Below are 57,671 nucleotides of genomic sequence, written 5' to 3'. Positions count from 1 at the left end.
ACGCCAACAGAGAGGTCGCCCATGCCCATCCGATGCCTCCGCCGCTGGTGACGACGGTGCCGTCGTGCAGCGAAGTCGAACGCTGGCTCGACGACCACACCGACGCGGAGCGCTGAGCCCACGACCCGACCTGAACTACCCGTCGGCACCTGCGGCAAGATCCGCATTCAGAAGCTGGGGCCCAATCGGTTCCGCGGTTCAAAACCCCATAGACAAACTTAAAGCCCTGACCAGCGTTTCCGCCGGTCAGGGCTTTTTGTTTGTCGGGACGGCCGGATTCGAACCGACGACCCCTTGTTACCGACAGTAGCCGAATGAAGCTTGTCATTGCCTGCCAAAAGTGGTTGCTGAGCTGCAGAGACACCACCATGCGCTCATCGCTCCTTGTCACCCTTCGCCAACGGTTGGGCGGGATTTTCGGGGGGTAAAAGGGGGTCCCTCACAGACCCCGCCAGGTCTGATCGCCCCCGGCTGGCCCTGCCACCGTGCTGCCGCCCGCCTCACGGCATGCGTACTGGCCGAACCTGTGGCAGCCCTTCCTCAGCCAGTACAACCGTCACCGGAACCTCACCCGACGGCGGCCTCTCGATGCTGTCCCGCAACGACCGGTGCACGAGGCACTCGCACAACGGACGCAAGGGATCCGGACACCGGGCAAGAGCAGGCTTCAACCGTTGAACCCCGTCAACGGCGACCGGCCACGACCAGTCCATGTCCCACGGCTCCTCCCCGGGCTGGTGGAAACAATCATGATCGAAGTGCACGAGGAGGCCGGACTCACACAAGGGACAAGCGGACAGACTGCTCCAGCGGTAGTTGACCTGATGCCCGGGAGTACCGTGGGGCACGCCCCAACTACCGATACGAACAACGGTGCCGTGGGTCGCCCGGCAGGCGATACAGATGCGCATGGCTAACTCTCCCCCGCCGTCTGGCGACATCCACCGTAGAGATCGACGCAATCACGGCCACCGTCCAGCAGCAACGCACAACGCGTCAAGGGACCGTCGTGAAGCCATAGTTTGCCGGCCGACATCAACTGCCCGAATCCAGAAGCCTGGAACAGGCTCCGCAGTTGCTTGTGCTGGCGGGCGGTGAGCCCGCCGTGCTCGGCCAGCCAGGTCAGCAGCGCCGACGTGATCCCATCTCGGGCGAGTTGTTCCGGCCGGCCGGCAAGATACTGGTCGGCGACCGCCCGGTCCGATGTGACTTTGAAAAGGGCAAGCGTCGCACCTTGCGTGGGGTACTGCCTCGGCAGCGCTGCCGCGGCTCCCGCTGTGGGGTCACGACGGCCGCCGGCCCCGGCAAGGCGGGGAACAGCGAAAGCTGGCCTTCTCGGAGGCCGCTCCAAAGGGCCGGGTGGACTCGCCCAGTATTGGGCGCTCAACACACCGTCCAGTCCTCGACGGCCAGGACCAGTTCTTCAACGCGGGCGGACGAGATGCTGTGCTGGTCGGCGATATTTGCCAGCACTGCTTCTTCGCTGACGTCGACGTCGTCTTCGGTTGCCTGGTTGAACTCGGCGTTGAGCACATAGGCCTGCTCCGTCGGCACCTGGCACTTGTCAGGCTGCGTCAGCTTGTCGCGGACGACAGCCTGATGGAGCCGGTAGCCCTGCCAGGAAGCAGGGTCTCCATCGGCGGCGTCCGTCCAGCGCCCCTCGGGCGCCCATTCGAACACCGCGTAGCTGGGCACCACCTCACGTCGGTCGTACGTGATCACGATCGACAGCGCCTGCCACCCCTGCCCTCGATGGCTCTCCACGACGTGCGTCGCCACGTCGACGACCTGCTGACTGTCGACGGGAAAGACGCGTAGTTCAACCCGCAGGGCTAGACGACGAGCGCCGGATCCAGAGCTGACGTCCCGACGCTCGAAGGCGTCGTAGGCAGGTAGGCGTTTTCCGGGCGTCGGTGGGCGAGTCGGCTGTGCGGTGGGCGTGGCAGGTTGGCTAGGTAGAGCGGTGGTGCGAGCCGGCTCGGGTGTTCGGGTAGTTGGTGACGGCGTCGGTCCGGCGGCAGAGACGGTCGGAGCGGATTGAGAAGGTGACGCCTCGCCGATGATCAAACCGACAGCGGCAAGAGCGCCCACACCGACACAGCACATGAAGAGTCCACCAACGACTACCACTGACAGGACGATTCCCACCCTCACGCCCGCCCGAAGCTGGGCCCCCGGGACCACCGGCTGCACCGAGGGCCGCCCAGCAGACGGCGACGCGTCGACTCCGGGCGGGTGCTGAGCGGATGGCTCCGACGAATCGGGTGTCTGCTGCACGGCGTCTCCAGTGAGAGGGCGTATGACCATTGTCGTGACCGCCGCAGCCACATACGCTCCGCCGAACAGTGAGACAGTCACCCCAGCCGAACGACTCACTGGTCGTCGAACGTCTACCGCACAAAGCTCTACCAGCACGAAACCTGCGACTTCTACAGCCGCCGGTTCCACGCCTCCAGACTCCTCCTGCACGTATCGGCTATCGTGACCGCGGGGTTTTCGCCAGGCCAGCCTCGTGGGGAACGAGGAGATTTGAACCCAGTAGAACCTCACGTCGAGCCTCGTCAAGGCTTGTCATTGCTTGTCAAAACCCCTTGTTACCGACCGCAGCGGGGAGGGTAAACGGGGGCAGGCCGACAGCCCGTCAGAATCCCGCCGCACCCCATTCCCCCACCATGGGACCTACGGTCAACAAGAACGACCCATCGCGGCCCGCCTACCGTAGCGGTGGGGCGGCACGATCTATCGCCCCACGATCGTCGATGCGCTTCCCAACGTCGGCAAGACCTGGAACAGCGTAGGGTCGGCGTGCAGTGAAGGACTTCGCGCCCGCCGCGGGTCTTCCGTCACCTGCACGCCGCGATCAGGCGAGTACCACGCTCCACGTTCACCGACCTGCTCTAGGAGGTTCGATCATGTCCAAGGACTCGACGAGCAAGGCGAACGTCAAGAAGAAGGGCAAGACGATCAAGGAGAAGCAGACTGCGAAACGCCTGAAGCGCGACGAGCAGAACGGGCAATCCTCAAACATCGTGCCCACCGGGCGCTGACGCCGGCAGCGTCGCTCAATTCTCCGAACGCGGCGATGAAGGTGGGGCCTGACAATCGTCGGGTCCCCACCTGCCGCTGCCGCCGTAGAGCTGCGGGCCAGTCGCAGAATCCAGAGGATCCGGCGGGCGCGCCGGGACGCCATCCGAGGACCAGCAGACCAGCGATGATGAGCTACGCCCAGTTCCGAGATAAGAGCCGCAGGCAACACCGCTGCGGTGGAGCTGGCTGACGCAGCGAGCACGAGGTCCCCAACGCCCACCGACGCCGCTCCCGCTCGCGTTGGGCACCTCAAGAATCCGCTGCGGCCTGGTGCTGCGGCGCGAGCATTCTGCCGATCATCTTCCCGTCACAGGCGGATACGAACAGCCCGATCATGAGACCGACATCAGGCTGGGCCACCACCACCGGACCAGCGCCACGCCGCAGCCGCACCCTGGTGGTCCCCGGCGCCGCCGTCGGCGAGACCGTTGACCTCCGCGGGCTACCTGGCCACGATCATTCGTACCACCACCGCGTACGCCGACAGACCGCACCGAATCGCCTACCCGTCAGCTGGACATGCGACGCTCAAGGGCCGCGACCAACGGGCCACGCCGCGTGGCCCCCGGCCAATACCGCCAAAGCCCGCACAATTCCTGGCATGACAGCACGACATCCCCCAACCCCACACCCCTTGTGCCCGGAGGAACGCAGACCATGGACCACGCATCTCAGCTCATCCAGGAGCGGAGTGCCCCGCCGGCCACGCTGGTGATCTTCGGCGCCTCCGGTGACCTGACCCGACGGAAGCTGCTGCCCGCAATCGAGAGCCTGGCTCGGCATGAGCGGCTTCCGGACCAGTTCGCGCTGGTCGGCGTCGCCCGTACGTCGATGACCGACGAGCAGTTCGCCGAGAGCGCCCTGGGCGAACGCACCCTCGCCAGCAAGCGCCAACTCCAGGGCGGCGTGCGGTACGTGGCCGGCGGCTACGACGACCCGGAGACCTACAAGCGGCTCGTGGAGACCCTCGACGAGTTGGACGCACAGCGGGGCACGTCCGGCAACCGCCTCTTCTATCTGTCCACCCCGGCCGGGGCCTTCGAGCCGGTGATCAATGGACTGGCCGGTGTCGGGCTCAACCAGCCACGCGAAGACTCCTTCTCCCGCCTGGTCATCGAGAAGCCGTACGGGCGCGACCTGATCACGGCCCGCGAGCTCGACGGCGTCGTGCACAGCGCGTTCGACGAACACCAGGTCTTTCGCATCGATCACTACCTGGGCAAGGACACCGTCCAGAACGTGCTGGCGCTGCGCTTCGCGAACTCGATCTTCCAGCCCATCTGGGATCGCTCCTGGGTCGACCACGTGCAGATCACCGTCGCCGAGACCCTCGGCGTCGGCAGCCGCGGCGGCTTCTACGAGGAAGCCGGCGCGATGCGGGACATCGTGCAGAACCACGTGCTTCAGGTTCTCGCGCTGGCATTGATGGAGCCACCGGCCTCCTTCGAGGCTGAGGGCCTGCGCAACGAGAAGGTGAAGCTGCTGCAGGCGATCCGGCTCCCCACCGACCGGGACATCGCCGAGGCCGCGGTCCGGGGACAGTACACCCGGGGCGGCACCCGTGAGGAGCTGATGGCCGGCTACCGCGAGGAGGCCGGCGTCGACCCCCTGTCGCGGACCGAGACCTACGCCGCGATGCGGCTCAACGTCGACAACTGGCGCTGGGCCGGGGTGCCGTTCTACGTACGCACCGGCAAGCGCCTGCCGGCCCGGCTCACCGAGGTGGCACTGCAGTTCCAGCGGCCGCCGCACCTGCCGATCCCGACCGACCAGCTCACCGGCCTCGATGCTGACGCGCTGATCCTGCGGATCCAGCCCAACGAGGGCATCTCGCTGCGCTTCGGTGCCAAAGTGCCGGGCCACTCCTTCCGGGTCCGCACCGCCACGATGGAGTTCTCCTACGACCAGACGTTCGTCGAGGAGTCCCCGGAGGCGTACGAGCGTCTGCTCCTGGACGCGCTGATCGGTGACGCGTCGCTGTTCATCCGCAGCGACGAGGTGCAGCAGTGCTGGCGGATCGTCGACCCGATCATCGACAACTGGGAGAAGGACAACTCGCCGATCCCCACCTACGAGGCCGCCTCCTGGGGCCCGACCGACGCCGATCGGCTCATCGGCCGGCACGGCCGCAAGTGGCGCAACTCCGCGTGATGCTGCCACAACGAGTGTGACCGCGCTGCTGAGCCCGATCGCTTGGTCTCACCATCGACGCGCAGCGTGGTCCACTCAGTGGGCGGGTCATCGAAGCCATGGCCGGGCAGCTCGGCGAGGAGTTCCCGAAATCAAGGACCGAGGTTAGTCGACAGATCTACGGACCTGACTCGGTCGTCCTTAGGATCCGGTTCTGCGTCTGGCCGTCCCGACGCTCAGGCTGGGAACTCGCGCGCAGGTAGCTGAGGACGGCCAGGGTCTTGGGGTGTTCCGGGCCGAGCACCCGGGTCCAGCCGGCGTGCACGTGCCGGAACGCCGTCTGCGCCTCCACGTAACGGCCCTGGTCGGCCAGCACCCTGGCGAGGGCGCTGTGGGTGCTGAGGGCGTCGGGATGGTTCGCGCCGAGCAGCCGCGTGCGGGTGGCCAGCAGGTCACGCAGTTCCGCCTCGGCCGCGCTGAATTGGCCCCACCTGAGCAGCACCACCGCAATGCTGTGGCGGGTACTCAGCGTCTCGCGGTGCTCGGCTCCCAGGGTCCGCGCCCGGATGGCCAGCACGGCACGGAACTCCGCAACAGCCTCGTCGTGTCGTCCCTGCTCGTCCACCGCGATGGCGAGGTTGCTGCGAACGATCAGGGTGCTGGGATGCTCGACGCCGAGCGACCGGGTGTGGGCAGCGAGCACCTCGCGCAGTTCCGCCTCCGCCTCGCTGTGCCGCCCCTGCACGCTGAGCACGACGGCGAGGCTGTTGCGCACCTTCACGGTGTCCGGATGCGCCGCGCCCGACAATCGCGTCCACTCGGCAAGCAGTTCGCGGAACTCCGCCTCCGCCGCGTCGTAGTTCCCCTGCTTTTCCAACACCACCGCGAGGTTGCCGCGAACGGCCAGGGTCTGGGGATGTGCCGCACCAAACAGCCCGGTACGGATCGCCAGCAGCCTGCGGAAGACGGCCTCGGCCTCACCGAGGCGTCCCTGCTCGCGCAGCACGACCGCGAGATTGTTGCAGGTGGTGAGGGTGTCGTCGTGTTCCAAGCCGAGCACCCGGGTCTGCGCGGCAAGCAGCTCGCGGAACTCCGCCTCCGCCTGGTCGTAGCGGCCCTGCCCGTTCAGCACGACTGCCAGGCTCAGCCGGGTGTTCAGGGTGTCGCGGTGCTCGGGGCCGAGGCGTTGCATTCGTGCGGCCAGAACCGCACGGAGCTGGGCTTCCGCCTCGTCACGACCCGCCTGCATGTCCAGCACCACGCCCAACCGGTTGCGGGTGTCCAGGGTGTCGGGATGCTCGGAGCCGAGCAGCCGCGACCGCGCGTCGAGGACCCCGCGCAACTCCACCTCGGCTTCGCCGAACCGGCCCTGCTCGCGTAGCGCGGCCGCGAGGCGTTGCCGAACGGCCTGGGTGTCGAGATCGTCCGGGTCCACGTCGGGGTGCGAGACGTACCGCCGCAGGAGCGCAACGTCGCAGAGGGCCAACCGGCTGGTCCGCGCATCCTGCGGGATGGCCTCATTCAACTGCCGCAGCTGTGTCGGGCTGAACCGATCCGCGTGCCGGTCCAGGCAGGACGCGATCGCCTCGTCGACCGGTAGCTCCGCGGTGGCAACGACCCTGATCGCGGCGGCGATCATTCGTGGCGGGTCGCGGTCGAGTACCGCACCGAGCGCCACGATGGCGTCTGGGCTGTGTGCCGCGGCTCTGGCCAGGGTGCCCAGGGCGCGTTGGGTTCGAACCTCGTCCCCGGCGGTGGCGTTGGCCAACGCCTGGGCGAACATCGGGCTGTGGGCGACGGCGCTGACCGCGTAGCGTTCCAGCAATACCGCCGGCAGCCGCGGAGACAGCCAGTCCGGCACTTGCTGCGGGTAGAGCCCTCGGAGCCAGTCGGCCAGCTGGCCCGCCCGCTCGGGGCCGATACCACCTGCTGGGGACCATATCCGGCTGAGCAGTCTGCGGGCGGCATCCTCATTGGCGGCACCGACCAGCACGGCGAGCAGCAGCGCCTGCTCAAGGACGATGCTGGGCAGGTCTTGGAGGTGCGCCTGCCGGGCGGACTCCTGCCAACGCCGCCGCTCGGCGGTGAAGATGTTGGCCACTACGGTGGCGGTGTCGACCGTGCCACCGACATCGGTTCGCGCGGCGAGCGCGGCAGCGGCGTGCAGCAGCGTGATCGACGGAGGCGGGTCACTCGGCTTCAACGTCACGGAGGGAACCGACGCCGACTCCTTCGAGAAGCACAGCAGGGCACGCGTGAACGCTTGCTGCTGGCTCTTCGCGTCGCCCACGATCGCCGGTACCGTCACCTGCGGCCGGTACGGCAGTCCCGCCACCACTCGGGCCGGCTGGCGGGCGCGCACGGCGGCCCACCACGGGTGGTTCACCCTGCTGACAACAACCAACCGGATGTCGCTGTCGACGGCCTCAGCCCACGCCTCCAGGGTCGCGGGAAGGTCGTCGCAGGTGTCGGCGTCGTCGACCACGAGCACCACTCGTCGCCGCAGCGCTGCCGCCGCGGACACCGCCGCCGCACCCCTGCCGGGCACCGCCCATGCGCACGGGAGCGCGAGCCGCTCAGCCACCTCGACCAGCAGCCGGCTCTTGCCGGCGCCAGGTACTCCGTCGACGTAGAGCACGGACGCGCGGGCCGGTGAGTCGGCGAGGGCCCACCGCACCACCTGGCGGGCCGCCGGGTCGTGCAGCACGCTGAAGGGCACGGCCCGCCGGCCCGGTAGCAGCATCGTCAGCAAGCCGACATCGTCACCTTCCTGCCAAGGGTGGCTGCCAGGCGCCGCAGTGGTGGCCGCTCGCCAGGCGTCCTCACGGGCGCGCTGGTCAGTGCGCTGCTGCCACCACACCCCGCCGTAGAGGCCCGCGGCACCGGACGCCACGCCCAGACCGGCCGCGAAGTACCAGGTGACGAAGTTGGCTAGTGCCGCAGTCATCCCGGCAGTTAGCAACAGGGCGGCGCCTGCGACGCTGGCAGCACGTATCCGGAGCCGATTCGCCCAGCGGCCATCCGCCACGGTCGCCTCCTTTCCCGGTGACGTCCATGGTCACTGTGCGTTGCAGACCATCTTCGCCGGATCGTTTGATCGGTTGGAATCGAGCACCCCTATCGCTACAAGTGGGCGGGGACGCCGATTGGGGAGAACGGTCCGGCGGTTGTTCAGCTGACCTAAAAGTTGTTACCGTCGGCCGTCATCCCGACCTTGTCATTAACCGCCAGAAGTGACGCTGAGCTGCACAGACCCGTCGGCAGTCGTCCGCGGCCGGAATGCTGCCCGCACCGGGCAGCACTCGATCAGCCACAAGCCTGGACCGCCCGCACGGTTGCGCGGCTGCGACCTGCTCGCGGGGTGTGAACGGGGAGGCCGCCGGCCGCCACCAAGAGGCGCGCGGCCGCTTCGCCATCTGCAGACCACCCGAGCAGCCTGAGCAACAAGGTCTGGCATCCTTACCCTCGCTGCAGGAAAGCCAACACTATTCGACTGCTCGTGAACTCCGATATGTCCATAAGTCTCCAGCCCTGCATCGCCAGCAACTCAGCGGCAGCCATGGCGTGTGTCACCTTCTGTACGCCGATACCTCGATCCGACATCACTGCCAGGTAGCGATGGGGATAGCCGCGCAGGTCGACCCGGTGCTCCAGGACACCAGAGGCACTGACCATACGGGAATGGACGATCTGCTCGGGACTTTCGTACGCCGACATGGTCACCACGGTAGAAGCCCGATGCAGGGACGATGGTTGGCCGCGGCTGTGGCTATCCTCTATGTGATGGCAACGTTACCCCGAGCCCTGGGGCGGGCGGCCGCGGTTCTGACGGTCCTCGCCGCTACAGCCGCCTGCGACGGCACCGTGGACGGTGGTCCGGTCAAGACCGAAGGGCCTCCTCCGGGGACCGCCACTCCCGCCGTGACTCAATCGCTGGTACCTGCTCGCAGCTTCAACGCGACTGGTCTGCGTCTGTGCGAGCACCGCGAGATGCTTCCGCTCGCCGCACTGTCCCTCACAGTGCGGCGAGAAGATCCCACTCCGCCGCTAACGGCGCCGGGGGCTGCCTGTCTGTTCGAAATGGAGACGGCGGACGGCCACGAGGCAAATTTTCGGGTGGAGGCATCGACACCGGCGTCAGCCGAAGAGGCGGTGCAGCTGTACGGCACAGCCCGCCAAGGCGCCAGCATGCGGCGTGAGGGCGGGCTGGAAGGAATCGGCGACGAGGCGGAGGCATACACCCGGCAATCACAGCCCGGATTCAAGTATGCGGAGCACATGGCACAGGCTCGGGAGAACAACCTGGTCGTGCAGGTCTGGCTCGCAGTCGGCGGTGACGAGTTCGTCCCCACGGAGCTTCTGGCCCAGGCGACGGTGAAGGCGCTCCGAAGCACACTCGCCCTGGTGCCGACCGCCTGATGCTGCCTGACTACATCATCCAGTGACCATCTGCGGCCACTTGCCGCCCGGAAGTTTCGAGCGATCGGTGATCTGTCCCGCGATGTCGCGCATCATTCCTGCGGCGTCAAACTGACGCTGCGCGACCGTGAGCAAGTGGTTGAATGTTCCCTCCACAATGTCGCCAACCGATTCCGCCAGCAGAGCCAGCGCCCAGGGTATGGTGACCACGCCTGCCACGTCCGCCAGCCCCTGAGCGATTCTGCCCAGCACATCCGTGACGACTTGCGCAAGCCCGATGGCGTAGTCGACGTTGGCTGTGACGACATCGAACAGCCACTTGCTGATGAACTCGGCCCTGCTCGTCACTTCGTCCACGGCTGCCCGCTGGATCGCTGCCCCGGCGTTGTAGGCGTTCGCCGCATCCCCCATCCACTTGGCGAAGTTCCTGTTGTCAGGCTGGACGGTCGCGACCGAGAGATCCGAAATCGGCCGCTTCACGTCGGCAAGCCAGCCGAAGCTGGCCTGTATCAGGGACAGCACCGGGACTTGATGCTCCAAGGCGTACTCCACCTTGCCAATGAGCTGCTCAAGGGCAGCCCGGAGGGTTCCCAGATCCCGCTTGACCATGAAGATCGCCGCTGGCCCGAGCAGCCAGGCCGACTGCTTCACCTCCCCGACAAGCTCGTTGAATTTCGCGATCAGAAGATCCACTGCGGGCTCGATCACCTCGAACGCACCGATGAACATACCGCGCTGCACAAGAATCGATTGCTCTAGTTCTTCCGTAGGTGTCACTAGTAGTGCCCTCCCCCGACGATCTACGACCGGGCCTATGCCCGATAGATGGCGTTCAAGTCGAGGTCGACGACGGCATCCGCCCGGTCATATGCATTGGCCACCCTGTCAAGCGCCCCAGCGATCTGCTCGAACTCCACGACCGCTCCGGAAATCACATCCAGCATGAACGAGTGGAAGCTGTCGTATGACGTGGAGTGGATGGCCATGTTGGCGTCGCCGATGAAGAAAGCCGTCGGAGCAAGCTCAAGCTGACTCGCCGCCTGCCGCACGTCCGCCATCCGGTCCGACAGCCTGCGCCATCTGACCCCCTCGTCTCGGAGAGCCTCGGTGAGGACCTCGATATCAGGCATGGCCACCCTCCGTCCCTGCATCAGCGCGCAGCCCGGCTTGCTCGAATGCGCCAAGAGCATCGGTGCGCATTCGGTCCGCATCCGCCCTGGCGATCCGTGCGACCTCACCGGTGATACCGATAAGCCCGTTTCCCAGGAGTCGCAACGTCACGTAGCCGTGCGGACCTGACACCGCACGTTCCTCCCGGTCCGCGGAGCTTTCCCGCTCGCTCAGTCGACGGAACTCAGCTCCGATGGCGTCGAGTCGCGCCCACCGGACTCGACGCCACTCGTCATCACCAAGCTCGGGCTCCGGCAGGGTCAAGAAAGTTGGTGACCTGTCAGCCGAACCAGGCATCCTGCGCGCCGCAGCCAGCGCACCGGCCTCAACCGACTTCCGCACGGCGTCGGTGTAAGCCTCAAACAGCGCCAACGCAAATTCGCTGACTGCGAGGCGCTCACGCCAACGACGGCTGATGTCGAGGCTCGTGACCCGCCCGCGGGCGTCGACGACGATCCACACGGAGTCGGACTGGTCCGCGCCCTGATGCTGAGAATCTTCGTGGGGCCCATCGCCTGGCTGGTGGGGCAGCTGTTGGACACGCCCCCGCAGATCCTCCAGATCCCCCAGAAAATCCAGGCTCACCAGCGTCAACCGATCCCCAGAGCTCGTGCGTTTCCGCATCGCGCCCCCCAACGTGTCAGGCAGATGTTCCCCGCTGCTGGCTTGTGTGAAGACAGGACCACCGTACGTGAACCATGAAACCGTTGGGGGGCAAGCCCCTCCCCGAGACCGCAATCCGACGCTGAGGTCACCTCGGTTCCATTAAGGACCACCCGCCGCTGTTCGGCTCGTTCGGCTGGCACCCTTGGCCTGATGACCTCTGGAGGACACAATGCCTCCCGTGAACAGGCAGAACCTGACGACGGAAAAGGTACACAAGTGGCCTCGCGCCTTGGCCGTGGCCGCGCTCCTAACCTCCACTCTTACCGCTGGCTGGTCGCACCTCGCGCTGGGCAACGTTTCAGGCGTTTGGGTGGGGTGGCTTCCGGCCGTTATTACGGCGATCCCCCTGTTCACTGTGCGTCGTAAACCGTTCGAATACGCCTGCCTGGCAGCTGGAGTCCTGGTGCTTTGCCTGGCGGTCGTGGGCGCGTCCCTCGTGATGCTCTTCCCGGCCGCCCTGATTTTCTTGGCTGCGGTTGCGGATCCGGGGCGGGCGCCGCGGCGGGCACGTGTGTCGGTGCTCGTCGGCCTGTTGCTGGCGATCGTTGCAGGCGTGGCGCTGGCCGGGCGAATCTACCCGGCGCTGACGTCCCCGCCGGTTGGGTTCATTGTCCACACCAGTTCCGAGTTCACGGTGACCGAGCCGACGTTTGAACGCGTCGTCCAACCTGCCGCTACCGGCTATGGCGTGGAAGGTGGCGTACGCGTCGACGCTGCGGGCGACGATGAAGGCCCCACCATCACCATCCAATTCCGCTCCAACCTTCCCGCAGACGGGCAGGAGCGGCTCCGGCGACACCTGGCGGAGGTGCCCGGTGTGACGAAGGTCTGCTCGTGGTACCGAGACAACCACCTACGCTCCCGGTGCTAGCTGTGGCCAACGCACGGGCTTGTGACTCGCACTGGGCCCGGGTTGTCTGGGACTCCGCAAACGCCATAGGGCTCAGGAGCAACAACGACGTAGCCGACCAACGTCACGTCGCTGATCTCCTCGTCGGGCAGTCGCCAGACCGTCCAGCCTCCCCGGACGGGGACAAGGTGAAGCGCCCGGACGAACGACCTTGGCCCCGTCCGGGGAAGCTGGTAGCTCTTGTGGTGCCCGATGAGGTGATCCGCCCCCGGCTGATCTCTGAGGAGGGTCGTGGTTCGGGGCGGAGCCCCGTGGTCTTCTCATCGTCTCGCCCACCAAGCGTGGCCGACCGACCCGGCCGATGCCGGCCGGACGTCGCCAGCAGGCTGGGGCCGGGCCGGCGTGGCCCGCTTGCGGACCGCCTTGATACAGCAAGAGGAGGATATGGCGATCAACCGCACCGGTCGCTGAAGCTTGACTGACGGTCAAGCAGCGCCAGGCCAACTCCAACTGACTGATCTTGGTCCCCAAAACGGCGAAAGGGACGACGCGATTTCCGGATCAGCCCTCTGTCCTGCGTCGGGACGGCCGGATTCGAACCGACGACCCCTTGTTACCGTCTGTAGCCATCAGGGCCTTGTCATTGATTATCAGAAATTGGCACTGAACTGCACAGACACGAACAAGCAGTGGTCACGTCTTATCACTGGTTGTCAACCTCAGCCGGGGGTTTTCGGGGGGTAAATGGGGGGCCTACCCAGGACGCGGCCAGGTCTTAACGCACCCGCTTCCTCTGCCGCCGGAGGCCTGCGCGTCTCACGGTGTGCGTACTGACCGAACCTGCGGCAGCCCATCCTCGGCCAGTTCGACCGTCACCGAAACCTCATGCGACGGTGGCCTGCAACCGACGCGGATGCTCATCCGGTGCGGCGGTAATGTCGGCGCCGAGCACGGCGGTGGCCGCCTTGCTGGTGCGCTGCGCGAACGACACGGCGACCTGGCAGTTGTCCCGGATCTTTGTGGGGATCGCGTCCCCGGTGGCCTTCTGCGTGGCGAGGACGACCTGGATGCCGACGTTGCGGCCCTTGCGGATCAGCTCCTCCACCAGCCGGGCGGTCTGCCGGGCCAGCGCGTCCAGACGCTTGGACTCGGCATCGGTGCCCTTGGTCTCGTTGAGGAACGTGTGCGCCTCATCGATCACCACGACCACCAGCGGCCAGGCCGGCGAGGGGCCGAGGTGCCACAGGTTCTTCACCCCGAGCACCGCCCGGATCGCCGGCTGGCGAGCCACCATCAGCTCCCGCACCCGCGCCAGGTGATCGCGCACCAGCTCCGGCTCGTCTTTGGCGTGCAGCCGGGCACGAGCGAACAGGTCGTCGTAGTCCGGACCGCCCTTGCCGTCGATGAGCACGAACTACACCGCCGGACTCGGTGCGAGTTGGCAGTCCGGGCATTGATGAACGAGGTCTTGCCGTAGCCGGTCAGCCCGGCGACCACTACCCCGGAGACTCCAGCGCTTCGGATGGTCGCGAACGGCCGTCGGCGTCGATCCCGGCTACCCATACCGCCGGAGCAGCCGGCGGCGTCGCCTGGCAGGTCCACTGTGTTTGGTTGGTGAGTGGGTCGGTCAGCAGTGCCCGCAGCCGTACCAGCCCGGGACGGACCTGTTCGGCCCGCACCAGCGGCACGCGCCACAGGTGCGGACTGCCTTCCGGTCGGTCAACGGAGAGTCAGACCGCGCCAGGCCGGTTCACCCGTACATCAGGCGGCGGGCGCTCATCGTCCCGTGGGGGCCTCACTCGCTGCATTCTTCGCCGTTCAGATGCCCCGAACTCTAAGAAGTTTTTCCTAGCGTCCGCCAAGCTAACTTTGTTCGGGGCCCCCCGTAACTCGCTCGCATCGTGATCATCTTGGCCGTCATCATCCCAACCGCAGACCGGACAGACTTCATGCCAGCCACGAGATAGGAGAGTCAGATAACCACAGCATGGACATGCATGCCGCACACCAGGCTTTTCGTCGATTCGGACATTCCTAAACTGAGACATGTCACCACCAGGCCCGTTCACCACGAGCTTTACCTCTCCAGACCCGGTTGGCGCCCCCAATATGCGGCCGGGCCACCATGTGCGTCTGTGATGTCAAAATAGTTAATAATCTTTCCGGTTCTGCGATCCTTGACACCGAATTCGTTCGTCTCCGGGTCCCACCGGTAGACCTTGCCCTCAATCATGGCATCCTTTTCCCGGACGCCTGAGCGGCATGGACCACACATCAAGTCCTTGGAACCTTGATCGTAGTCCCCCTTGGTGTAGTGCCCGAGATCCTCACCGTGATCGATATAATGCCGATCTAGGCTGGCCGGGCTGGTCCAGTCGCAGTTGTGTACTAGTACCGGGGTGTTGCCGGCGAGCACATAGTACGTGTGGATGTCGGAAATGGTGAGGTTGTGCATGTACTGGGCGCCAGTGTAGTTCCGGACGCTCGCGATTCGCACCTCACCCCCAGCACTCGATCGCAGCCGCTCACCCGCCACAAGCTCAGCAGCGTCGACCCAGTAGCCACGGGAGACGGACCAAAACGGGTGCTCCCACGTGGTTTCCACATCGACCATCGCGCCAGTGGGCAGCAGCACGACGAGAGTCGTGAGTTGCGAGTCGCGATTCAAATGCATATGAGTCACCGCTTTGGCTGCAGTAACACCAGCGTGGGGGTCGGTTGCTTGCACCAGGTCACCGACCTGGACTTCTCCAATCTTCTTTGTCGTACCATCCGCCATGAGTACGGGCGTGTCCCGACTAAAGCTGTTGCCAACCTTGCACGCCTCGGCCACGTCATCGGCTGCCTTCGAGGCACCAGAAAGAAGATCGGCACCTTCGCCGACAAATTTTGCGGCCTTGCCCACCGGAATTGCTCCGGCGAGATCGAGAACCAGCCCGACGTAGTCGCCGTTGTCAAGTTTTTCCTTGGCGAGCGCAAGGGAGTACGGAATCCCGATGCCAGGAATCCAGCTCATCCACTCGTAGAACTTGAGCTTCGATTCCTTGGCCCGGGCGTCCCGCATAGCGCACTCGCCCTCGACCTCACACATGAAGGCGGCAAGCGACTCCTGGAGTTCAGCCGGAGTGAAGTCGGAAATGTGACACCTGTAATAGCGGTAGCCGCCGAAGCCGCCGTACGTGTCGCAGTCACCGATGTAGCGAACCGTGAAATTGATGTAGGCTTTTCGCCGCTTCTTGACTTCCTCATCACGATCCGGTTGGCCGGCTTTCGAGCCACCGCCGCCACCACCACCACCGGAACCCGAGCCTCCGTCGTTCCGCTTTACGTCGTCCGGACTTGCCCGACCGGCCCAGACGTCATCCTGGATCAGCCCGGTCGGGTCGCTGAACGTGATCGGCGAGTTGCCGGCGTACGCGTAGCCGTGCCACTGCTGCGGTTGGCTCTGGTCCATCAACGGGTCGACCGACACGAACCTGCCGAGCGTCGGGTCGTACTCCCGTGCCCCGATGTGGGTCAGCCCGGTCGAGTCGATGTCGCCACCGACGAAGCCCTTGCCGTTGGGCCAGGCCGCCTGGTCCCCGCGCGGTGCGCCGTACGGGGTCTGGCGGCGGATCGTGACCGCCTGGGTCGCCGCGTTCACGCTGATCTGTTGGGTGCCCTGGTGGTCGCTGAACAGCCACTGCAGTCCACCGCCGCCCGAACGGCTGGCGATCGACTTGCCGGCGAAGGAGTAGTAGCGGATGGCGGTGTTCTGTGCGGCGCCGAGGTCTCGCCGGATCTCCATTCCGGGCAGGTAGAGGGTGGTGCCGGTGGCGTCCCGGCGGAGGATCCGCTGGCCCTCGGCGTTGTAGACGTGACTGGCCAGGGTGGCGCCGCTTTCGGTGACGCTGGTCAGTCGACCCTCGGCATCCCAGGCCAACGTCTGGTCGGCGGCCACACCCGGCCGGGTGACGGTCTCGCCGGTGGCGTTGTAGCCGTACGACTTGGTCACCGGCGCCTGTCCGGGTGCCTCGGTCCGGACGGACGTCACCGTGTGTGGCCGTACGGAGTTCGCGCCGCTGGCGGGCACCGTGTACGTGTTCGTGGTGTTGCCCGTCGAGCCGTGGCTGGTCTGGGTCAGCCGGTTGCCGATCCGGTCGAACGTCCAGTCGGTCCAGTAGGGGGCGGGTCCGCCCAGGTTCCCCACCGACGGATCGGTGGCGCACTCCACGCCGGCGCGGGGTGTCCAGGCCGAGGTCAGGCGGCGCAGCCCGTCGTACCGGAAGCACTGGCTCTCGGCCTGCCCGACCCCCGGCCTGTCGACGAGCTGCAGGATGTTGCCGGCGGCGTCGTAGGAGTAGGTGCGGTCGGAGATGGTGCCGGCCGAGGTCTCCGGCTTGATCGTCGTCTGTCGGATCCGGCGGGTGTCCGTCTCGTAGACGTTGTTGTCCTCGACGTACGTCCCACCGGCGGTTTTCCGGGTCAGGACGGTGGGCTCGCCGTACACGGTGTACTGCTGCCCGACGACGTACGACCCGACCGTCGGCAGGTTCGTGGTCAGCGTCTGCGGCAGTCCGGTCGTGCCGTCGTAGCCGGTGCTCACCGTCTCCTCGGCGAGGCCCCCGGCACCGGGGTACGTGATCGAGACTTGTGTTCCGTCGGTAGGGGCGAACCCGTACGAGTAGGTCCACTCCTGTCCCAGTCCGGTCACCGTGCTCGGGATGACGTACTGGTCTCCGACCACCTGGTAACGGGTGTTGAAGTTGATCGCCCGCCAGGTGTACGCGTTGGTCGAGCCGGCCGGCTCGTACCGGGTCGACTGGGTCAGCTGTCCGCGTACGGTGACGCCGGTGAAGAGCTGGTCGTACTTCCACTCGGCCCGCAGCTTGCCCGGTGAGACCGCATCGTCGTACTGGCCGGTCCGGCGGCCCATCGCGTCGTAGGTGTAGACGAGCACCTCACCACGGGCGTCAACGCTCTTCTCCAGGTCGCCGTAGAGGGTGTAGGTGGAGAAGCTGGTGCCCTTGTCCGGGTCGCGGGACTCGATCTGTCGACCCCTGATGTCGTACTTGTAGGTCCACTCGTTGCCGGCCGGGTCGGTGATCTTCGTGAGCTGGTTCTTCCGGTTGTACGTGTACCTGACCGCGTCGTACGCGCCGGAGACACCCGCCGCAGTGGTGTGCTGGCGTACCTCGACGTCGCGGCCCTTGAGGTCGAGGAACTTGGTGGTGGGGACGTCACCGGGGGCCGGGGTGCGGGCGATGCTGTCACCCCGGTAGGACGTAGTGGTCCGCCACTTCTCTACCAGGTTCGTCACACCGTCCCCGGCGAGCGAGACCTCCGCGATCGGGCGGCTGGCGTCGTCGTACTCGGTGCGGGCGACCGCCGGTACCGACCACTCGGGCTCCCACCACAGGGTCCCCGAGGCGGTGCCCGGCTCGGCGTGCGCCCCGTACGCGGCGGCGGTCCGCCCCCAGCGGTCGTAGATGGTGTCGGTGACGAGACGACCGCCGCCGATCCCGGAGGACTGGGTCTGGCGGGGCCGCAACATCGCGTCGTAGATCTGGTACGTCGTCTGGTAGTTGCCGGCGGAGTTCAGGGTCTCGGTCTTGACCGACGAGTAGTCGGACCGGGTCGGTGAATAGGTGTACACGTAGCGGGCGGACGGCTTCTGCGGGTTGTCCGCCTTCGGCCAGCCCACCTTCCAGACCTGGGTCGTCCGTCCCAGGCCGTCCAGGGTCACCTCGGCCACGCGGGAGTTCACGTCGGTGGTCTTCCAGGCCGTCCCCCAGTACGGCGAGACCTCCTCGTGGCTCGTCCAGTTGAACCCGCTCTTGATGGTCTTGCTGACCCTGGTCACCGGCCCGCCCGCGGCCGGCGTGTACGCGGTCGCGGTGGTCACCGACCGTGCGTCGGTAGTGGTGACCGCCCGTCCGAATGCGTCGTAGGTAGCCTGGCCCTCCGTCTGGAAAACCGTGCCGGTCGTGGCCGTCCAGTTGCGCAGTTGTTCGGTCCGGGAGATGGAGCCGTAGGTCGGCGCGGTGTCCGCGCTGGCCGCACCGTCATAGCTGTAACGGGCGTCGGCAACGACGTCGTCGGCGCTGACCGGTGCCGTCCCACAGGGCAGGGCGTTCGTGGTGACCCGCTTCAACAGCCCGGTCTGGTTCCTGCCCAGGTTGCGGTTGTAGGTCTGGGTGACACACTGCTCGTCACCGACCACGTTGACGTCGCCGTCGTCCTGGGTCCAGTCGAGGGTGCCGTGGGTGTCGTCGAACGCCGACGTGGTGCGGGTGACCCGCCAGCCGGCCGCACCGTCCACGCCGAGCGCGGTCGCGGAATAGGTCAGCCGGGTGTTCGTGAAGCGGGCCGTGACCAGGTCATTGTTGATCGTGCGACTGGCGGTCGGCGGGGACTGCCAGGGCACGTTCACGGTTCTGCTGACCGGCTTGTCGAGGTCGCCGTTGTAGACGGTCTCCTCACGCACCGACCCGGCGAACCAGTCCTCGTCGTGAACGGTCTCGTTGCCCAGCGAGGCGCCGACGGTGACCTGTCTGGTGCCGCCCGTGGGACTGGAGCGGTCACCGTGCATCCCGCGCAGATACTTGGTGACGGTCAGGGTCTTCCGGCCCTCGGTGTCGCCGACCCGGGTGGTGACCTCCGAATAGCCCCGGAACTGGTTCCAGGTCTTGTACTTCGGTTTGATCAGACCGTCGTCGTCCGAGTAGTGCCAGGCCGGGTTGCCGCCGTACGAGTAGGTGGTGAACTTCGGCGGTGCCTGGTGTCCACCGGCGAGTTGCACGTCCGACTCGGACACGTGGCGTACCACGTACTTGTGCCACCACTCCGTGAGCAGCGCGTCCTCGGCACCGTTGGGGTCGGGTCCGATGACCGGATAGCAGAGCTTGGTGTTGGTGTGCGCTGCGCTCGGAACGTTGTCCTTGTGGCATTCCGGCAGGCTGTAGGTGACCTGGATCTTGGCACCCGTCTCGGCGACGATGTTGGCGATCCGCTGCCAGTTGTTCGTCGTGTTCGAGTCGGTGAGGACCCGGTTCGGCATCGCGGTCGGCTCGAACGTGATCGGCGGCAGGGTGACGGCCGTGCCGACGTGACCGGTGTGCGCGATGGACGAGAGCCACAACCCCGCGTTGGTGCCGTCGCCGGGTGACGGGAACGTGTGGGTGAGGGTCCAGGAGTCGACGTCCTGCCAGGCCGGGGTCGCCTTCGTCGTGTCCCAGACCCGGGTCGTGACCTTCGCGAGTCGTTTCGTGGTCCAGAAGGTCGGGGAGAAGTTGTCGCCGCACTCCGACCCGGTGCACTCATGGTCCCATGGCACGTCCGGCCAGTTCGTCGCGTTGTGGGTGCCGCAGCTCGACGTGACACACCGGTCGGCCGGGGTGAACAGGACCTGGGCGATCGGGGTGGTCGACCGGTCGCTGGCGCCGCGGTCCCAGGTGCCGTAGTCGATCCGGCGGATCATCCCGCCCCGCACGTAGGAGACGTCGGACGCCGCGGTCAGGTTCTGCGCGTACTTGTTGTCCTCCCTGTCGTACCAGTACGACATCGTGTTGCCGCGCGGGTCGACGACGTAGTCGAGGTTCCATCGCCACGCCTGGGTGCAGTCCGAGTCGAGAAATTCGCTGGCGTGGCAGGGCTCGTTGTCGTGGTTGCCGAACACGGGTGCGGTCCAGGTCGAGTTGGTGCCGCTGCTCTGGCCGGGCAGGCTGTTCAACCCGAAGTAGTACTGGACCCCGTCGGTGGTGGTGACCCGCCAGTGCTCGCCGTTGTTGTCGCCGTTCGTGGCGTTCGCCAGCTTCTCGATCTTCGCGCCCTGCTCGCTGCGCGAATGCCAGCCCTTGCCGTTCTGGAACACCAGTTCCGTACCGGTGCCGTTCAGGGTCATGGTGGCGTTGTCGGAGCGCCAGCAGAGATCGCCGGTCTTCTTCTCGTTGTTCGCGCCGGGGGTCTTGTCGTCGCTGCACGACACATAGCTGCGCTCGATGTAGCCGGGCCAGTAGTCGAAACCCTCGCCGACGAACGACGGCTGGTTGTTCGTGGCGGCCGACCGTCCGTCGACGCTCGCCGACGAATAGGCCAACGAGACCGTCGGACTGGGACCATTCAGCCCCGGCGGGGTCCGCATCGGGTACGCCCAGGAGAACCCGCCGGTGGAGCCGCCGCCGGTCCAGGTGGCCGACGCTGACAGCGAGGTGGCGGTGAAGTCGCCCGCCGAGCCCTTGGCGTCGGCGGCCAGCGCGACCACGCTGCCGCCGGCCGTCGACACGTCAGCCGAAACACGACCGGTCACGGTGTCGTTCCGGGAAGGCAGTGGGCTGGCCTGGCAGCCCGCAGCCTCCGGTGTGCTCAGGGCACAGGGCGGTAGCTGCCACAGCCGCAGACGGTCAGCCCAGCTACCTCCGTACGCGTGGCGGAATTCGTTGTAGTCGACGGACAGGTTGGCCGTCGCCGGCCCGGCAGTCCGTTGCGCACCGCTCACTTGCAGGACCACGCCGTCCCGCCAGGTCGGTGCGACCGCGTCGCGACCGACGATCTCGACCGTGACGTCGGTCGGCTCCCCGCTCGCGGAGCCACCGGCCCGGTTCACCCAGACCGGAAGCTGACCGACCCGTACGCCTGGTGTGCCCGACGTGTCCGCGCGCCCGGTCCCGAGCGAGGCCGCCGCCCGGCCCGCCTTGGGCCACACCGGCGCCGGGGCGGGCTTGCCCGCCGGGGTCGGTGTGGGCCAGGCGATCCCGCGTACCTCCCCGCCGTGCTTGTCCACCGGGTCGGCCTGCGACCGCAGGCGCTCCGGGGCGGCGAGCGCGCCCGCCGTCGGCGGCGATGCCACCAGCATCGACCCCGCGACCACCGCGGTGACGATGGCGGCGAGCACCTGACGAGGTCGACCCGGTGGCTTGGCACCCGAGCCTCGTTGACGCGGACCGTTCACTGGATCCTCCGGAATAAGGGGTCGACGAGGTCGGATGTGTGGGACCGGAGCCGGTCAACGGTCCGGCGGTTGACCGGCGCTCAGGGCTGAAGCTCTGCCTGTGCCTGGGACTTGTGCAGTTCGGAAACCGCGGTGTCGGTCAGGGCGCCCTGGTAGACCAGCAGGTCGTCCAGGCCGCCCTGGAAGTAGTCGACGAGGCGGGGCTGCTCGCCGGGGCCCGTGAACAACGCCGCCCCCACAGTCAGCGGCCCCGTCGCGCGGAACACCCCCGCGCAGGGCACGGACCGCTCCAGGACGCCGTTGACGTACAGCCGGATCTCAGTGGCCTGGGCGTCGTAGACGCCGACCAGGTGGGTCCAGGTGCCGATGTCGTCCTCGGTCAGCAGCCGGTTTCCCTCGGCATGGACGCGCACCGGCGTGACGTCGTCGTCCGCACCGCCCACGGTGAACCGCCAGCGGTGCTCGCTCGCGCCGCTGGCAAGGCGGTACTCCCGCAGGGAGAGGTAGAAGGCTGACTCCTTGGTGCCCCGCTGCCCGGCCGCGGTGAAGGTACGGGGCTCGAACTGGTCCGGGCGTACCCAGACCGAGACGGTGAACGAGTCGTCGGTACGCAGCACCGGGGTGTCCTGCCACTGCGGCGGGCTGCCCTCGGCGGCCAGGTTCCGCTGCGACCAGCCGTACTCCAACGTGGACAGGCCGAAGTACGGGTCGGCCGGGTCCTCCACGAAGTGGCGCTTGTCGAGCATCAGGCCGCTGTCGCGGTAGCCGGCGTCGACAGTCGCGCCCTGGGTCAGACTCAACCGCCGGCCCCACGTCGCCCCGTCCGGTGCCTCGCAGGTGGACGGGATGCCGACCTGGTAACAGGGCCTGGCGGCGTTCATGTCCCAGCGCCCGACCTCGATCGGGGCGAGGATGCCGGGTTCGTCGAAGCCACCGGAGTACTCGTCGGTGGCGAGTTGGCCGGTGAAGTCGTGGTCGACAAGCACCCGGTTGAACACCTGCACGTCGGCGATGTTGCCGGTCCACCAGTTCGACGGGAGACCCGCGGAGAAGCCTCGACCGACCACGAACTTACCGCTGGTGGGCCAGGGCGCCGCGACGTAGTCGGTCTCGGCCACCCGGACGCCGTTGACGTAGAGGCGCAGCTTGCCGGCGGTCCTGTCGTAGACACCGGCCAGGTGGGTCCAGCGTGCCGCCTCGGCCGCGGTGAACGGGGTCGGGGCGATCGCCACCCGGCTCGCGCTGGTCTGCGCCGAGGTGTCCTTCATGACGAACGACCAGTGCGGGACCTGCGGGGTGCCCTGCCGGCGTACGCCGAACTCGAACCGGGCGGCGTCGGTGGCGTCCTGGGTGAGCACCTTCATGTCGCTGGTCGGCAGGGCACCCGGCCTGACCCAGGCGGCCACGCTGAACGAGTTGGTGGTGTCGAGCACGGGAGCCGCGGTGGCGGCCTGCGAGGTGGTGCCGTTGAACGCGGCGCTGCCGCCGCCGAGCAGCCGGGCGTCGGCGGCCCAGCTGACGTTCGTCGGGGCCAGCGGGGTGTCACCGGCGACCGCGCCCTGCTGGTCGGCGAGCGCCTGGCCCTGGGTGACACCCGGGTAGGTTTCCAGCCCCCAGCGGGCGATTGCCGGGGCGGGACGGTCGACGACGAACTCGACGCTGCCGTACCCCTCGTTGCGGGTGGCGTCGACGGCCGAGACGTACAGCGTGTTCTGGCCGTACTTCGGGGGTCGCAGCGTCACGGTGGCGCTCTTCGGGGTGCCGGTGGCGGTCACCACCGTGGTCGGGCCGGTCCAGCCGTACTTGAACGACGTGGCGTCGGTGGCGGTCGACTCGATCCGGAAGGTGACCGGTTCACCAGGCCCGCCCGGCGAGCCCTGGAGCGTGACCGTGACCGGGGGAACTGTGGTGTCGGCGGTGAACTGGCACCACGGCGACCAGCCGCTCCACCGCGAGTACGGTGCCGGGTCGACGGCGGTGACCCGGTACGCGTACGTCTTGCCGGTGACGACGGCCACGGCGGCGGTGGTGGCCCGGCCGTTCGCGGGTGCGGACGCGGTCGGCGGCCGGGTCAGCCGGGTCGGGTACGCGTCGGTGACGGTGCCGATGCCGGCAGCCGGCACCTCGATCCACTCGTAGGTGCCGGTCAGGCTCTGGGTGGTGTCGGCGTCCGGATAGACGGCGGAGAACTTCGGGGCCAGCGTGCCGATCGGCAGTACGCCGTCGGGCAGGCAGGCGACACCGGCGACCTGGAGACCGTTCGGCTTGCCCGGAATGGAGTCGTAGTCGACGATCAGCTTGGCGTCGTTCGGGAAGAACTTCTTCCACCGGCCCTGGGTGGACTCGCCGTCACCGCCGCTGTCCCGGGCGGCGAAGCCGACAGTGATCGCGGTGCCGCCCGCGCTGGCGACGGCCTGGACCTTCGAGGTCACCACGCCGGACTCGAAGTTCATGATCATGTCGGGTTGGATGACACCACAGCCACCCGCCTCGTTCGCGTGCCCCGGCGCACCGTCCATGATCGCGTTGAGCTTCATCTTCGACCAGGTCGCCTGCATGGCATGGTCGATCGCCGGCACGTGGTACATGTAGGCCCAACTGTCGTCACACGACCATGAGTGGTCCAGCTTCATCTGCACGTACGCGCTCTCGATGTGCTTCCCCTTCATGGCGGTAAGGGGGAACTGGAAGAACGACCGGTAGAGCTGCCCCTGGCAGGGCCCTTCCGGGCTCAGCCCGACCCGGGCCACGCTGACGTCGGAGTTGGAGCAGCCGTTGTTGGTCGCGTACGCCCAGCGGTTCTGCTTCACCGACCAGGCCGGGTCGATGAAGACCGGGAAGTCGCCCTCGTCTGCGCCGAGCATGGCCGGGTCCGGGGTCAGCAGCAGGTCACCAGTGGCGTCGACGGCGGTTTCCACCAGTACGGTCCGCGCGGTCGCCGCCGGTCCGTCGACCGAGGAGCGCTCGGCGGACGCCGACGCCACACCGGCCCGGCCGGCGATCGTCGTCTGACCCGCGGAGTTCCACATCGTCGCCGGTGTGGCCGTGGCGAAAGCCGTGGCGCCGACGTCGGCCCGCAACGACCCGTCCGGCAACCGGACCGCCCGCGCGTCGCCGCCCAGGTCGAATCGGATCTGACGCAGCGCCGGGTTGGCCGCCGCCGTGGCCGTCTTCACCACCAGCACGTGGGTGAAGCCGGTCCGGGTCGCCTGGACCGCGAGGTCGACGCCGGGCAACACCTCGGGGTACGTCGCGGTGTCGCCGGTGAGCACCGGCGCGGGCAGCGCGGCCGGCCAGCCCACCGTGAGGGTCTTCCCATCCCTGGTCAGGGTCGCCAGCGGAGCCGACCCGCCGCCGGAGAACGCCACCTCCGCCGCCGACGCCGCCGGCCGTACCCGTCCGTCCGAGCCCCGGGCCAGGTCGAGGTCGACGTCCACCCAGGTGCCGTCCGCGCGGCGGGTCCACTGCGGAACCACCCCCGACTCGAACCTGAGCCGACCGTCCGGTTGCGCCGTGACCTGCGCGTACTCGGAGCGGGACGAGCCGACCACCACCGGCCCGGCACAGTCCTTCGCCACGGCCAGTGCCTGCGCCGGGGAGGCGGCCTCCGCCACGCAGGGGGCAGCGGCGGGTGCCGCGGCGGCCGGCCGTTCGGCCAGCACCGGCAACCCCGCCACCGGCATCAGCAGCGCGGTGGCGGCCGCGAGCCAGCGCAGCCGTGCCAATCCGGGCCACCCGTTGGAGCGGCTGCGGCTGGGCAGCCCGCTCGCCTTCGCTGGGCCGGCGGCGACGTGACCAACATGGACAGACATGGCAGCTCCAACCGACCAGGCCAGGCCTGGTCGTCGCTAGGGAGGATCGGGATCTCGTGAGGTGCGCGATGGTCGCGGGGAGCGGCCTGGCAACTGAGCCGCCGTCGGGACCGACGGAACTGGGGCTAGCGCGCGGGTCGGTGGTGACCGCTCGGCGAGCGCGCGTCAGCTTCCGACGCGGATCGGCGGCGTGCAGGGCGTTGACACGTACGGGATCAGCTCGGGCACAACCCGGAGCGCCGTACGCGGAGACGGACGTTCGGCCGGCGCAGTGGGCGTCAGCGGCCTGGATCGTCCAGTAGGCAGTCGTCTCCGGTGGACAGTGGACCGAGAGACATCCGTTGGATACATCATTCACCCCCGTGAATTGATGTGGCCAACGGTATGGGACGTAGGTAAGAGGGGTCAATCCCGATGGCGTGACGAGGAGTGACGGAGGTACGACAGCTCGACCGAGCAGCGGACGGCCGGCACGCCGGGTGGGGTCAGGTTCGCCAGGCGAGCGCCGCGCGGCGTACCCAACGCCACCCCTGCCACCTCACCGGTCCGGACGCCTGCCTCAGCAGGGTCGACGTCCGCCCCTTCCCATAAGCGACGATTACAGCGAAAGAGTGGGCACCCAAACCGTTCTGGCCGCTCATCCTCGGCAAACGAGATCGATAGACGTTGCCTCGCCGGCGCGCAGGCGGTCCAGCTCAGAGGCCAGCGGCGGAGAACACCCATACCCCTCGGCAACGGCACCAGATCGACAGCTACGCCTCAGCTCGGATCCGATCTTGCCTGAGCCGATGCTGAGCGGCGACCAGGTTTCCGATCACAGCTGGGTGCGCAGGACGTCGTATGCCCAGGCGGCGAGGGTGGTGGGTGTCGTGGTTCGTATGGTGCGCGGTTGTTCGGGGACGAAATCGTCGCGCAGACCGCTGGACATGCCGATCACGGCGTCGGTGAGCCCTGCCGTCATCCCGCTGGCACGCAGGTTCTCGCGCATGGTTTCGTCGGGGATTCGCTCGACGGTGCACGGTTGCCCGGTGGCCGCGCTGACGATCTCGGCCGCTTGTGCCCAGGTGAGGTCCGTCGGTCCGTGTACGGCTTGCACGACGCGGCCGGACCATGCCGGCGACAGCAGTCGGGTGACAGCGACCTCGGCGATGTCGCGTGGAGCTACCCACGCCATTGGCTGATCGACGGGCAGGATGATCGGGATTCGTCCACCGCGGATCGCGTCGAGCTGAAGCAGGAGGTTTGTGAAGAAGAATCCGCAGCGTAGGTGTGCGACGGTGGTGCCGGTGGCGTCCAGGGCGACCTCGGTCGCGGCGAGGCCGTCTATCTCTCCGGCCCCGTGCCGGCGCTCGGCACCGACGCTGCTCTGGAACACGGTCCGGCGGAGCTGGTTCTCGGTGACCGCGCGAACCACGGCGGTGGTGGCCCGGGCATAGTCGCCGAGCGGGTCCTCGCTGTCTGTGGTCGGGTCGACCCAGTAGAGGGCGTCCACGCCCCGAGTCGCGGCGACCACGCCGTCCGCGTCGTACAGGTCGACTGCCGCCACGTCGGCTTCGGCTCGCACTGACGGCGGCAGCCGGTCCGGGTGGCGGGCGAGCACCAGCGGCCGCACGCCGGCTCGGATCAGCATGGCAACCACGTGGCGTCCGACGTTGCCGTTCGGAGTGGTGACGGCGATCTGCACAGGGCCCTCCTCAGCGTCGGTAGCCGCTGACCACGCTACAGAGGTTGAACGGTTGAGGCTTGATTGATCATGGCGGTTCCGGGTCGAGCGTCATTCCGGTCTGGGCGAGGTGCCGGCGACCGCGCCAGGCACCGCACCGGCTCGCGCGGGTGGTGGCTTGGCCGCGCGAGTCCGGCGGGCACTGGGCTACGCGGTCAGGCGTCGCCGATCGACGACAGTGGGATGCCGAACACCGTGCGCTGCCCGTCGTACTCGGTGAGTGTCCACATCCGCTTGCCCTGCGGCTGGTAGGTCAGGTCCTCGGGTCCTCCCGCCGCGACGCTGGTGTACTGCCGCGAGGTGCCCACGGTGGCGCGGTGGATCCAGGCGGGCTTGCGATCGAACTCGCTGCTGGTCAGCACGAACTCGTCTCCGTGTGTGATCGCGCCGTTGACGTTCGCCCGTGACGTCACGTACACCGCATCGGAGCTGACCAGGCCATCGGACGCCGCGAGTTTGCCCTTACCGTCGAGGTTCCACCGGACGATCCGCGCGTCGGCGGGTTTCGGCGAGTGGACTCCCTCGCGGTCCTCCTTGTACTCCGCGGTAATGAGCGAGTTCGGCGAACTGCTGCGGTCGAGGCTGATCGAGGAAATGCGCAGCGGCAACCGCGTCGGGTCCGGTTGCGGCGTGTAGTAGCCGACCTGCGGGACCGCGTAGCGGTAGTCTGCCGCGTACGCCTTCCCGCCGACCATCCCGATCCGCTTGTGCGAACGGTCGGGAATCGTGCGCCAGATGTTGTGCAGGTCGAACAGGCGGATCGCATTGGTGTCGGCGACGTAGAGCCGATAGCCGACCCAGGTGACACCGCCGACGTGCGACACCGCGGCGTGGAAACTGCCCTTGCGGTCGGGAACGACAAGCAGGACGTGACGGTACTCGGGCTTGTCCGGGTCGTCGTAGTTGACGAACGTGATCCGGCTGCCCCGGTTGGTGCCGTCGAGACCCTCGGCGTCGTACCAGGTCGCCGCGATGACGCGGTGCTCGCCGAACCGGCCGTCATCGTCGGCGTCCCAGGACCCGGTGAGCCCCTGCGGGATCCACGTGGTGCCTTCGTTGTCCTCGTCGTTCCAACAGAACTGCACGGAGTCGGGGGTCGGCGGCTTGCCGCACGAGGCCTTCGCACTATGGTTCACGTCGCGAATGACATCGGCCAGATGCACGTTCGGGATCTTGCCGTTGAGGTCCGCGACCGACTTCGCGAAGGTCTCCGAACGGTCCTCCAGCGTGTAGGTCAGAGTCGACGGAGTGATTTCGGTCGGCTGGAACTCCAGCACGTTCGTGGTAGCTGCGTGGTGGTTCATGAGACCCTCCCTTGAGGGACGGTCGCCGGCCGGACGGCCGGAACGGGAAGGACGGATCGGCTCGCGGGCCGGTGAGCCCCACGGATTCGGCCGCCGCCGGCGACAACTTGCCAATCAGTTCACCGTCTCCTGCTACGACGTTCGATGCGGTACGCGATCGTCGCGACGAGGAGGATGGCGATGATCGAAATAATCCATCCTGCTCGGTCCATGGCTCCACCTCCTTCGCAGGCCGTTTCCGGCACGCCTCAGCCCTAACCGTTACCCGAGGCTGACGGCATCATGCATCGGTGGCCGTGGTTCCTCGCTCGGCGACTCGTCGGCCGCGGTCGGACGCGAGAGTGTCGAGCGAGCGGTGACGATAGACCAAGCCCGTCATCTGTAGAACGAAGCCGTCGCCGGGTCCCCTCGGGCGAAGCGCGCCATCCTGGTCGAGGAGCCCTCGGACGAGCTTGTCGTCATGCGGGCCTACCTCGACGCGCACGGCAAGATGCCGATCGCCGACGGCGCTTCTACGGCTCTGAGAACGCCCGCCGAACAGACCTACCCGCCTGGCTACATCACTACAATCACCACCGACCCACACCGCCACCAGCGGCCGGCCACCCATCACCAGGTTGACCAACGTCCCTGGGCAGTACACCTAGAGCCGCTATCGGTTGCTCGCGTGTGCATCGAGCGGTACGTGCGCTGGCTTCAGGACGTGCGGCGCTTCCAGCCTCGACCGTGTCACCTTCGGCACGGACGTCTCGGCGTCGCTGAAGCGCAGCTACACCGGCCTCATCGATCTCGGCTCGCCGTCCGAGGTGTGCGTCACCGCGACCGAGGCCAACGTCCGGCCGCCTTCCGGTCGCTGATCACCCGTGGCTACGTAGCGTGTGGCGGCACACGGACTGAAGGTGTTGGACGGCGTTTCACTCGAACTCACGACGGCGCCGTGCCGACAATCCCGGGTCAGGATCGTCGGCACGGCGCCGTCGTGAGTTCGGACGAGTCCGTCCGAGGACAGCTAGTCTCGGACGGACTCACGGAGGTCCTCCCGCTACTGACCGTAAGCTTTCGCGGTCCAGCCGAGCGAACCGAGGGAGCCACCCTTGATGTCCGTGCCGACTCCGTCCGTCTTCAGGGTGTCGAAGTGCACGGAGGCCGAACCGGCGGCGGTGATCCCGAGCAGCGGCCGGCCGTTGGGGTGCGCGTCACAGTAGCCCGTGCTGAGGCTGGTGAAGGGTCCCCAGCCGCTCGACCGCAGTACCTTCGAGGTGATCGTTGTCGGGGTGGCCCGGTTGACTCGCCACTCCTTGAGCTCCCCGTTGGCCTTGGTACCGATCAGCACGTCCACGGCGGCGCTGCCCGTTCCGCCGCTGCGCTCGTAGGTCAGTGTGTTGACCGTGTCCCAGCCGGTGGTGGTCAGCCTCACCGGCGCGGAGAGCGTGAACACGTCGTCCACGTAGGTCTCCGTGTAGCGGTAGAGCGAAGTGCCCGCCACGCGGTAGAGGTACGGCGACGCCGATGCGAGGATGCGGGTATCGGCGAACCCGTTCTTGAGGCGGCTGGCGGTGATCGCCGTGACTCTCCAGGTGCCGTCGACCAACTCGCCCTGGCGGCTCACCTTGTAGAGCCAGCCGTCGGTCGGATGGGTGGCGTACTCGGTGCTGCGGAAGCTGGTGTCGTCACCAGAGGCACCGATCTGCTGATGCGCCGACGGCACCCAGCCAAGGTTGTCGTTGGCGTAGGCCTTGGTGCTGGTCGTCCTGTCGGAGTACACGTAGCTGAGACGCTGTCCATCGGAACGGTACGCCGCCGTGGAGACGCTACAGTCCGCGGGAACGTCACTGAGCGCCGCAGCCGCCGGCCCGGCGGGCACGACGACTCCAGCCACGGCGAGACCGGTCGCGACAACGCTCAGCGCCGTCGCGGCGGCCACGATGGATTTACGCATGAGGCAAGATCCTCCAGTAGTACGACTGTGGGGCGAGGGTCGCCGCGCGCGGGGTGTGGATGAACGGTCCCGCTTGGGCGTCGTGCGTTGCCGCGCATCCAGGGCGCACGGGGGTGCTCCCCGATGGGCCGGTCTGGACAGCAGAACGGTACGGTGTGGCCCGTACAATCGCCGTACAACTGGCGTATAGACCACCCACTCGCCCCCCGTCATCCGAGTGCGGGCCACCTGGTGACAGCGCCGACATTACGTCGACCGGCTCGACCGCCGGCGCAGGGTTCGAGCGCCGATCCCGTTGCGGTTGGTGGGAAGTTGCCTCTGGCGGCTTGATCGTCCAGCAAGGTTTCGGGCATCGCCGCATTGCTACGGTGACCCTCGTGCAGGACGCGACCGAAGCGAAGCTCGACGACTGGCGCGAGCGGCTCGAGCCGATGCTTGCGGGACTCCGGGATTTCGTCGTCGGACCCGACGAGTCCCTCGATAATTCCGTCGAATCCCTACGCGACCTCGAACACACACTGCTCGCCGAGACACCGGCCGGGCAGCCGCCACGCGAGGGACTGGCCGAAGCAGCCGGCGGCTACCTTGGGGAAGTATTGCTCACCATCGGCGGAGGCGCCTGGACCTGGGACCCGGACTCCGACCTCCCCGTCACCGACCTCAGCGTCGGCGAAACGGCCGAGCCCATGCGGCTCGTCCTTGACGCCCTTGTACACCGCACCGGGACGGTGTGGTCGGCCACGTACGAACGTATCCGAGCGCTAGCGGCCACGCGCCGGAACGAGGATCCCTTCTGGGAACCGCGCCGCACCGACCAGCCGGCGTTACACACGGAGACCTTGGATGCCGCACCCACCGATCCATGGCTCACCCACTGGCTGACCATCCGTGAACAAGGATTCCCCGAGTGGTCCGCCGCCACCGGCCGAGCCGACGATCTGGACTTCAGCCCGGAGTCATTGCTGGCACTGGAGCAGATCGTACGACGCCGGATCCCGGCCAAGGACGCCCTGCGCGATCCGGCGGACGACGACTTCGTCCAGGGGGCGATCTGGTACGTCGGCGAGATCGCCCGGCGCCACCGCGACGCACACTGGCGTTACACCCCGGACCCCACCGGCACCAGCAAGAACCCGTACGTGGGCAGACCATTCGTCGAACAAGACGACCACGGGAACGACGCGATACCCCTGCTCGAACTGGAGGCCGCCGTATTGTCCGACGAGGCCGGCGTACTCCTGGACCGGTTCGAGGTGTTCGATTAGCAGCAGGGAATCGTCGGCGGTCCCTGGTCCTGGTCTTCGGGAGTTGATCGGTGGACAGTGGAGCAACCTGTCATCGCGTTGGCGGAGGGAACTGCTCGGCGAGCCATCGCTTCGACGCCGCTCCGGCAGGTCGGCGGCCCATTCGACGGTCTCCACGACGCGGCTCGGTCCCGAAACCACCGCCGCGATCGCGATCGCGAGCAGTCCCGGCAGCGGATGGATCCGGCCGCCAGCGTCCCGTGGGTCCGGAACCCGGGCGAGGGCCTGCAGCAGCCCTGGCATGTCCTGTTTCGGAAGCGGCGAGATGCGCCGCTGCACCGATCGCGATTCCTGCGTGACAAGGCGCCTTTGATAGACAGCGTAAGGCCCGGCTACCGGAACGGCATTGGTCGATGCCTTGACTCTATGCGCCGCCCTGCTCATGATTTACTGCGGCGGTTCAACAGTGAGGGTCAATGTGATGACGCAGGTAGAGCCACCGGCAGGAGGCCCCACATCAGCCGTCACTCTCAGCGAGCTTGGACAAACTGGCCGACTCGCGCGCGCCGGTCGAGGCACGAGGGACTGGCTGACACGTGGGGTCCATCGGCGGGAACTGAGTATCGCGAGCCTCGGTTCAGTGCTCCTCGCTGTCGCGATGATCTGGCTGATTCCGCCATACGCGGTTCGCGTGCTGACTGCCGGCGCCAAGACTGTGCCGATCGCCGACCCGGCCCACACCATCGTCGGTGACGTGGGTGACCCGACGGCCCAAGCATGGCTGGTGGGATGGGGTGGCCACGCACTCACCCACGGTCTGCGTGGCCTGTGGGATACCAACGCCTTCTATCCCGACACGTACGGCCTAGCCCTGAACGACAGCCTGCTCGGCTATGCCCCGGCAGGGCTGATAGGCAACGGTGTAGTCGGCGCCGTGCTGCGCTACAACATCCTGTTCGTGCTGGCTTTCGCGCTCGCCTTCCTCGGCGGCTACGCGCTCCTGCGCCAACTTGGCGCGAACAAGGTCGCCGCCGCGGTAGCCGGGGCCGCCCTCGCCTACGCGCCCTGGCGCTACGGCCACGACGGCCATCTGAACATTCTCTCCACCGGTGGTATCACTCTGGCCCTGGCGATGCTGGCGCGCGGCCACGGACTCTCGTTCACCCGCGGCTACCTTGCCGAACGAGTCCGGCCGGGCTGGGCGTTCGCCGGCTGGCTCGTCGCGGCCTGGCAGGTCAGCCTAGGCTTCGGCGTCGGGCTGGGATTCGTATACGTCCTCGCCGCCCTCTGCCTGATCACACTTTTAGCCTGGCTGATCCACCGCCCACGCCTCAGCCTCCGGCTGATCGTCGCTAATCTGATCGGCGGGCTGGTCTTCACCGCGGTGACCGGATACTTCGCGTACGCGTACCAACACGTGCGCGAGCTCAACCCAAATGTCACCCGGGACTGGGACTACGTCGCGCACTTCTCCCCGACACTGCGCGGACTTCTCGTGGCGCCGCAGTCCTCGCTGCCCTGGGGCACCCTGCACAACGACGCCCGCACCGCTCTTGGTGGCGTACCGACTGAGAAAGTGCTGCTTTGCGGGTATGCACTGTATCTACTGGCCTTCGCCGGCCTGTTCCTGTCCCGCTGGTCACCGGTGCAACGGCTTCTGCTGATGTTTGGGGCGGTCGTCGGAGTGTTGTTTGCGCTGGGCACGAACGGGCCGATCTACCGCCTGCTCTATCTTTATGTGCCCGGGTTCGATGGATCCCGTACACCAGGCCGCTTGATCTTGTGGCCCACTCTCTGCCTGGCCATCCTCGCGGCCGGCCTGGTTACCCAGCTGGCCGAGGTGGCTCGCAGGGGCGCCGAGCCGAAATGGTCGGTGGGAGCGGCACGGCTACTGACCGTTCCGTTGCTGGTCCTCGTGCTAGCTGAGGGCCTGCCTGACCTGGACCACCCCCAAACCCCAGCCAAACCGGCCGCGATGGCGCTAGCCTCCGCGCACGCTCCCATCATGGTATTGCCGTCCAACGACGGTATCGACCTCAACGTCCTACTTTGGTCGACCGACGGTTTTCCCACCATGGTCAACGGTGCGGCTAGCTACACCACACCCAACCGTCAGGCGATCCGCGACGTTATGGCGACCTTCCCCAGCGAGCCGGCCTTGGATCGGTTGCACCAGCTCGGCATCCGCAGCGTCGTCCTGCTGCGCGACCGGGTCCAAGGTACCCCGTACGAACCACTGCTTGACATCCCCGACGTACCCGGCATCACCCGCCATGACGTCGGGCCAGACGTGGTTTACACCATCGACACCAACACCAAGAACCCCTAACAAAAGGATGTTGGGCGTGTCCTCGGGACACGAGGATCGTTCTGTCTGAACGTGAGGAGGGGTGAGCAGCCGACCCGACCGGATCTACGCCGACCGGCGCTACGACTACGACTGCTAGGCATATTTCAGGTCTGACAGGATCAACGTCCTGTCCAACGGACCAAACCCAGGTCAAGACGGAAATCTACGCAGTCCCGTCTGCAATGGGCTCGTTCGGGTATGCACGGCTGGCCAGCGCTTCGCTCCGAGGTCTGTCCCAGCCTGCGAGGTAAGAATGCCGGAATCATCGCCGTGCCGTGCACGGGGTGGGTGCCACCCGCCGGGTGACGTCGTTGAGTTGCGGGTGCACGGCGTGTTGGGTGCCGGCGCGGATGACATCCTGGATCGGCCGCACGTGCAGCGGGTCGCCGGCGACAGCAAGGGCGGCTTCTACCGGCCCCGCCGAGGCTACGGTGACTCCCGAGGCGCCTGCGGCGTGGTGTTGGAGACATACCGGTGGAGCGATCTGCGGAGCGGAGCCGCCGCGAGGACGCTGTCGCTGGTGTTGCTGTTGCCGTTCATGGCGTGCAACGCGGCGGCATGGATGCGGCCGCGGGCGAAGGTCAGCGGCGGTGTGGTCTGGGTAGGTTGCAGGCTGGTCGGCCTGAGCCTCACGGCCCTGTACGTCTTGTCTTTCGTCGGTGTGGCGTTGGACCTGCTCGCCTGCAAGTGCATGTCCCTGGGTAGTTGTCTCGGGGGCCGGACCTGGCTGTCCTGGCTCGGCGGTCAACCGGTCGGATTGCGCATTGCGCTGCTAGCGCTGGTGCCCGTCGCCGCGATCTGGGCGTTGTGGCTGGTGGGCTCCCGGTGCGGTCGCTGGTATGACAACTTCATCCCTCCTACGGGTGAGCCGGCCGACACACCACTGGGCGCGATCGGGACACCCAACGCCACGCCGGGAGTGGTGCGACTTCGCTCCATCCATGTGGCGACCGGCCTCGCTGTGCTCGATCTCAGTCTGGTTGCGGCGTTGTGGGCTGCGCGTGGACCGAGCCTTCTCAACGTCCTGCTCACGGTCTGCGCCGTGCTCGTCCTTGTCGCCAGTGTCGTGCTGCTGTGCGTACCTTCGGTGATCGACTCCGTAGCCGGCACCCCGGTGGTCGATGGGGTGGTCCGTGCCCTGCGGTCGACTGCCGTGGTGGTGACGATCGCCGTCATCGGACGGGTCGCGTTCGATCGCAGCGAGTGGGCCGCCGGAAACGGACTGCCCGGTCATGACGTCGCGGTCGTCCTGCTCTTCGGGACGCAGGGCGTCCTGCTGGCGCTGCTCGGGATCGCGGCACTGGTGGGCCGGGAGGGCAGCCTTGGGAGGCTGCGCTGGTCGGGTGCGCCGCTGTTCGCGTGTCTGGCGGTGGGACTGGCGGTCGGCTTCGCCACCGAGTTCAACTACCGCGTATCGGATTACCTCGACCGCGACCTGCCCACCCCCGACGTGCTGCCCACCAGCCCTGTTCTGCCGTACAAGTGGACGATGTTCGGCTTCTTCGTGTCGGTCATTGGCGCAGCGGTCGCGGGTGCGGTGATGGTGCTGTTCACGCGGAGGCATCGACGGCGGGCAGCGGACGGCATCGTCGCGCGTGACTTTCCTGAGGCGGATGCGAGGACGGCCCGACGGCGGACACAGGTGCGCGACGCAATCGCCCGGGCGCAATTCACGGAACGACTGTGCCCGCTCGGGCTGACCTACTGCTGCCTCGTCGCGCTGAGCCTGGCTTTCACAGCTCTGGCCCTCGACGAGCTGCAGCCGAGTCTCGCCGTGGAGAGCCTGGTCAACCTGCCGTCCGATTTCGTCAGTGCGGGCACCCAGTTGGGCAGCTACCTGATGGCGTTGCTGTTCGTCGGTCTGTTCTTCGGAGGGCTGTTCGCCTACCGTATGGCCACTTTTCGTCGCTACATCGGGATGCTCTGGGACCTCGGGATGTTCTGGCCGCGTGCCGCTCACCCCTTCGCCCCACCGTGTTACGCCGAGCGCGCCGTGCCCGAACTCGCCTGCCGTATCAGCATGCTGGTCCGGCAAGGGAGGTACGTGTTGGTAGCGGCGCACAGCCACGGGTCGGTACTCGCTCTGGCGAGCGTCCTGCAACTAGAGCCGTCCGTGCTCTCCAGGGTCGCCCTGCTGACGCACGGTTCCCCGCTCAGACGCTTCTACAGCACCCTGTTCCCGGCGTACGTGGGCAGGGATGTGCTGAGTGAGGCCGGCCGCCGGTTGGGCTGGCGCTGGGTGAACTTGTGGCGTGACACCGATCCCATCGGCGGCTGGATCTTCACGTCCGGACGCGGGGGTGACGACGCCCTGCGACAGCGGTCCGAGGTGGACCGCCGGCTTCGGGATCCGCAGGATCTCGATGCCCGAGGCCGTGACACGGTTTGGCCCGCGATGTGCGGTCATCAGCCGTGCGTGACGGACGACCGATACGAGGCGGCGGTCTGCGAGCTGTCCGAGCGGCTCCGGACCGGCTGAGGTGGTGTAGCCGTCGCCGAACCTCGGCGCTGCGGCGTGTGGTTCCACCGGCCTGCGGTGCCCGAAGGGAGCCGCGCTGTGCCGGTCACCGATCGAGCGGACGAGGTCGCACGAGACGGCGTCCGAGGTTGTCGTAAAGAGCCGGCCGCTGCCCCGTGGGCGCCTCGATCCCGGGTGCGCCGAGCCGCGGTGGCGGTGCGCACCCGAGATTCGCGTGGCACGGCAACGAGCACGCACAGGAAGTTCCCCGAGACTGCCACTATTGCTGTCGTGGCGACGACGGAATGGATTACGCCAAGGACGCCGATCGGAGTGGCTCCCTCGTCAGGATCCACGCTGAGACGCGAATGCGAGGTCTGCCTCGATTCAGCGCCAGCAACGGCCTGGTTCTCGGAACACAGGGTGGTGATCGGCGATGGGCGAGGCATGGTCGGTTCCGCCGGCGCCCCGCCCCGGACCCGGCCGCGTCGACATGAACGGTTGCAAGCGCGGGACCGGAATGCCCGACATCAGCCGTGAAGATCACGGCTAATACTCCAACGTCACTTGGCCTGTCTCCGCTGGTAGTGGGACCGTCGGGCTCGGGCTTGGGACGTTCGTCGTCCTGTTCAAGAGACGCTGGCGCATCGAGCACCACTGAATGAGTGCCGCTGTAGATGACGTTAAGTCGTTCGGTGACAGGTCTCCTTGAAGCGCGTACGCAGCCGGTCCCGGTAGTGGCGCCGTGTCATCACCGCATGTGACGCGGTGTCACTGGTCGCGGCCGGTTGCTGACGCACACTGGGTGGTGACCGCGGGATCGCCGCGTTTCACCGAGACGACGCGGTGACGGCTGCGCCCGCACAACTTGGCGACGTCCAGCGACGCGTTGTCCACCAAGTCCTGATAACGGGTCGGCCCCGGAGGCCGGTGACGTTAAGTGACGCACCAACTAGACCGAACCACCGTGGCTTGAGATCCACGCTGAAGACACCTGGAGGAGACATGGCGGTAAGAGTGAGTGATGTGCCCGAGGCCAAGCGATACGAGGCCCGCGTCGACGGAGAGTCCAAGGTCGCGGGCGTCGCGCAGTACATCCGTACCACGGAACTCGTCGCGTTCGTACACACCGAGGTCTCGCCGGAGTACGAGGGAAGGGGAGTCGGGTCAGCACTGGCCCGCACCGCCCTCGACGAGGCGCGCGCCGCGAACCTGCTGGTCCTGGCCACCTGCCCATTTATCGCGGGGTGGATCGCCAGGCACCCCGAGTATCAGAACCTGGTGTACCAGGCCTACAGCAGGGTCAGTGACTGAACCGCCGAGCATCGCGACGACGGAGGCCGCTATGAGCAGCGGAGCCAACAAGAAGGCGTACGAGGGCAATAAGATCACTGTCACGTTCGAGGCGAGGCGTTGCTTGCACGCCGCCGAGTGCGTCCGCGGCTTGCCGGAGGTCTTCGACACGGGCCAGCGCCCGTGGATTCGGCCCGACGGTGCCGAGGCCGAGCGCGTGGCCGAAGTGGTGCGGCGCTGCCCCTCGGGGGCACTGCAGTACGAACTCGTGGACGGCGGGGCCGAGACACGGACCGGCCCACGCAGATCACGCCCAACTCCGTCGGACAGTTGATCGTGCACGGAGAGCTGAGCGTGGACACGCCGGAAGGCCCACGCGCCGAGACCAGGGCCTTCCTGTGTGCTTGCCGGCAGAGCCGTCTTCAACCGTACTGCGACCACGCGGGTCACCCCTGCGGTCAGACACCGATGGCTGACCCGCTACTCCATACGTACGTGCTGCAGGACTAGTGCAGCCCGTGCTGTGAGCAGCCCACGAGAGGCTCGTCGACCCAAATCCTCAGGGCGCCGACCGGGGACGGCCCGCGCGAGGTAGCGCTGCTCGTCCCGGCGTAGGTGCACCTGGCGGGCACCGCCGACGAGGTCCTGCTCAGGCTGCGCCATGCCTGGCGCGGGACAACTACCACGCCGGTGACGGCGTCGGCCAACCTCAGCTATCCGGCACACCAGACCCACGCCGCACCGTGTCGATATCCATTAGAGCGCTTCCACACAAGAAAGGAGACACGCGTGACCTCCCCGCCTTCCGCACCGGATGCCGACGCCGAGCCCACCCGTCCTCCACGACGGCGCTGGCTCCGGATCGTCTCCGGCGTCCTCGTGACCGTCGTGGCCGCCGTCAGCGTCGGCGTCGCCGCTCTTCAGCTCGGCCTGCCCTGGCAGATGGGCGAGGGCGACCGCAACCACGTCTACGACGGCGACGCCGGTTCGCAGCGCTACCAGGTCCACCTTCCTCCCCACCACGACGGGACGGCCCGACTGCCGGTCGTCATGGCGATCCACGGCTGCGGCATGACCGGCTACGGGTGGAACTCCATGAAGTCCACGACCCAGTTCAACCGCCTGGCCGACCGGGAGGGCTTCATCGTCGCCTATCCCACGCAACTGATCTCCCGTAACGTGATCGCCTGCTGGAACTCCACCGACCCCCGGGAGCAGCACCGAGACAGCGGCGAACCCGCGCTGCTCGCCGGTGTCGCCCGCCAGGTGGTCGAGAAGTACGACGCGGATCCGGATCAGGTGCACGTGGCCGGCGCCTCGTCGGGCGCGGGGACCGCCGTCATCCTCGCCGCGACCTACCCCGACGTCTTCGCCACGGCGACCTCGGTCGCCGGCGGCGAGTACGGACTCAACCAGGTCGACCCGGACAACCCGGACTCGACGTCGCCACTGGACACGGCACGTCAAGCCTGGGCTCAGATGGGTGAGCGGGCCCGGCGCGTGCCGCTGCTGGTCATCCAGGGCGAGCAGGACGAGGTCGTGCCGCCCCTGGTCGCCACCCGACTCGTCGCACACTGGACCGCCGTGGGCGACCTCGTCGACGACGGACTACCCAACAACAGCCTCGACCCGACCGAGGAGACCGTGTCCGTGCCGGCCGAGGCGGGCCGGCATGCGTACACGCATTCGACGATCACAGCACCGGACGGCTCGCCGATCGTCGAGGCGTACCGCGTCCAGAACATGGGGCACGCTTGGCCCGGCCCGGACGGCGACGGCCGCTACACCGATCACGCGGGCCCCGACGCCAGCCAGATCGTATGGGAGTTCGCCGAGCGGCACCCGATGCGATGAGGATCGCGGCGGCCCGGCCGGGCCTATCGAGGAACGGTCGTCTCCTGGGCCAGGTCGACCGGCCGCACCTTGAGTTTGGTGGCGATGCGCATCAGGGCGCGTCGGTCGGCGGGGGTGAGGGGGTCGAGCACGTACCGCCGCACCGAGCGCACATGGGCCGGCGCGGCCGCGACAACAACGTCGTAGCCTGCGTCGGTGAGGGCGGCGATCGTGTAGCGACGGTCCGCCGAGTCGGGAAATCGTGTGACCCAACCTCGTTGCTCGAACCGCTTGACGACGGTGGAGAGGCGGGACAGCGAGCCGTTGGCCAGGTAGGCGAGCGCTCATCCGCACGCGCCGGTCGGGTGCCTCCGACATGTGGCTGAGGGTCTCCTCTGCTCGACCTCGGACCGCAGGAGCTGACCACATACATGGAGAACCTGATGCCGACGCACAGCAACCCACGCCGTACCTGTCACTGCGTGGCCTGCCCCTCGCCGACGGCTACCCCGACTGGCTGCGCATCCGCCTTCCCGGTGCGCTCGTCGAATCGGCGCCGGCCGTCACCCACTACCCCCATCTGGCCGACCCTGCCTGGTTCGCGGGGCGGCTGGTCGCCTTCGACGAAGCTGTTGTCCGGTAAGGGAGCACGAGGGTCGTCACCGCCGGTCTATCCTCTTCCCGAGGTCAGGCCAGCGACGGGAAGACAACCCCACCCGTGTCCCTGACCGACATCGAGGTGTGAGATGCCGTACCTGAGTCCGGTCGCAGTGCAGCGCGTCGAGGGCCTCGTCGTCGCGGCTCTCGCCGTCGTCGTGACCGTCACCGCCGGGTACCCGTGGTGGTCGCTGCTTGCCCTCTTCCTCGTCTTCGACCTGTCCATGCTCGGTTACCTGCGCGGGCCACGCCTCGGGGCCTTCTGCTACAACCTGGCGCACTCCTACACGCTGCCGGCTGCGCTGGGCGCGATAGCCGTGGCCGCGGGCGGGTTCGGCGACCGGATCGGTTGGCTCGGAGTTCTGGCCCTTGCCTGGGTGTTCCACATCGCCGTCGATCGCGGCCTCGGTTACGGCCTCAAGACGGCCGAAGGATTCGAGCACACCCACCTCGGCTTGATCGGCAAGGCCCGAGGGCCTGACCCGCTTTGACGGACATCCAGGATCAGAAGCCTGATGGGTTCCCGGAGGAAGTTGTCGGCGCCGCGTGATAATTCAGCCGGCGTTGACAGATGTCTGCCGTCTAGAACCAGGCAGCGCTGGTCGCCTCCGACTGCGACCAGCTCAGCTGACCCAGGAGTGGTGCCACTAACATGCCGCGCGGCATGCCCTGGAATTCCTGGTTAACCTCGCTCGACTACACCTCAGAGACGGCCACGGCGACGCGCTCTTGGCTCCTCAGCGACCATTTCCTGGCTGCCTCATCCCCAGGTGGCAACCACAGCGATGCCCTACCGGCGACCAAGGGACAGCCGCAGGCATCACTTACCGCGGAATCAAGAGACCGAAATGCCGCTCCACCAGATCGCGGATGAAACGGCAGGTCAGAGCTATCAACGGCGGTCGGGCCGACGCCCAACCGTCCACACGGTTACTGCAGAAAAGATCATCCGTTACCGGATGTTACCGCCGTCACCTGAGAAGACATTCATCTCCCCAGGTCAATCGGTCGGGACGGCCGGATTCGAACCGACGACCCCTTGACCCCCAGTCAAGTGCGCTACCAAGCTGCGCCACGTCCCGCCCCCGCGTGGTTTCCCCCGCGGCAGCCGGTACAGCTTAGCGCAGCAGCTGCGGCCCGTCCGCACAGGCCCCACCGGCATCGCGACGCAACCGAACCACCCCACAGGGAGCCACCACACAACCCCTAGAGCGTCCTAGGAGGGTGGGGTTGGATAGGGAAATGCCGGATGGGCGGGGCGCCCATCCGGCATTTGGCAGAACTGAACCGCGTCAGCCGTGCGCCTTGCCTCGGCCGCCGGGGCCGAGCTTCTTGCGCGGGCGGACCGAGATCTCGATCGGGCTGCCCTCGTACCCGAATTCCTCGCGGAGCTTGCGCTCGACGAAGCGCTGGTAGCCGGCGTCCAGCGGGCCGGTGGTGAAGAGCACGAACCGTGGCGGCGCCACACCGGCCTGCGTCGCGAACAGGATCCGCGGCGCCCGCCCACCACGTACCGGGTGGGGGGTGGCCTGCACCAGCGCGGTCAGCCACTGGTTGAGGTGCGCGGTCGGTACACGGGTTTCCCAGCTGGCCAGCGCCTTGTTCAGGGCCGGTGCCAGCTTGTCCACGGCGCGGCCGGTCATCGCCGACAGGTTCAGCCGGATCGCCCAGGGGATGCGGCGCAACTCCCGGTCGATCTCCTTGTCCAGGTAGTACCGACGGTCGGCGTCGACCAGGTCCCACTTGTTGAACGCGATGACCAGCGCCCGACCGGACTCGGTCACCATCGACAGGATCCGCTGGTCCTGCTCGCTGATCGGTTCGCTGGAGTCCAGCAGCACCACGGCCACCTCGGCGGCCTCGATCGCGCCGGCGGTCCGCAGGCTGGCGTAGTACTCGGTGCCGCTGGCCTTGCCGACCCGCTTGCGCAGCCCGGCCGTGTCGACCAGTTGCCAGGTCTGACCGCCGATCTCGACCAGGCTGTCCACCGGGTCCACAGTGGTGCCCGCCACCGAGTCGACGACCGCCCGCTCCTCGCCGGAGAACCGGTTGAGCAGGCTCGACTTGCCGACGTTCGGCCGGCCGACCAACGCCACCCGGCGCGGTCCGCGCGGACGGTTCTCCACGATCGCCGGTGCCTCCGGCAGCGCGGCGAGAATGGCGTCCAGCAGGTCGCCGGAGCCGCGTCCGTGCAGCGCGGACACCGGGAACGGCTCACCGAGGCCGAGCGACCACAGCGACGTGGCCTCCATCTCGATGGAGTTGTTGTCGGCTTTGTTGGCCACCAGGATCACCGGCTTGGCGCTGCGCCGCAGCATCTTCACCGCTGCCTCGTCCACGTCGGTGGAGCCCACCATCGCGTCGACCACGAAGAGCACCACGTCGGCGGTGACGACCGCCGTCTCGGCCTGCGCCGCGATGGCCGCGGCCCGGTCCTTCGCGTCCGGTTCCCAGCCGCCGGTGTCCACCACGGTGAACGCCCGGCCGTTCCACTGCGCGTCGTACGGAACCCGGTCGCGGGTCACGCCAGGGACGTCCTCGACGACCGCCTGCCGGCGGCCGATGATTCGGTTGACCAGCGTGGACTTGCCCACGTTGGGGCGACCGACCACGGCCACCACCGGCTGCGGGCCGCTCGGTTCCTCGACGACGACGTCGGGCTCCCGCAGCTCGACCCACCCACCACCATCGCTACTCATGCCGTTCCTCCGCTTCGCTCCGGAGCGTCATGAGACACAACCCCGATGATTCGCTCGCTCATGCCACGCCCCGCTCGGTGAGCAGGTCGCGCAGCCGCGCCACGACCTCGTCGATGCCCAACTCGGTGGTGTCCAGCACCACCGCGTCGGGCGCCTGCGCCAGCGGGTTGACCTTGCGGGTCGAGTCGAGATGGTCCCGCCGGGCCAGATCGGCGGCCGTGGCCGCCACGTCGGCGGCGTCCTCGGCGCTGCGCCGGGCGGCACGGGCCGCCTCGGAGGCGGTCAGGAAGACCTTCAGGTCGGCGTCCGGCGCGACTACCGAGCCGATGTCGCGACCCTCGACCACCATTCGGCCAGCGTTGGCGATCATCTCGCGCTGCCGGGTGACGAGCAGCTCACGGACAGCCGGCACGGCGGCGACGGCGGAAACCGCGCCGGTCACCTCGGCGCCACGGATGTCGGCGTCCACGCCCACACCGTCGATGGTCACGGCGTACCCCTGCGGGTGGGTGCCGATGCGCAGGTTGACCTCGCCGGCGACCTTGGCCACCGACGCGGCGTCGGTGAGATCCACGCCGGAGCGCAGCACGGCCCACGTGATCGCCCGGTACATCGCCCCGGTGTCCAGGTAGCGCGCACCGATGCTCACGGCGAGCCGCCGCGACACGGTGGACTTACCCGAACCGGACGGCCCGTCCACAGCGACCACACATCGCCCGGTCCGTACGTTTTCCTCCACCGTGTCCTCCTCAGCCCGTACCTCACGGATCGCCCGGTGATCTGGCGCCGCAAGCGGTTGTCAATCGTCATCAATCATGCCCGGGTCCATTGGCGGACCCGCGCGCGACGCCGCCGGAGGCGACCCACGCCACCCGGGCGGCCGCGTCCCGGCCATCGGTGGAGCCTACCGGCTGCCGTACCCCGAACTCGGGGGTCAGTCACCCACCACGTTGAACAGGGCGGCGACCTCGGCGTTGGTCAACCGACGGATCCGCCCGGTCCGCAGGTCACCGAGCCGGATCGGCCCGATCGAGGTACGCACCAGCCGGGTGACCGGGTGACCAACCTCATCCATCAGCCGCCGGACGATGTGCTTGCGCCCCTCGTGCAGGCTCAGCTCCACCTGGGCGGATTTACCGAGAGTGTCCACCACCTTGAACGAGTCGACCTTGACCGGCCCGTCCTCCAGCTCGACACCGGCCAGCAGCCGCTTGCTCAGGTTGCGCGGGATCGGCCCGACCACCTCGGCGAGGTACGTCTTCAGCACCTGGTACGAGGGGTGCATGAGCTTGTGCGCGAGCGTGCCGTCGTTAGTGAGCAGCAGCAGGCCCTCACTGTCCGCGTCGAGCCGCCCGACGTGGTAGACCCGCTGCTCCAGCCGGGCACCGATGAAGTCGGCCAGCTCGTTGCGTCCCTTTTCGTCCGCCATGGTGGTAACCACCCCACGCGGCTTGTTCATCGCCACGTAGACCAGGCGAATGTCGACCTGGAGGCGCTCACCGTCCACGTGGATCACGGAGGTGGCCGGGTCGACCTTGTCGCCGAGCTTGGCGACCCGCCCGTCCACCGTGACCCGGCGGCGGAAGATCAGGTCTTCGCAGGCACGCCGGGAACCCACGCCGGCGGCGGCGAGCACCTTCTGCAGGCGCTCAGCCCCCTCGTAGACGGGCGCGTCGGCTTTGGGGGAACGGTTATCGGGTCGCATCAGCAAGCTCTTCTACGTCGTCGGGCAGGAAGGGTGCGAGGGGCGGCAGCTCGTCGACGGTGTTCAGCCCGAGCTTCTCCAGGAACAACGTGGTGGTCCGGTAGAGGAACGCCCCGCTGTCCGTTTCGGTGCCGCACTCCTCGATGAGGCCACGGGTGACCAGCGTACGGATGACCCCGTCGCAGTTCACACCCCGGATGGCTGAGATTCGCGAACGGGTCACCGGCTGCTTGTACGCAACCACGGCGAGCGTCTCCAGCGCCGCCTGGGTCAGCCGCACGGACTGCCCGTCCAACACGAACCGCTCAACGTACGTAGCGTATTCCGGCCGGGTGTACAGCCGCCACCCGCCGGCCGCCCGCCGCAGCTCGAACCCGTGCCCGGCCGCCGTGTAACCGGCGGCGATCTCGTCGAGCATCGGCCCGACCCGTTCGGCGGGCTGCTCCAGCACCTGCGCCAGCACCAGCTCGCTGACCGGCTCGTCGACGACCAGCAGGATCGCCTCCAACGCGCCGCGCAGCTCGGGATCGGACAGCTCGGGCGCGGGCTCCGGCGCGACAGTCGCCCGCCGCCGCCCCGCCAGCTGTCGCCGGGGTACGCCCCCAGCGCCACCCGACTCCCCCACCGTGGCGTCCGTCACCGCACCGAGGTCCGGCCCCGCCGAACCCAACCCGTCCGGGGCCGCCTCAACGGGATCTGGCTCACCCGGGCCCACCTCGTCCGTGGGGGTGTCGGTGGCGGGCGGGCGTGGGCGGTCCCACGGGGGGACCCAGGCGGCGGCCTGGTCGGCCAGCGAGTCCCGACGTTGCTCGTCACTCATCCCGCGCACCCTCCGTCGTTCCCGTCCCGTCCGGCCCGCCGGCCTCCTGCGTCGGCACAAGGTCAGCCCCCGGCGACTCAGGTTCTGCCCCCACCGGCTCAGGCGCATTCCTCGCAGGCTCGGCCCTCGCCGGCCCAGGCTCGGCCCCTGCCAGCGCAGGCTCAGGCTCCGGCGACTCCGGGTCGGCCGGGGTGCCGGCGTACTCGTCGACGTGCAGCTCGGTGTCACCGTCGACCGGGCCGGTCCAGCGCACTGTCAACTCCTCCAGGGCCTGCTCCTGCACGAACGACACCAGGCCCTCCCGGTACAGCTCCAGCAGCGCGAGGAACCGGGCCACCACCTCCAGGGTGGCCTCGCAGTCCGCGCAGAGCAGCGAGAACGTGGCGGTGCCGGCCCGGCGCAGCCGGGCGGCGAGGATCGCCGCGTGTTCCCGGACACTGACCCGGACCATGTGCACGTGGGCGATGGACACCTCCGGCACCGGCTTCGGGGTCATCGCCTTCACGGCCAGCTTCAGCAGCCGCTGGGGGCCGATGCCGAGCACCAGGTCGGGCAGCGCCTCGGCGTAGCGGGCCTCCAGGCTGACGGCACGCGGATAGCGTCGGCCGCCGACGGCCTCCAACTCGGCGATGTGCGCCGCCGCCTCCTTGTACGCCTTGTACTGCAACAGCCGGGCGAAGAGCAGGTCCCGTGCCTCCAGCAGGGCGAGGTCGGCCTCGTCCTCCACCTCGGCGGCGGGCAGCAGCCGGGCCGCCTTCAGGTCGAGCAGGGTCGCGGCGATGAGCAGGAACTCGCTGGCCTCGTCCAGGTCCCAGTTGTCGCCCATCGCCCTGATGTAGGCGATGAACTCGTCGGTGACCGTGTGCAGGGCCACCTCGGTGACGTCGAGTTTGTGCTTGCCGATCAGTTGCAACAGCAGGTCGAACGGGCCGGTGAAGTTGGCCAGCCGCACCGTGAACCCGGTGGCAGCCGGGTCAGCGGGCTGCACACCGTCGACCACTGCCGCGTCGGCGGTCTCGGGTGGGTCGAGGGGTGGCGCGGTCACCGGACGACCGTAGTCCACGAGGCGGGCACCGGGCGTTCCGGCTACCGCTCCGACTGGGCGGCGATCACCTCGCGGGCCAGCTGACGGTAGTTACGTGCCCCGGAGGAGGCCGGGTCCATCGTCGTGATGGGGGCACCGGCCACGGTGGACTCGGGGAACTTCACCGTCTTGGTGATGACCGTCTGGTAGACCTTGTCGCCGAACGCCTCCACGACCCGCTGGAGGACCTGGCGGCAGTGCGTGGTGCGGCTGTCGTACATGGTGGCGAGGATGCCTTCGAGCTCCAGGTCGAAGTTGAGCCGCTCGCGCACCTTGTCGATGGTGTCCAGCAGCAGTGCCACACCGCGCAGGCTGAAGAACTCGCACTCCAGCGGGATGAGCACGCCGTGCGCGACGGTCAGCGCGTTGATCGCCAGCAGGCCGAGTGACGGCTGGCAGTCGATCAGGATGTAGTCGTACTCCTTGCGGACCGTGCGCAGGACCCGGGCCAGGGCCATCTCCCGCGCGACCTCGTTGACGAGCTGGATCTCGGCGGCGGAGAGGTCGATGTTGGCCGGCAGCAGGTGCAGCCCCGCGACGTCGGTCTTGATGACGACGTCCTCGGCGAGGATGTCGTCCTGCATGAGCAGGTTGTAGATGGACAGGTCGAGGTTGTGCGGGTTGACGCCCAGCCCCACCGAGAGCGCGCCCTGCGGGTCGAAGTCGACCAGCAGCACCTTGCGGCCATATTCCGCGAGCGCGGCGCCCAGGTTGATGGTGGTGGTGGTCTTACCGACGCCACCCTTCTGGTTGGCCATCGCGATGATGCGCGCGGGGCCGTGCCGATCGGTGGGCATCGGCTCCGGGATGGGCTTGCGCATCGTGTAGGCAGCCGGGTCCGCAGGACCCAGGTCCGCGCCGAGCGTGGCCTGCTGCTCGCGGAGCTCCGACGTCCAGGTCTCGGCACGGTCACCGTTGCCAGCCATGTGCTCGTTGCCCCCTCCCGACGACCCACCCGGCGTCGGAGCCGTCCGACGTCCTTCGCGGCGCCGCTGCGCACCCCGGTCGTGTCGCTCCAGGAGGTCCGCGCCGATGCCGACTGTACGCCACCGACCAGCAGGGGGTTCGGCACCGGCCCGGCGTGTCGGCGTCGACCGCGACCGGTTCAGCCCTGGGCGCGCGGATGGGCGGTGGCGTACACCTCGCGCAACCGCTCCACGGTGACCAACGTGTAGACCTGCGTGGTGGTCACCGAGGCGTGGCCGAGCAGCTCCTGGACCACCCGGACGTCGGCGCCGCCGTCGAGCAGATGGGTGGCGTAGGAGTGGCGCAGGGTGTGTGGGGAGACCGCGGCCGGCCCGTCGACGGGCAGCCCGGCCCGGTCGGCGGCGCGGCGCAGGATGCCCCAGGCGCCCTGGCGGGACAGCGCGCCGCCGCGCGCGTTGAGGAACACCGCCGGGGTGCCCCGGCCGCCGGCGGCCAGCCCGGGACGGGCCCGGACCAGGTAGGCGCGGACGGCGTCGACGGCGTACCCGCCGATGGGCACCAGCCGCACCCGGCCGCCCTTGCCGCGCAGCAGCACCGTGCCGTCGTCGGTGTCGAGGTCGTCCACGGCGGCGCCGACCGCTTCGGAGATGCGCGCGCCGGTGCCGTACAGGAACTCCAGCAGCGCCCGGTCGCGCAGCGCGAGGGGCGCGTCGTCGCCGGTCGCGGTGATCGGGCCGGCGGTTTCCAGCAGCCGGACCACGTCGTCGACAGGTAGCGCCCGGGGCAGCCGTCGGGGCGGCGTGGGCGGGCGGACGTCGCGGCTCGGATCGGCGCCGGCCAGGCCTTCGCGCAGCGCGAAGCGGTGCAGGCCCCGTACCGCGCTGGCCGCGCGGGCGGCGGAGGAGACCGCCAACGGCGGGTGCGCGTCGTCGCCGGCGCGCAGCCGCGCCAGGTGCGACTCGACGAGGCCGGCGCCGACCGACGCGAGGTCGGTGACGCCGGCATGGGCCAGGGTGGCGAGATAGCGGTCCAGATCCCGACGGTACGACGCGAGCGTGTTCGCGGAGAGGCCACGTTCGACGGTCAGGTGGTCGAGGTAGCCGCGAACGGCACGGTGCAGCGCCGGCGTGGGTGCTGTGCCCACGCCGGCGGTGTCCGTGTCGCCGGTCAGCCCGCCACCGTTCAGGCCAGCGCGTCGGCCAGCGGGAGCACGTCCATGCCGTGCGCCTCGGCGACGGGGCCGTAGGTGACCTGCCCGGCGTGGGTGTTGAGGCCCAGCGCGAGCGCCGGGTCGTTGCGCAGCGCCTCGCGCCAGCCCTGGTTGGCCAGCTCCAGGGCGTACGGCAGGGTGACGTTGGTCAGGGCGTAGGTGCTGGTGTTCGGCACTGCGCCGGGCATGTTCGCGACGCAGTAGAAGATCGACTCGTGCACCTTGTAGACCGGGTCGGCGTGCGTGGTGGGGCGCGAGTCCTCGAAGCAGCCGCCCTGGTCGATGGCGATGTCGACAAGCACGCTGCCCGGCTTCATCCGGGAGACCAGCTCGTTGGAGATCAGCGTCGGGGCCTTCGTGCCGGGCACCAGCACCGCGCCGATGACCAGGTCGGCGTCGAGCACGGCGCGCTCGACCTCGTACGCGTTGGAGGCGACGGTCTGCAGGTGGCCCCGGTAGATCGCGTCGGCCTGCCGTAGCCGGGCGACGTTCTTGTCCAGCAGCAGCACCTCGGACTGCAGGCCCAGTGCGATGGCGGCGGCGTTCATGCCGGAGACGCCGGCGCCGATGACCACGGTCTTGGCCGCGTAGACGCCGGAGACACCACCGGGCAGCACACCGCGCCCACCACCGGTGCGCATCATGTAGAAGGCGCCCATCTGCGGGGCGAGCCGGCCGGCCACCTCGGACATCGGGGCGAGCAGCGGCAGCGACCGGTCGGGCAGCTCGACGGTCTCGTACGCGATGCCGGTGACCCGGCGGTCGATCAGCGCGTCGGTGCACTCCTTGGAGGCGGCCAGGTGCAGGTAGGTGAAGAGCACCTGCCCCTCGCGCATCCGGTGGTACTCCTCGGCGATCGGCTCCTTGACCTTGAGCACCAGCTCGGCGGTCTCCCACACCTCGTCGGCGGTGGCGAGGATCGTCGCGCCGGCGGTGGCGAACTCCTCGTCGGTGATGCTGGAGCCAACCCCGGCGCCGGACTCGACGAAGACCTGGTGGCCGCTGCGGGTGAACTCGTTGACACCCGCTGGCGTGATCGCCACGCGGTACTCGTGGTTCTTGACCTCGCGTGGGATTCCGACCTTCACGATGCAGACACCTCTCTTCGGGGCTGCTCTCCCCCGACTGCTCGGTGCCACGACGGCCCCTTTGCCATCGCGGTACACCGGTCCTGCGGCGGCAGTCTAGGCGCGCCCGGCGCCGCCGCGAGCCAGCACAGTGACACCCGGTGCCCGGGTGTCCTGACGAAGTGTCAGGGCGCCGCCGGGATTCGGCGGACGAGCGTCACCTCAGCCGACAGGACAGTGTTTCACCATTATCGTCCCATCTGCCGGGCGGCGGTGCGGACAGCCGGCGAGTGGATCACTAATGTGTCCGCCCATGACCACTCCTCCTTACCAGCCCGGTTACCCCCAGCCGGGGTACCCACAGGGCGTCTCCGACAAGAGCAAGATCGTCGCGGGCATCCTCGGCATCCTGCTCGGCACCTTCGGTGCCGGTCGGTTCTACACCGGACACACCAAGATCGCCGTTCTCCAGCTCGTCGTGAGCCTGGTGACCTGCGGCGTCGGCGCTCTCTGGGGCGTCGTCGACGGCATCCTCATCCTGGTCAACGGCGGCACGGACGCCCAGGGCCGTCCGCTGCGCGACTCCTAGACCAACCAACGAGAGGGGCCCCGCGGCTGACCGCGGGGCCCCTCTCGTGCGTACTCCCCCACCGGGCTGGACCGGCGACGACGCTCAGCGCGGCAGCGGCGCGTCCGACCGACGCAGCTGCGCGAAGCCGGTGTCCCGGGCGCGGGCCGCGGCCAGCAGCCCGGCCACCGCGGACGCGTTGGTGATCTCACCGGCCAGGACCATGGCGACCGCCTCGTCCAGGTCGATCCGGACGACCTGGAGGTCGGCCTCCTCATCGTGGCGCTCGTGCCGCTCGTCGGCCGGCACGTCGGCGAGGTCGCGGGCCAGGAACACCCGGACGATCTCGTTGGTGAACCCCGGCGAGCTGTGCAGGTCGACAAGCACGTCGACCTGCCCGGCGGTGAGGTCGGCCTCCTCGGCCAGCTCCCGCAACGCGGCCACCGGCAACTCCTCGCCGGAGACGTCCATCAGACCGGCCGGCAGCTCCCACAGGTGCCGCCCGACCGGGTGCCGGTACTGCCGGATCAGCACCACCTGGCCGGCGTCGTCGAGCGCCACCACCGCCACCGCCCCGACGTGCCGGACGAGGTCCCGCAGCCCGGTCCCACCACCCGGCATGGTCACCTCCTCGGTGACCACGTCGAAGATCCGCCCCCGGTACCGCTCCTCCCGGGAACGCACCTCGTAACGGTGCTCCAGGTTGCTCACGAGGTGGACGACGCCTTCGTCGCGGCGCCGTTGCGGGCGGCCTTACGCGTCGTCGGGGCCTCCGCCGCGTCCAGGTCGACCGGCAGTTGGTCGGCCTGCGAGTACGCCACAGCGGCCTTGACGAACGAGGCGAACAGCGGGTGCGGGCGGGTCGGGCGGCTCTTCAACTCGGGGTGCGCCTGGGTGGCGACGAAGAACGGGTGCAGGCTCCGGTCCAGTTCGATGAACTCGACCAGCCGGCCGTCCGGCGAGGTGCCGGAGATGTGCAGGCCCGCCTTGGTCAGCGCGTCCCGGTAGGCGTTGTTCACCTCGTACCGGTGCCGGTGCCGCTCGCTGATCTCGGTGCTGCCGTACGCCTCGGCGACGATCGAGCCCTCGGTCAACGTCGCCGGGTACGCGCCCAGCCGCATGGTGCCGCCCAGGTCGCCGCGACCGGCGACGATGTCCTCCTGGTCGGCCATCGTGGCGATGACCGGGTGGGCCGCCTGCTCGTCGAACTCCAACGAGTTGGCGCCGTCCAGGTTGGCCAGGTGCCGGGCCACCTCGATGGTCATGCACTGCAGGCCGAGGCAGAGGCCGAGCAGCGGGATGCCGGCCTCGCGGGCGTACCGGGCGGTGCCGATCTTGCCCTCGATGCCGCGGACGCCGAAGCCGCCGGGGATGAGGATGCCGTCCACGCCGGCCAACGCCGCGGCGGCGCCGGCCGCGGTGACGCACTCGTCGCTGGGCACCCAGCGCAGCTGCACCCGGGCCCGGTGGCCGAAGCCCGCCGCCCGGATCGCCTCACTCACCGACAGGTACGCGTCGGGCAGGTCGACGTACTTGCCGACCACAGCGACGGTGACGGTGTGCCGGGGACGGTGCACCCGCTCCAGCAGGTCGTCCCAGCTGGCCCAGTCCACGTCCCGGAAGGAGAGGCCCAGCCGGCGCACCACGTACGCGTCGAGCCCCTCCCGGTGCAGCACCTTCGGGATGTCGTAGATGCTCGGGGCGTCCGGGGCGGCGACAACCGCCTCGGCGTCCACGTCGCAGTAGAGCGACAGCTTCTCCTTGAGCTTCACCGGGATCTCCCGGTCACAGCGGAGCACTATCGCGTCCGGCTGGATACCGATGTTGCGCAGCTGCGCCACCGAGTGCTGCGTCGGCTTGGTCTTCAGCTCACCCGAGGGCGCCAGGTACGGCACCAACGAGACGTGCAGGTAGAAGCAGTTGTCGCGGCCCAGGTCGTGGCGGACCTGACGGATCGCCTCCAAAAACGGCAGCGACTCGATGTCGCCGACAGTGCCACCGACCTCGGTGATCACCACGTCGGGGACCTGGCCGTCCTCGTCCGGATCGGCCATCGCCAGGATCCGCGACTTGATCTCGTTGGTGATGTGCGGGATGACCTGGACGGTGTCGCCCAGGTATTCGCCGCGCCGCTCTTTGGCGATCACGTCGGAGTAGATCTGACCGGTGGTGACGTTCGCCTTGCCGGACAGCGCCCGGTCGAGGAACCGCTCGTAGTGCCCGACGTCGAGGTCGGTCTCGGCGCCGTCCTCGGTGACGAAGACCTCACCGTGCTGGAACGGGTTCATCGTCCCCGGGTCGACGTTCAGGTAGGGGTCGAGCTTCTGCATCACCACGCGCAACCCGCGCGCGGTCAGCAGGTTGCCGAGGCTGGAGGCGGTGAGGCCCTTACCCAGCGAGGAGGCAACGCCCCCGGTGACGAAAATGTGCCTGGTCGTCCGTGCTGATGGGGCCAAGGCCTGCTCCCGTGTCGTCTGTCGCGGTCATGCAGACCGCCGTGCTCGATCAGCAAAGTGATCACGCGATCCACGGGATTCGACGGTAACACCTCCCGGGCGGGTACCCGCAGGCCGCACCCCGGCTGCGACACCTCCGGGCCATCCGGGCGAGGCCCGGCGCTCAGGACGCGGCAACCTCCGTCGATGACCGGGAGACCTGCCGGGGCGCTACGGGCACCGTCGGCTCGGCGTCCGGCGTCGACCCGCTCGCTGTCGGCCCGGCCGGTTCGTCGGCGTCCCCGCCTCGCTCGCCCGCAGTGTCCGACGCCGGTCGGGCGACCTTCGCCGATGCGCTCGGGGGCGGGCCGGTGATCGGACAGGGGTGCACGGCACCCAGTGGCCCACCGCCGCCGGTCGGACCGTCACCCCCACCGACCGGGCCGACCCCGCCGGACCCCGAGTCGTCGTCGGCGCCGTTGGCGCGGGAGCGGCCCGCTGCCGGGCGGGTCCGGTCCGCGGCGTGCCCGAGCACCCGTAGCGACGCCAGGGCGGCCATCGGCACCACCAGGGCGGCGGCAGCGCCCATCACGTCCAGGGCCGCGCCGTCGAGCACACCACCGAGCACCGCGGCGACCACAGTGCCGGCGAGCGCGGCCCGGACCGCCGGGTAGATGCCGAACAGCCGCATCAGCCCACCCCAGGGCTGCAACAGGGCGAACCACACCAGCAACCCGCCGGCCAGCGCCAGCACCGTCAGCGGGCTGTTGACCAACGTCTCGAAGTTCTCCGTGCTGGACCGGTGCACGGCGAACCCGCCGGTGCCGTCACCGAGCGCGGAGAGGAACCGACCCAGGCTGCCCCGCTCCGCCGCAGGACGCCGCAGGTCCACCACCGCGAACCCGATACCGACCGCAAGCGCGGCCATGGTGGCCCAGGCCAGCCGGCTGATCGTCAACCAGCCGCCGGCGCTGATCACGGCGGCGACGCTCACCCCGGCGGTGAGCGCGATCGCGCCGACCGGGTCGGCGCCCAGGTACGGGCTGCCGACCACCACCACGGCGAGGCCACCCACCGCCACCATCACCGCCGGCCGCCAGCCCCGATGCACCCGTTGGGCGAACCAGCCGCCGGTGACCAGCGCACCGGCGAGGAACACTCCCAGCCCCACAGTGCTCAGCCCGGCGTACCGGCCGCCCTGCAACGCGGAGTAGCCGACCACGCTGTTGAGCTGGAGGCGGGCCCCGGTGAGCACGTCCAGCCCGACCACGAGCGTGGTGAGGCCGGCCACCGCTCCGAGCGGCCCGAGGGTGTTCGCATACCCGGGGGCGAACCGCACCGCCGCGGTGCCGGCGGCCACCAACAGCGCCGTCACCCCGGCGAAGATCCACCCGGGGTGCTCACCGCGCCACCAGGGCACCGCGTCGGCCAGCAGCGCCGCCGGCACTGTCAACGCCGCGGCGACCAACAGCAGCTCCATCACCGCCACGATCCGCCCGGAGACGGGCGTCGGACCGGCCGGGCCGGCGTGCGGACGGGCCCGGCGCAGCAGCGGCAGCATCGCGAACGCCAGCAGCACCTGCACCCCGGCGAGCAACGTGAAGAACGCCCCGGACACGGAGCGCTGGGCGGCCGCCTCCCGGTCGGCGTTCGCCGGCGCGTTGATGGCCTCGGTCAGGTCGGCAGGACGGCCGCCGGTGCTGATCGCCGGACGGCCGAGGAAGAGCCGCTCCGGCATGGGCCGGCCCAACGCGGCGAGGGCGGTCGGCGCGAGGTCGACAAGTTGCAGGTACCCGTCCCGGCCGGTGCTGGCCGAGGTGAGCCACCCCCGCTCCCAGCCCGGCCCGTCGGCGACCGCCACGTGCAGCCGGGCCGGCTGGGTGGTGTCAGAGATCCCCGCGACCAGCACCAACGACCGTGGGGGTCGCGCCGCCAGCACCCGGGCCAGCTCGGCGTCCGCCGCGCGGGCCTCCTCGGCGCGGGTGGCCGGGTCGGCCCCCTTGACGGTGCCGAGGTCGACGATGCTCAGCACACACGCGCCGAGCAGCGGCCGCGGGTCGGCCGGCAACCCCGAGGCGTACCGGTCGACGCGGCCGAACGGTCGGGCGGCGGCGACTGCCGCGCCCGGGCCGACGGCGACGGAGCACCGCACCGACTCGGACAACGAGCCGGGCATGGCGCCCCAGGGCAGCCGCTGCTGGTTGTACTGGACCACGCTCTCCTGGTCGGGCAGGTTCGCGCCGATGCCGTCCGGTTGTTCCACAGTCACCGCCGCCGACGGGCAACCGTCGACCGACCGGCTGCCGTTCCACGCGGCGAAGCTGCCCGCGCCCAGTGTCAACCAGCCGTCCACCGGGCAGGTGGGCCGGTGCGCGGAACGCACCGACAGTGAGCCGATCGAGCCGTCCTGGGCCATCCGCCACAGCGTCGGAGTGCTCTGCGGATCCACGTCCTCCCAGCGCAGTCCGGCGATCCCGGCGAGCACCACGAAATCGGCGGTGCGTTGCGGGGTGCCCTGCGGTGGGCGGGCGGCGAGCGCGGTGACGCCCAGCGCCACCACGAGCACTGTCAACAGGGCGGGGGCGAGTCGGCGCAGCATCACCGGTGTCCCGTTCTCGGGGCGTCGGAGCCCGGGGCGGCCGCCGGACCGCCGGGATTCCCGGCCAGCTCGGCGTAGAGGGCGGCAAGCGTGGCGACGGTGTCCGCCTCGGTCGGCCACGTCGCCGCCCGTTCGGCGCCACGCCGGCCCAACTCCGCCCGCGCCGCCGGGTCGTCCAGCAACGCGCGTACGGCCGCGTCGACAGCGTCCACGTCACCGGCGGGGACCAGCGTGGCGGCGTCGCCGACCAGGTCCGGGAGCCCGCCGACAGCGGTGGCCACCAGTGGCACGCCGGCGCGCAGTGCCTCCTGGGCGAAGAGTTGTCGCGCCTCCCAGTCGCTGGTCACCACGGCCAGGTCGGCGCCGGCGAGCAGGTCGGCCACGTCGGTGCGGTGCCCCAACAGGGTCACCGGGGCGCGGGCGGCGGAGGTCCGCGCGGCGAGCGGCAGATACGCCGGCCCGCTGCCCGCGATCACCACGACCGGCGGCGGGGTACGCGTACGCCAGCGGGCCGCCGCGTCGATCAGCACGTCGTAGCGCTTCTGCGGGTGCAACCGACCGACCGAGACGATCAACGGCTGGTCCGGGCGGACGCCGAACTCGGCGCGTACCGCCGCCGGGCGTCGACGCGGCGCGGGCAGTGTCGGCGCGGCGACCGGGGCGAGCCGGGCATCGGCGGCGCCCACCTCGCCGGCCCGTCGCACCAGGTCCGCGGAGGCGCCGAGCGCCACCCGCACGCCCCGGGCGACCACCCGTTCGACGAGCCGGGACACTCCGCCCCGCAGTCCCCCGGCGAGCACCGCGTTGTGCCAGGTGACGATCAGCGGGGCGGCCGGACGGGCCAGCACGGCGACCAACCCGGCCCGCAGGCCGTGCGCGTGCACCACGTCGACGTGAGCGGCGGCGAGCGCCCGGCGCAGCGCGAGCACCGCCCGCCCGTCGGCCGGAGTCGGGCTGGCCGGGATCTCCACCGGCTCGAACCGCGCACCCACACCGGTGAAGTCGAACTGCTCCTGAGTGGCGGCAGGCCCGCAGACCAGAACGGTGGCGCCGCCCGCGACGAGGCCACGGGCCACCGAACGGACATGCTGGCCCACCCCGCCGGTGCTGGACGCGAGCACCAACGCGACGGTGCCCGACCAGCCGGCAGGCAGAGCTGGCTCAGTCATCGCGTCGCCGTCTCCTTCCCGTCGCCCCGCTCCGCGGAGCCCGCGCCCGGTGTCGGCGCACCGCCGGACGGCCCCCGCCGGCCTAGACGCCGCAGCACCCCGGCGAGCAGTGGCTGTACGTCCCGCCGGTCGACGAACCAGACCACGGCGAGGAACACAACCCCAACCAGAACCCCGGACAGCATGCCCTGACCGAACGCCGCCGCCGTCGTCGGGGTGCCGCCGTCCGTCTGGTCGAGCCAGCGGCTGAGGCCCAGCCCGGCGAGCCCGGCGAGCACACCGGCGAGGCCACCTGCCGCTCCGGCCCGTGCGGCTCCCGCGAGGGCGGGACGGCCGGCGCTGCGCAGCACCGCCACGAGCAGCAGGGCGCCGAGCACCAGCATCCCCACCGAGTTCGCGGACGTCACAGCGAGCACCCGGTCGGCGGTGGGCAGCAGCACCGTCAACGGCAGCGCCACGGCCGGAACGACCAGCCAGCCGAGGGTGATCGCCACCGTCGCCGACCGGGTGTCGCCGCGCGCGTACAGCGCCCGGGACAGCACCGCGAACAAGCCGTAGCCGAGCAGACCCGGCGCGAACCCGCTGATGGCCGCCGCGGTCGACGCCGGATTGTCCGGGTAGAAGAGGGCAGCGATCGGCTGCGCGGTACCGATCAACGCCGCGACGCCCAGGCAGCTGAAGAGCAGCACGCCCCGCACCGCGCCGGAGAGGGTCCGTCGATAACCGTCCTCGTCGCCGGCGGCGCTGGCGGTGGCCAGCGTGGGATAGGACGCCACCGCCAACGGCACGGCGAGGACCGCCCACGGCAGCAGGTAGATCGCCTGGGCCAGGTTGAACACCTGGGGGGAACCGGTGGGTCCTCCGGAGACCCGGTTGAGGACCACCAGGAGCGCGACCTGCTGCGCGGCCACCGTCACCGCGCCGGCCGTGGCGAGCCCGCCGATCCGCGCCCGCGCGTCGGCGGTGAAGGCGTACCCGAACCGGGGCCGTAGCCGCAGCCGCCGCAGCGGGATCAGCAGCGAGAGCGACAGCACGACCACGCCCAGGGTGGTGCCGCCGGAGAGGAGCAGTTCGCCGCTGCGGCCGACCTGGGCCACGGACACACCCCGCCCCTGGGCGGCCCCGAAGGCCACGTAGACGACGACCACGGTCAGGCTGGACAGCAGCGGCGCGATGACGGGCCAGGCGAAGCGTCGGTGTGCCTGAAGCACGCCGGTGAGCACGATGCCGATCCCGTAGAGCGGCAACTGCGGGGCGAACACGCGCAGCATCCGGGCGCCGGCGGCGAGTTCCGCCGCCGATCGTCCCTCGCTGATCAGCGAGATGATCGGGTCGGCGAACAGGGCGACGAGCACGGCGAGGGGAACCAGCAGGCTCACCGTCCAGGTGAGCAGGGCGCCGGTGGTGGCCGCCACCGTCCGCCGGTCCTCCGCCGCGACCGCCCCGGCCAGCAGTGGCACGACCAGGCTGGCCAACGCCCCGCCCGCGACGATCTCGAAGACGATGTTCGGCACGGTGTTGGCG

Annotated in this window: 37 protein-coding genes, 1 tRNA gene and 3 pseudogenes; 13 read left to right on the top strand and 28 right to left on the bottom strand. The window is 68.9% G+C overall.

Annotated elements, in window-relative coordinates; translation table 11 throughout:
- Window positions 1-1,383 precede the first annotated feature (1,383 nt).
- A complete protein-coding gene (locus tag PSH03_RS13430) occupies window positions 1,384-1,779 on the bottom strand; it encodes a hypothetical protein (RefSeq protein WP_210781274.1) in 396 nt (131 codons plus the stop codon).
- A gap of 1,133 nt (window positions 1,780-2,912) precedes the next feature.
- On the opposite strand from PSH03_RS13430, the gene PSH03_RS32470 reads away from it, so the two are divergent.
- Window positions 2,913-3,047, top strand: coding sequence for a hypothetical protein (locus tag PSH03_RS32470; RefSeq protein WP_255750547.1), 135 nt, complete (start codon window positions 2,913-2,915; stop codon window positions 3,045-3,047).
- 697 nt (window positions 3,048-3,744) lie between these two features.
- A complete protein-coding gene (zwf, locus tag PSH03_RS13425) occupies window positions 3,745-5,238 on the top strand; it encodes a glucose-6-phosphate dehydrogenase (RefSeq protein ID WP_238689303.1) in 1,494 nt (497 codons plus the stop codon).
- A 157-nt stretch (window positions 5,239-5,395) separates the two neighbouring features.
- On the opposite strand, the gene PSH03_RS13420 is transcribed toward zwf, so the two are convergent.
- Window positions 5,396-8,164 (bottom strand): tetratricopeptide repeat protein, encoded by a 2,769-nt coding sequence (locus tag PSH03_RS13420; protein WP_238689302.1) that lies wholly within the window; start codon window positions 8,162-8,164, stop codon window positions 5,396-5,398.
- Between the two features lie 734 nt (window positions 8,165-8,898).
- On the opposite strand from PSH03_RS13420, the gene PSH03_RS13415 reads away from it, so the two are divergent.
- Window positions 8,899-9,636: a hypothetical protein gene (locus PSH03_RS13415; RefSeq protein ID WP_238689301.1), complete on the top strand. Its 738-nt coding sequence runs from the start codon at window positions 8,899-8,901 to the stop codon at window positions 9,634-9,636.
- 15 nt (window positions 9,637-9,651) lie between these two features.
- Here the strand turns inward: PSH03_RS13415 and PSH03_RS13410 are convergent, their stop codons facing one another.
- Genes PSH03_RS13410 through PSH03_RS13400 form a run of 3 tightly spaced genes read right to left on the bottom strand, consistent with a single transcriptional unit; the run spans window position 9,652 to window position 11,391 of the window.
- Window positions 9,652-10,413, bottom strand: a complete 762-nt coding sequence (locus PSH03_RS13410) for a hypothetical protein (protein ID WP_238689300.1) — start codon at window positions 10,411-10,413, stop codon at window positions 9,652-9,654.
- 35 nt (window positions 10,414-10,448) lie between these two features.
- Window positions 10,449-10,766, bottom strand: a complete 318-nt coding sequence (locus tag PSH03_RS13405) for a hypothetical protein (protein WP_210784799.1) — start codon at window positions 10,764-10,766, stop codon at window positions 10,449-10,451.
- Window positions 10,759-11,391, bottom strand: a complete 633-nt coding sequence (locus tag PSH03_RS13400; protein WP_238689299.1) for a hypothetical protein — start codon at window positions 11,389-11,391, stop codon at window positions 10,759-10,761. Before PSH03_RS13400 ends, PSH03_RS13405 begins: the two co-directional genes overlap by 8 nt.
- 259 nt (window positions 11,392-11,650) lie before the next feature.
- On the opposite strand from PSH03_RS13400, the gene PSH03_RS13395 reads away from it, so the two are divergent.
- On the top strand, window positions 11,651-12,343 hold the full coding sequence (locus PSH03_RS13395) for a hypothetical protein (RefSeq protein ID WP_238689298.1): 693 nt from the start codon (window positions 11,651-11,653) through the stop codon (window positions 12,341-12,343).
- Between the two features lie 877 nt (window positions 12,344-13,220).
- On the opposite strand, the pseudogene PSH03_RS13390 reads toward PSH03_RS13395, so the two are convergent.
- The 6 genes and pseudogenes from PSH03_RS13390 to PSH03_RS13365 form a co-directional block, all read right to left on the bottom strand.
- Window positions 13,221-14,034 (bottom strand): annotated as a pseudogene (locus PSH03_RS13390) (FtsK/SpoIIIE domain-containing protein); the annotation flags it as partial.
- Window positions 14,035-14,052: 18 nt separating this feature from the next.
- Window positions 14,053-14,370: a CPCC family cysteine-rich protein gene (locus PSH03_RS13385; protein WP_210784802.1), complete on the bottom strand. Its 318-nt coding sequence runs from the start codon at window positions 14,368-14,370 to the stop codon at window positions 14,053-14,055.
- A gap of 29 nt (window positions 14,371-14,399) precedes the next feature.
- A complete protein-coding gene (locus PSH03_RS32845) occupies window positions 14,400-21,194 on the bottom strand; it encodes an RHS repeat-associated core domain-containing protein (RefSeq protein ID WP_238689297.1) in 6,795 nt (2,264 codons plus the stop codon).
- Window positions 21,195-21,331: 137 nt separating this feature from the next.
- Window positions 21,332-25,063, bottom strand: coding sequence for a LamG domain-containing protein (locus tag PSH03_RS13375; RefSeq protein WP_238689296.1), 3,732 nt, complete (start codon window positions 25,061-25,063; stop codon window positions 21,332-21,334).
- Window positions 25,064-25,877: 814 nt separating this feature from the next.
- Window positions 25,878-26,747 carry an NAD(P)H-binding protein gene (locus PSH03_RS13370; RefSeq protein WP_238689295.1) on the bottom strand — a complete coding sequence of 290 codons (870 nt, stop codon included), beginning with the start codon at window positions 26,745-26,747 and terminating at the stop codon, window positions 25,878-25,880.
- Window positions 26,748-26,941: 194 nt separating this feature from the next.
- Window positions 26,942-28,090 (bottom strand): hypothetical protein, encoded by a 1,149-nt coding sequence (locus tag PSH03_RS13365; RefSeq protein WP_238689294.1) that lies wholly within the window; start codon window positions 28,088-28,090, stop codon window positions 26,942-26,944.
- Between the two features lie 507 nt (window positions 28,091-28,597).
- On the opposite strand from PSH03_RS13365, the pseudogene PSH03_RS13360 reads away from it, so the two are divergent.
- A pseudogene (locus PSH03_RS13360) lies at window positions 28,598-28,737 on the top strand (IS481 family transposase); the annotation flags it as partial.
- 395 nt (window positions 28,738-29,132) lie between these two features.
- Here PSH03_RS13360 and PSH03_RS13355 read toward each other — a convergent pair.
- A complete protein-coding gene (locus PSH03_RS13355) occupies window positions 29,133-30,029 on the bottom strand; it encodes a hypothetical protein (protein ID WP_238689293.1) in 897 nt (298 codons plus the stop codon).
- A 377-nt stretch (window positions 30,030-30,406) separates the two neighbouring features.
- Between PSH03_RS13355 and PSH03_RS13350 the strand changes: the two genes are divergently transcribed.
- Window positions 30,407-31,294: a hypothetical protein gene (locus PSH03_RS13350; protein WP_238689292.1), complete on the top strand. Its 888-nt coding sequence runs from the start codon at window positions 30,407-30,409 to the stop codon at window positions 31,292-31,294.
- A 123-nt stretch (window positions 31,295-31,417) separates the two neighbouring features.
- Here the strand turns inward: PSH03_RS13350 and PSH03_RS33040 are convergent.
- Window positions 31,418-31,576 (bottom strand): annotated as a pseudogene (locus PSH03_RS33040) (transposase family protein); the annotation flags it as partial.
- A gap of 337 nt (window positions 31,577-31,913) precedes the next feature.
- On the opposite strand from PSH03_RS33040, the gene PSH03_RS13345 reads away from it, so the two are divergent.
- The 5 genes from PSH03_RS13345 to PSH03_RS13325 all read left to right on the top strand — a co-directional run bounded on the left by PSH03_RS13345 (window position 31,914) and on the right by PSH03_RS13325 (window position 39,228).
- Window positions 31,914-33,602 (top strand): hypothetical protein, encoded by a 1,689-nt coding sequence (locus tag PSH03_RS13345; RefSeq protein WP_238689291.1) that lies wholly within the window; start codon window positions 31,914-31,916, stop codon window positions 33,600-33,602.
- Window positions 33,603-33,996: 394 nt separating this feature from the next.
- Window positions 33,997-36,102, top strand: a complete 2,106-nt coding sequence (locus tag PSH03_RS13340; protein ID WP_238689290.1) for a hypothetical protein — start codon at window positions 33,997-33,999, stop codon at window positions 36,100-36,102.
- A gap of 996 nt (window positions 36,103-37,098) precedes the next feature.
- Window positions 37,099-37,395, top strand: a complete 297-nt coding sequence (locus PSH03_RS13335) for a GNAT family N-acetyltransferase (RefSeq protein WP_238689289.1) — start codon at window positions 37,099-37,101, stop codon at window positions 37,393-37,395.
- Window positions 37,396-37,426: 31 nt separating this feature from the next.
- Window positions 37,427-37,708: a (4Fe-4S)-binding protein gene (locus tag PSH03_RS13330; protein ID WP_210784811.1), complete on the top strand. Its 282-nt coding sequence runs from the start codon at window positions 37,427-37,429 to the stop codon at window positions 37,706-37,708.
- 455 nt (window positions 37,709-38,163) lie between these two features.
- On the top strand, window positions 38,164-39,228 hold the full coding sequence (locus PSH03_RS13325) for an extracellular catalytic domain type 1 short-chain-length polyhydroxyalkanoate depolymerase (RefSeq protein WP_238689288.1): 1,065 nt from the start codon (window positions 38,164-38,166) through the stop codon (window positions 39,226-39,228).
- A 23-nt stretch (window positions 39,229-39,251) separates the two neighbouring features.
- Here PSH03_RS13325 and PSH03_RS33185 read toward each other — a convergent pair whose 3' ends face one another.
- On the bottom strand, window positions 39,252-39,524 hold the full coding sequence (locus PSH03_RS33185) for a MarR family transcriptional regulator (protein WP_255750569.1): 273 nt from the start codon (window positions 39,522-39,524) through the stop codon (window positions 39,252-39,254).
- A gap of 429 nt (window positions 39,525-39,953) precedes the next feature.
- Between PSH03_RS33185 and PSH03_RS13315 the strand changes: the two genes are divergently transcribed.
- Window positions 39,954-40,355 carry a DUF4260 domain-containing protein gene (locus tag PSH03_RS13315; protein ID WP_238689287.1) on the top strand — a complete coding sequence of 134 codons (402 nt, stop codon included), beginning with the start codon at window positions 39,954-39,956 and terminating at the stop codon, window positions 40,353-40,355.
- Window positions 40,356-40,872: 517 nt separating this feature from the next.
- On the opposite strand, the gene PSH03_RS13310 is transcribed toward PSH03_RS13315, so the two are convergent.
- From PSH03_RS13310 to ald, 9 genes are all read right to left on the bottom strand, one after another.
- Window positions 40,873-40,946 (bottom strand) — tRNA-Pro (locus tag PSH03_RS13310).
- Window positions 40,947-41,156: 210 nt separating this feature from the next.
- Complete coding sequence (gene der, locus PSH03_RS13305; protein ID WP_238689286.1) at window positions 41,157-42,563, bottom strand: ribosome biogenesis GTPase Der; 1,407 nt, start codon at window positions 42,561-42,563, stop codon at window positions 41,157-41,159.
- A gap of 58 nt (window positions 42,564-42,621) precedes the next feature.
- Entirely contained in the window at window positions 42,622-43,302 is a 681-nt protein-coding gene (cmk, locus tag PSH03_RS13300) for a (d)CMP kinase (protein ID WP_238689285.1), read from the bottom strand.
- Between the two features lie 195 nt (window positions 43,303-43,497).
- Window positions 43,498-44,268, bottom strand: coding sequence for a pseudouridine synthase (locus PSH03_RS13295; RefSeq protein ID WP_210784817.1), 771 nt, complete (start codon window positions 44,266-44,268; stop codon window positions 43,498-43,500).
- Window positions 44,255-45,088, bottom strand: coding sequence for an SMC-Scp complex subunit ScpB (scpB, locus tag PSH03_RS13290; RefSeq protein WP_238689284.1), 834 nt, complete (start codon window positions 45,086-45,088; stop codon window positions 44,255-44,257). The genes PSH03_RS13295 and scpB overlap by 14 nt, the downstream gene beginning before the upstream one ends.
- Window positions 45,081-46,133, bottom strand: a complete 1,053-nt coding sequence (locus PSH03_RS13285) for a segregation and condensation protein A (RefSeq protein ID WP_238689283.1) — start codon at window positions 46,131-46,133, stop codon at window positions 45,081-45,083. The genes scpB and PSH03_RS13285 overlap by 8 nt, the downstream gene beginning before the upstream one ends.
- Before the next feature lie 41 nt (window positions 46,134-46,174).
- The gene (locus PSH03_RS13280) at window positions 46,175-47,098 is read right to left on the bottom strand and encodes a ParA family protein (RefSeq protein WP_124817891.1); all 924 of its coding nucleotides are present in this window, start codon (window positions 47,096-47,098) and stop codon (window positions 46,175-46,177) included.
- A 179-nt stretch (window positions 47,099-47,277) separates the two neighbouring features.
- A complete protein-coding gene (locus tag PSH03_RS13275) occupies window positions 47,278-48,243 on the bottom strand; it encodes a site-specific tyrosine recombinase XerD (protein ID WP_238689282.1) in 966 nt (321 codons plus the stop codon).
- A gap of 38 nt (window positions 48,244-48,281) precedes the next feature.
- The gene (gene ald, locus PSH03_RS13270; RefSeq protein ID WP_238687159.1) at window positions 48,282-49,397 is read right to left on the bottom strand and encodes an alanine dehydrogenase; all 1,116 of its coding nucleotides are present in this window, start codon (window positions 49,395-49,397) and stop codon (window positions 48,282-48,284) included.
- 280 nt (window positions 49,398-49,677) lie between these two features.
- Here ald and PSH03_RS13265 point away from each other — a divergent pair, with 280 nt between their 5' ends.
- Entirely contained in the window at window positions 49,678-49,965 is a 288-nt protein-coding gene (locus PSH03_RS13265; RefSeq protein ID WP_372492730.1) for a TM2 domain-containing protein, read from the top strand.
- Window positions 49,966-50,049: 84 nt separating this feature from the next.
- Here the strand turns inward: PSH03_RS13265 and PSH03_RS13260 are convergent, their stop codons facing one another.
- The 5 genes from PSH03_RS13260 to murJ all read right to left on the bottom strand — a co-directional run.
- Window positions 50,050-50,655, bottom strand: coding sequence for an NUDIX domain-containing protein (locus tag PSH03_RS13260; RefSeq protein WP_210784821.1), 606 nt, complete (start codon window positions 50,653-50,655; stop codon window positions 50,050-50,052).
- Complete coding sequence (gene pyrG, locus PSH03_RS13255) at window positions 50,652-52,400, bottom strand: CTP synthase (protein ID WP_238689281.1); 1,749 nt, start codon at window positions 52,398-52,400, stop codon at window positions 50,652-50,654. The genes PSH03_RS13260 and pyrG overlap by 4 nt, the downstream gene beginning before the upstream one ends.
- 163 nt (window positions 52,401-52,563) lie before the next feature.
- Window positions 52,564-54,978, bottom strand: a complete 2,415-nt coding sequence (locus PSH03_RS13250; protein ID WP_238689280.1) for a hypothetical protein — start codon at window positions 54,976-54,978, stop codon at window positions 52,564-52,566.
- Window positions 54,978-56,147, bottom strand: a complete 1,170-nt coding sequence (locus PSH03_RS13245; protein WP_238689279.1) for a glycosyltransferase family 4 protein — start codon at window positions 56,145-56,147, stop codon at window positions 54,978-54,980. Before PSH03_RS13245 ends, PSH03_RS13250 begins: the two co-directional genes overlap by 1 nt.
- Window positions 56,144-57,671 (bottom strand): murein biosynthesis integral membrane protein MurJ (murJ, locus tag PSH03_RS13240; RefSeq protein WP_238689278.1); only part of this gene is annotated, 1,528 nt, incomplete at its 5' end. The genes murJ and PSH03_RS13245, both read right to left, overlap by 4 nt.

The organism is Micromonospora salmantinae, from assembly GCF_022230905.1.
Lineage (GTDB): Bacteria > Actinomycetota > Actinomycetes > Mycobacteriales > Micromonosporaceae > Micromonospora > Micromonospora salmantinae.
This window is presented reverse-complemented; position numbering and strand designations above follow the sequence as displayed.

Bases quoted from the DNA above. Each gene is read 5' to 3' on its own strand.
- PSH03_RS32470 (WP_255750547.1), top strand. From the start codon at position 2,913: ATGTCCAAGGACTCGACGAGCAAGGCGAACGTCAAGAAGAAGGGCAAG.
- zwf (WP_238689303.1), top strand. From the start codon at position 3,745: ATGGACCACGCATCTCAGCTCATCCAGGAGCGGAGTGCCCCGCCGGCC.
- PSH03_RS13420 (WP_238689302.1), bottom strand. From the start codon at position 8,164: ATGACTGCGGCACTAGCCAACTTCGTCACCTGGTACTTCGCGGCCGGT.
- PSH03_RS13415 (WP_238689301.1), top strand. From the start codon at position 8,899: ATGGACGATCTGCTCGGGACTTTCGTACGCCGACATGGTCACCACGGT.
- PSH03_RS13405 (WP_210784799.1), bottom strand. From the start codon at position 10,766: ATGCCTGATATCGAGGTCCTCACCGAGGCTCTCCGAGACGAGGGGGTC.
- PSH03_RS13385 (WP_210784802.1), bottom strand. From the start codon at position 14,370: ATGTCTCAGTTTAGGAATGTCCGAATCGACGAAAAGCCTGGTGTGCGG.
- PSH03_RS13375 (WP_238689296.1), bottom strand. From the start codon at position 25,063: ATGTCTGTCCATGTTGGTCACGTCGCCGCCGGCCCAGCGAAGGCGAGC.
- PSH03_RS13365 (WP_238689294.1), bottom strand. From the start codon at position 28,090: ATGAACCACCACGCAGCTACCACGAACGTGCTGGAGTTCCAGCCGACC.
- PSH03_RS13355 (WP_238689293.1), bottom strand. From the start codon at position 30,029: ATGCGTAAATCCATCGTGGCCGCCGCGACGGCGCTGAGCGTTGTCGCG.
- PSH03_RS13330 (WP_210784811.1), top strand. From the start codon at position 37,427: ATGAGCAGCGGAGCCAACAAGAAGGCGTACGAGGGCAATAAGATCACT.
- PSH03_RS13315 (WP_238689287.1), top strand. From the start codon at position 39,954: ATGCCGTACCTGAGTCCGGTCGCAGTGCAGCGCGTCGAGGGCCTCGTC.
- der (WP_238689286.1), bottom strand. From the start codon at position 42,563: ATGAGTAGCGATGGTGGTGGGTGGGTCGAGCTGCGGGAGCCCGACGTC.
- PSH03_RS13295 (WP_210784817.1), bottom strand. From the start codon at position 44,268: ATGCGACCCGATAACCGTTCCCCCAAAGCCGACGCGCCCGTCTACGAG.
- scpB (WP_238689284.1), bottom strand. From the start codon at position 45,088: ATGAGTGACGAGCAACGTCGGGACTCGCTGGCCGACCAGGCCGCCGCC.
- PSH03_RS13280 (WP_124817891.1), bottom strand. From the start codon at position 47,098: ATGGCTGGCAACGGTGACCGTGCCGAGACCTGGACGTCGGAGCTCCGC.
- PSH03_RS13265 (WP_372492730.1), top strand. From the start codon at position 49,678: ATGTGTCCGCCCATGACCACTCCTCCTTACCAGCCCGGTTACCCCCAG.
- PSH03_RS13250 (WP_238689280.1), bottom strand. From the start codon at position 54,978: ATGCTGCGCCGACTCGCCCCCGCCCTGTTGACAGTGCTCGTGGTGGCG.
- PSH03_RS13245 (WP_238689279.1), bottom strand. From the start codon at position 56,147: ATGACTGAGCCAGCTCTGCCTGCCGGCTGGTCGGGCACCGTCGCGTTG.